Here is a 51,411-nt window from a genome sequence, read left to right as displayed (position 1 = left end):
AACCCGGAAGCTAAGACCCACAGCGCCGATGGTACTGCACCCGGGAGGGTGTGGGAGAGTAGGTCACCGCCGGACAACCATTAGGTCGAGAGCCTCCAGACACAGTCTGGAGGCTCTCCCACTTTAACCACCCCGCCAAACCCAAAACCCCGTTCAACCACCCACACCCCGGGCCACGGAACACCAGGACCCTCTCGCACATCCTGCACCAAAAACCAGGACCCTCTCTCACATCCCGGGCCCTTTCCGGGCAACCCTCTCTCACCCCCTCCACAGGCCGGCCGGGCACCCAAGGCGACCACCGCCGTCGTCAATCAACGGAAACTGAGAGAGCATCCACGAATTCCCCCCGAAAACTGAGAGAGCATCCGGGAATTTCCCGCAAAAAGTGAGAGAGCGTCGCCCTGGCGGACAGCGGAGGGGGCGGCGGACGCTGAGGAGGTTGCCCGGCCGTTCGCCGGGGAAGCTGGGGGAGCGTCCGCTGATGGCGAAATAAGGGCCCGAAAGGCCTAGAAACCGGTGATTTACCTCAAAAAATGGCGGAAACACGCGGAATTTGCGGACCTGACCGCGGCAAGCTGGTAAGTTTTCGAACAGTGGCTTGTACGCATGCCGCGTGCAGGCTCCAGAAATCATGACCGTCCAGGAGGACATCAATGGCTAAGAACCGTAGTGAACTTGTTTCAGAGGTAGCAGGCAAGGCCGGCACCAGCCAGGCAGCCGTCAACTCCGTGCTGGATGCACTGTTCGAGGTTTTCGAGACCTCTGTCGCCGCGGGCGAGAAGATCACCATCCCGGGCTGGCTCGCAGTTGAGCGCACCGACCGTGCAGCCCGTACCGGCCGCAACCCGCAGACCGGCGAGACCATCCAGATCGCCGCTGGCCACAGCGTCAAGCTGACCGCTGGCTCCAAGCTGAAGGCCGCTGTCTCCAAGAAGTAGCATCCGGCGTCCAACGCTTGAAAGGGAGCGGCAACCTCAGGGTTGCCGCTCCCTTTGCGTTAACCGCAAACACGCCAGTCAGCAGCCAACCCTCCGATTCGCGGCGCAGGCACCCGTAGCGGACAATGGATAGGTGCCCTCAGCAGCAAAATCCCGCCCCACCCTTCCGCAGCCTTCCCCCCAGCCGGGAAAGACTGGGGCAGCTGGCGGCGCGGCGGGCATTTCCCGGCCGTGGCAGTTCGCGGGCGTGGCAGCGCTCTTCCTAGGCCTTGCAGCAGCCCTCCTGTTCTCAGGAGCGGCCGCGGCACGCGAGGTGTCCGACCCCGGAGCCCTGATCCGCTGGGGGCTCCCCATCAGCAAGGCCCTCCACAACGTCTCCCTGGCTACAGTGATCGGCGGCCTGATCTTCGCCGTCGGCATCCTGCCGCGCAACGCCAACGGTTCCCGGTCGAAGGACACCAGCACCCCGGAGCACCCGGCGTTCTCCAGAGCACTGGCTGTGGCGGCGGCTGCCGGCGCTGCGTGGACGCTGTCCGCGATAGCAGTGCTGGTGCTGACCTACTCGGACGTGGCAGGCCAGTCCCTCTCCGGCGACGCCGAGTTCACGCGTGCTCTGGTCTACTTCATGACGGACATCGAGACCGGCCGCGCCTGGCTCGCCGTCACCATCGTGGCTGCCGTCGTAACCACCGCACTGTTTGGTGTGCGTTCCCTGACCGGGCTGGCCATCACCCTTGTGCTGTCGCTCGTGGGCATGGTGCCCATCGCGCTGATCGGCCACTCCTCGAGCTCCAGCGACCATGAAGGCGCCATCAACTCCCTGGCACTGCACCTGGTCGGCGTGTCCGCATGGGTGGGCGGCATCATCATGCTGGCCGTCCTGTCCGGCATCCTGACCGGAGGCAACACCAGCGCCAGCGCCGGCGCCAAGTCAGACATCACCGAGCCCACGCTCCGCCGGTTCTCCGCTCTGGCCGGATTCGCCTTCGTGCTGGTCTTCTCCTCCGGTGTCATCAACGCGAGCATTCGGATCACCAGCTGGCACGATCTGTTCGGATCCGCATACGGGCAAATGGTGCTGGCCAAGGCCGTGGCCACGCTCATGCTCGGGGCCATCGGCCTCATGCACCGCCAGTGGGTTATCCCGCAGCTCCACCGCAAGGGCGCCGCACTGTCCTCCCGTCGAGTGCTGTGGCAGCTGGTCATTGCCGAACTGCTGATCATGGGCGCAACGTCCGGCATTGCCGTCGCACTTGGCCGATCGGCCCCGCCGCAGCCCACCACGTTCGCCCCGGACGCGTCGCCGGCCTTTATTCTCTCCGGTTATGAACTGCCGCCCGAACTGACCCCGGAACGCTGGCTGACGGAATGGCGCCTGGACTGGCTGTGGATCGCCATCGCCGTCTTTGGCCTGGTCTCTTACGTCCTCGGCGTGGCCAAGGTCCGGCGCCGGGGTGACAAATGGTCCTGGTTCCGCACCGTCAACTGGGTGATCGGGCTCCTGGTCCTTACCTACATCACGTCCGGCCCGCCGTCGGTCTACGGCCGGGTGCTGTTTTCCGCGCACATGGTGGACCATATGGCGCTCACCATGGTGGCTCCGATCTTCCTGGTGCTCGGTGCCCCCGTGACCCTCGCGCTGCGGGCCCTGCCGGCACGCGGCGACGGGTCACGCGGTATCCGTGAGTGGCTGCTGTTGTTTGTGCACTCCAAGCTCTCTCAACTGGTCACGCACCCGCTGTTCGCGGCCGCCAACTTCGCGGGCTCCATTGTGCTGTTCTACTACTCGGACGCCTTCGGCTACGCCATGCGCGACCACGTGGGCCACGAACTGATGAACCTGCACTTCGCCCTCACCGGCTACATCTTCGTGCTGAGCATGATCGGCACGGATCCGCTGCCCCGCCGCGCGCCCTACCCCATGCGGCTGCTGCTCCTGCTGGCCACCATGGGCTTCCACGCCTTCTTCGGTGTCGCGATCATGGGCGGGACCGGACTGCTGGCAGCGGACTACTTCGGCAACCTGGGCCGGGCCTGGGGGCCGTCCGCGCTGCTGGACCAGCAGATGGGCGGCGCAGTGGCCTGGGGCATCGGTGAAGTACCCACCCTCCTGGTGGCCATCGGCGTCGCCGTGATGTGGTCCCGCTCCGACGCACGGGAGTCCAAACGGACCGACCGGGCGGCCGACAGGAATAACGACGCCGATCTCACCGCTTACAACGATATGTTTGCCAAATTGGCTGAACGCGACGCCAAGCTGGCTGAACGCAACTCAAAGCTGGAAGGACGCTGATGAGCGAAACCGTACGCACCCACCTCCGGGTCCGCGCCTCCGAACTGGTGGGCCGTAACTGGCTGAACACCGGCGGGAAGTCCCTGGACCTCGAAGCCCTGCGCGGCAAGATCGTGCTCCTGGATTTCTGGACTTTCTGCTGCATCAACTGCCTGCACGTCCTCGACGAGCTGCGTCCGCTCGAAGAGAAGTACTCCGACGTCCTGGTGACTGTGGGTGTCCACTCCCCGAAGTTCGAGCACGAGGCCGATCCCGTCGCCCTCGCCGCCGCCGTGGAGCGCTACGAGATCCACCACCCGGTCCTGGACGATCCCGAGCTGGAAACCTGGAAGGCCTACACGGCCCGCGCCTGGCCCACGCTGGTGGTCATCGACCCCGAGGGCTACATCGTGGCCCACCTGTCCGGCGAAGGCCACGCTGACGGCCTGTCCGTGCTGATCCCGGAACTCATCGCCGAGCACGAGGCGAAGGGGACCCTGCACCGTGGCAACGGCCCGTACGTGGCGCCGGAGCCGACGTCGGGCACGTTGCGGTTCCCGGGCAAAGCACTCTTCCTCCCCGCGGGCCGCGGAACCTCTGCCGGAAAGCCAGCCAGCGCGGAAGCCGACGCCGGGACTCCCGACGCCGGGACTCCCGACGCCGGCTCCTGGCTGGTCACGGACACCGGTCACCATCGCCTGGTGGAGCTGGACACTGATTTCCACACGGTGCTGCGCACCTACGGCTCCGGGACCAAGGGCCACGCTGACGGCCCCGGCGCCGACGTCGACTCCGTCAAGCCCACCGCTCAGTTCAACGAGCCGCAGGGCCTTGTCCTCCTGCCGGAAGACGTGGCAGCGAAGACCGGCTACGACGTCGTGATTGCCGACACCGTCAACCACCGCCTGCGCGGGCTGTGCCTCGCGGACGGAACCGTCACCACACTCGTCGGCAGCGGCGTGCAGCGCCTGCTTGAAACAGGGCCCGCCCGCGTGGACGAGGACGCGGCCGGCTTCACCGGACGGCTCGGCGACCATCCCCTGGACGTTGCGCTGAGCTCGCCGTGGGACGTGGTGTGGTCCGCCAAGCTCAACGCCGTAGTGGTCGCCATGGCCGGTGTCCACCAGATCTTCAGCTTCGACCCCCTGACCGGCGGCGTGTCCATCGTGGCCGGCAACGGACTGGAGGGCCTCCTGGACGGCCCCGCCCACGAAGCCTGGTTCGCCCAGTCGTCCGGGCTGGCCGAGGACGCCAACGGCAACATCTGGGTGGCTGACTCCGAGACGTCCGCGCTGCGCAAACTGGTGATTGACGACGACGGTACGGTCACCGTGGAGTCCGCCGTCGGCAAGGGCCTGTTCGACTTCGGCTTCCGCGACGGACCGGCCGCTGAGGCGCGGCTGCAGCACCCGCTCGGCGTCACCGTGCTGCCCGACGGCTCCGTGGCGATTGCTGACACCTACAACGGCGCCGTCCGCCGCTACGACCCCGCGACCGGAACCGTGTCCACCCTTGCCCGGGGGCTGTCCGAGCCGTCCGACGTGATTGTGGACCACACGCACGTGGCAGGCTCTGAGCCGCTGCTGGTGGTGGTGGAAGCAAACAAGCACCAGCTGGTCTACGTGCCCATCCCCAAGGAAGCGCAGCAGGTGGACGAGGGCGCAGTGCAGACGCACCGGCCCAAGAGCCCCGTTGCCCCCGGCACGCTGGAGCTCACGGTCCGCTTCACGGCGCCCACCGGGCAGAAGCTCGACGACCGCTGGGGCGACCCCACGCAGCTGAAGATCTCCTCCACCCCGCCCGAGCTGCTGGTTGCCGGCGGCGGCACGTCCGTGGGGCTGCAGCGGACGCTGGAGCTCTCCTCTGACGTTCCGGAGGGCATACTGCACATTACGGCGCGCGCCGCGGCCTGTGACGGCCCCGAAACGGCCGACGGCGAGATCCCCGATCACGCGGCCTGCCACCTGTACCAGCAGGACTGGGGCATCCCGGTGGTCCTGCAGGCCGACGGCGACACTGAGCTGGTCCTGGACCTCCGCGGGATGGACTGAGGCTCCGCCGTCCATGGATGTTGTACTGGCCCGGCTTTCGACCCCCTGGGGGTTGGGAGCCGGGCCAGTTCTGTCAGCGACGACGAGCGGCACCAGCTAAGGAACCGCCGGCGGCCTAGTAGCTGAGGAGCGGGGTGACCCTGATGGTGTCGCCGTCGACGTCGAGCCGCGTGGTGAAGCTGAAGTCGTGTTCCACGTTCAGGTCGGTCACGGCGCCGCTGAACAGGTCCGTTTGCTGGGCCTCCAACCGGGCCTTCCCGTCCAGCGGGGCCACCACCCAGCGGCCGCCGAAGGGCTCAATGGACACCTTCGGGTACTCGCTGATGCTCCATTTGATCGTTCCCGGCGTCACCCGGTTGAACGTGGCGTGGTAGAAGGGGCAGTCTGGCTGGAGCTTCTGTTCCTTGACGGCTTCCGCGGCGCAGGTATCCAGGAATTCCTTGACCTTGGAGCCCACGGCGTCCTTCAGCCCTTGGGTGGCCTGCGTCAGGAGGCTCAGCGGGGCCGTTGGAACGTCGCGGCCGGACACCGTGGCACGGCTGGCCGGCGCTGCGAAGTATTCGCCGTTCAGGCTGGCCTCGTACTCGCCGGGATAAAAGACGGCGAAGGAATTGCGGCCGTTGGGCATGTTCACCGGCACGCCGTTGAGCGTTGCCTGGCTGGAGTTGACCACGGTGACTTCCAGGACAGGCAGTGCTGCCGGCACGAACGCCCACTTGTTGAAGAAGAGCCATTCGGTCCCGGTCCGCTCCAGCAGGAACTCCGTGCTCAGCCTGCTGCCGTCGATGGTGTATTCCATGGGGACCATGACCTGGTTTCCGGGACGCTCCTGGGTCTCGCCGAACTTCACGTTGGTGACGCGGGAAGCGGCCGTCTGCAGCGCTGTTCCGTCGAGCATGGCGGCGTCGCTCTGCGGCACGGAAGCGCGCAGGAGACCCAGCGCTTTTTCGCCTTCGCCCTTCTGCAAAGCGTCCAGATATTCACGTACGGGCTGCTCGGGACCGGCCACTGACGCGTTCACCAGGTTGACCGCCACCACGGCTCCGGCGATGGCAAGCATAAGGCCCAACAGCCACCCGGCCGCGATCCTCACCAACGCTTGACTCATCTGCACGCACCTTACGTTACCTGCAAGGCGCCTGAAAGCAGGTGTGGAGGCCGTCCCTTGTGACACCGCACGGCTGCTTCCGGACGGTACGACGGCGGCTTGCCGACCTTAACGGCGGCGTCTGGAGGAGGTGCCGAAAACGCCCCGCAAGAGCTCCCGGCCCAGTTGGGTTCCGAGCGAGCGGGCCATGCTTTTGAGGCCACCGCCGAGCGCGCCGCCCAGGGCTCCGGCGAGGTCGCCCACCATTCCTCCGCCTGGTTCCTGCGGGGCCGGGGGCGCTGTGCGCTCCGCGCGCCGGGCCCGATCCGGCGCCGGCCTGCTGCTGGGCCGGCCCAGGATTTCTTCCTCGATGCGGCGGGCGTCTGCGTCAACGGCGGTCTGGTCCATGGTTCCGGGAACGGGGCTGTTGGGCACGAAGACGCCCGTGGATGGTGTGGGCGGCTGGCCTGGGGCTGCAGCTCCGGTGCTGGCGGCGGACTTTCCGGAGATTTTCTCGTAGGCGGAGATGTTGTCCACCGCCGTGCCGTACTTCACGAGCAGGGCGGAACCGGCCGAGGTGCTCTTGACCAGCTCATCGGTGCTGGGACCCATCAGTGATTCCGGTGCCCGGAGGCGGGTCAATGCAACCGGCGTGGGGGCGCCCTTCTCATTCATCACCGTAACGACGGCTTCGCCGATGCCGGCCGACGTGAGTGTCTCTTCGAGGTCGTAATCGCTCACCGGGAACGTGGACACGGTGGCTTTCAGGGCTTTGGCGTCCTCCGGAGTGAAGGCCCGCAACGCGTGCTGGATGCGGTTGGCCAGCTGGCCCAGGACATCGGCCGGAACATCCTTCGGCGTCTGGGTGACGAAGAAAATCCCCACGCCCTTGGACCGGATGAGCCGGACAGTGGTGGTGATGGCCTCCAGGAACGCTTTGGAGGCGTCGTTGAACAGCAGGTGCGCCTCGTCGAGGAAGAAGACCAGCTTCGGTTTGTCCAGGTCACCCGCTTCGGGCAGGTCCTCGAAGAGGTCCGCGAGCAGCCACATCAGGAAGGTGGAGAACACCATGGGCTTGGTCTGCAGCGTGGGCAGTTCCAGGCAGGTGATGACGCCGCGGCCGTCGGGAGCCGTGCGAAGCAGTTCGGCGGTATCGAATTCGGGCTCACCGAAGAAGGCCTCCATACCCAATGCCTCAAGCGTCACCAGCTCACGGAGAATGACGCCGGCCGTCGCCTTGGAGAGGCCGCCCAGCTCCTCGAGCTCGTCCTTGCCCTCGTCCGAGGTGAGGAACTGGATCACGGCCCTGAGGTCCTTGAGGTCGATCAGTTCCAGGTTGTTCTTGTCTGCAAAGTGGAAGACCAGCTGGAGGCTGGATTCCTGGGTGTCGTTGAGTTCCATGACGCGCGAGAGCAGGATGGGGCCGAAGGATGTGATGGTGGCCCGGACGGGGATGCCGTTACCGTCCCCGCCGAGGGCCAGGAATTCCACCGGGAAAGTCTTGCCCGCCCATGCCTGGCCGATGCTGTCCGTGCGCGCTTTGAGTTTCTCGCTGCCCGTTGCCGCGGTGGCCAGCCCGGACAGGTCTCCCTTGATGTCGGCCAGGAACACCGGAACCCCGGCAGTGGACAGCTGCTCCGCCATCATGTGCAGCGTGACGGTCTTCCCCGTTCCTGTTGCACCGGCCACCAGCCCGTGCCTGTTCATCATGGCCAGGGGCAGCCGGACGGGGGCATCCTTGTGGAGTTCGCCGTCGACGATGGCGGCTCCCAGCTCGATGGTGGCGCCTTCCAGGGTGTACCCCTTTTGGATGGTGGCGACTTTATCTGCGGTGGATTTCATGGCCATGCCGACAGCTTAGCCGCGCGGCTCCAGATCTTTCGTGAAAGCCAGGAATTTGATGGGTTCAGGGCCCATCAAACCAGAATCCCCCGCCGGAGCATCCGGCGGGGGATTCGTGTGGAAGTGGAGAGTTACGCCGTCGGAGTCTGCGAGATCCTGACCATGTTGCCGGAGGGATCCCGGAAGGCGCAGTCGCGAGGACCCCAGGGCTGGTCGATGGGCTCCTGCATTACCTCGGCGCCGGACGCCCGGACTTTCTCGAACGTTGCGTCCAGATCGTCCGTGCGGAAAACGAGCATCGGCAAGACACCCTTTGTGAGGAGCTCCTGCATCATGTCCCCGTCCTCTTGCGAGCGGCCGGCATGCGGTTCGGAGAGCACGATCTCGAGATCCGGCTGGGCGGCGCTGCCGAGCGTCACCCAGTGGAATCCGCCGGAGGCGACGTCGTTGCGCACCTCGAGGCCCAAGGCGTCCCGGTAGAAGACGAGTGCTTTTTCAGTGTCGTTGACTGTGATGTTGCAGTACTGGAGTGAAATGTTCATGCCACTAACGCTATTCGGCTGGCATGAGTATCGCTTCTCGAATCCTGCTCGCCTGGGCACCGTCCCCGGTCCCGGCGTCCGCCCCGCTCGCGGCGCTGTGCCGGGTGGGCCGCGTCCGGATCTTCGCCATGCAGGCGGGCATGGCCTCCACCGCGCTGTGCTCGCGGGCCCGGTACGCGCTGGGCGGTTCTCCCACGATTTCGGTGAAGCGCGAGCTGAAGGAACCCAGCGACGTACAGCCCACGGCCATGCAGGCGTCGGTCACGTTCATGCCGCCGCGGAGCAGTGCCATGGCCCGCTCGATCCGGCGGGTCATCAGGTAGCTGTACGGGGTCTCGCCGTAGGCGGCCCGGAACTGCCGCGAAAAGTGCGCCGGCGACATCAGGGCCTTGCGGGCCATGGTGGGGATGTCCAAGGCGTGGGCGAAGTCCCTGTCGATCAGGTCCCGCGCCCGGCGCAGGTGCGCCAGGTTGGCGAGCTCTTGTGGGTTCATGCCATGAGCGTACGCCGCGGTCCCGGCGTTTTCCACGGTGGGCCGAGCGACTGCCTGCTTTTTGGGCAGGCCGCGCCGTGAATTGACCGGCCTGCCCAAGGCCTCCGCAGTAGACTTTGGTATGGCCGCATCAATGCTGAAGATGGTTCTGTCCGTTGCCACCGCCGTTGCCCTCGCGGTGCTTGGCGGAGCACCTGCGACGGCGGCGCCGCCGCGGCCTGCCGATCCGGTGGGCATTGACGTCTCGTGGCCGCAGTGCGGCAAGACCCTTCCCTCCGGACTCGCCTTCGCAATTGTCGGCGTCAACAACGGGCTCGCGAACACCACGAACCCGTGCCTCGAGGCGCAGCTGGACTGGGCGGCCCTGACCATCAAATATCCGCAGGCGACCTCCCAGCCGCGGGTCGCCCTGTACGTGAACACCGCCAATCCGGGGCTGGCCGGGTCCTGGTGGCCCTCGTCCAACTTCTACTCAGGCACTGTGGTGGACAACCCGTACGGGAAGTGCGAGGGCAAGAATGACAAGGCCTGCGCCTACATGTACGGCTATGCCAAAGCCTACGACGACGCCGTGCTGCGTGGGGTGGACGACCCGGAGGACTACTTCTGGTGGCTGGACGTGGAGACGGAAAACAGCTGGCAGCCGGACAAGGAAGCCAACCGGGCCGACCTTGAGGGCATGACTGCCTACTTCGAAAGCATCGGCGCCGACGTCGGGATCTATTCCACCGGGTACCAGTGGGGTCAGATCGCCGGCACCGTTCCCTCAACGAGTAGCCTGGCCGGGCTTCCCAGCTGGCTTGCCGGCGCCCGCACCTTGAACGGCGCCAAGTCGAACTGTTCCCTGTCAGGGCTCACCCCGGGCAGTCGCGTGGCGCTGACGCAGTATGTCTCCGGTGGCCTCGACTACAACTACGCCTGCAAGTAACCCGGGCTGCTACCGCGTGAATCGTGTGACAGAAGTGCACCGATCAACCTCTAGCTAACTCCAGTTAGAAACGAGTACTGCGTTCACGAAACAGGTACGAAGACAACCAAAGTCGAGTGGAATCTACTGGTGTCTTCCCGGGCGGACGCCCCTAGCATCGGGACTACATTTGCGGCCAACGATGGCCGTAGATCCCGTCTCGCACCCCGGGGGTCCCCATGCAACAAGCGTCCACCACATCCGTCGTCGTCCGTCGGCTCGCTGCCGCCGTCGTGCTCCCCGGTGTCCTGACCAGCATGCTGGTGCTGGCCCCGGCCTCCCAAGCGGCAACCGATACAGCAGGCATCTGCAACGGAGTGGTGAACCAGCTTGCCCACCGCGGCACCGTGCAGGAGAACCTGCTCAAGGCGGCGGCGCGCAAGAATGCCGTTCTCATCGCATCCCTGCAGGCCGAACGCGCCGGGCTGCAGACGAAGGCGGACGGACTGACGGCGGAGATCGCCGCGGCAGACAAAGCTATTGCGGACCTTGAGGCAGAGGAAAAGCAGCTGGTAACGGACGCAGGCTCCGCGGAAACCCAGCTGGCCGGACTCCTGGTCGCCCAGGCTAACGCGGCCCAGTCGGTCGCGGATACCGAGAAGGCTCTGGCCGGACTCAAGGCAGAGATAGCCACCACCGAAGCTCAACTCACGCCGCTGCAGGAGGAGCTTGGCGTGGCCCAGGCCGAGGCTGCGCAGCTCAAGCAGCAGAAAGCTGCCGTAGAAGCCCAGGAGGCAGAGAAAAAGGGTGAGATCAGCGCGTCCGAAGGCGAACTCTCGGGGCTCCAGGCGGCAGCCGACGCCGCCGCTGACGCGCTGGCAGGAAAAAACGCCGACATTGTGGAGGCTCAGGGCGACCTGACAAACCTCACGGCGGTCGCGGACGACGCAGCGGCAGCGGTTACCGCGGCCGCTTCGGCGGTCAGTGACGCGGAAGCCGAGCTGACGCGGCTCGAAGATGCGGGGGAGGCCGCGCAGGCGCAGCTGGAGGCCCAGCAGGCGAAGGTTGCGGAAGCAAGAGCCACACTCGTTACCCTGCAGTCCACTGCCCAATCTGCGGCTGATGCTGTGGCCACCAGGAACGCAGAGATCGGCACGGCGCAGGGCGAACTCGCCGCGCTGCAAACTGCCGCCAGCCAAGCGGCGGATGCCCTGGCCGACAAGAACGCTGCGATCACCCAGGCCCGGACGGAGTTGACCTCGCTGCAGGCCAATGCGGCGGCCGCGGCGTCGGCTCTCGCAGCCAACACCAACCAGATTGCCGCCGCCAGCGCGGAGATCGCCACCCTGGAGGGACAGCTAACCGCCGCAACCGCCGCGGTCACGGCCAAGCAGGCTGACCTGACCACAGCACAGTCCCAGCTCGCGGCGCTGCAGGCCACCAAGGCATCGCTGGAGGCCGAGATCGCCAACCTGACGGCTCAAATCGATGCCATCAACGGCAACTCAATTAAGAAGCGGAATCTCCAGGATGAGCGCGCCCTCAAACAGGCCGAGTTGACCACCGTGAACGGCCAGATCACCACCAAGAACGCCCAAATTTCCGGGTACCAGGGTGATCTGACCACTTTGCAGAATTCAGTCAACACCCTCAACGCCCAGCTCCTGGCCAAGCAGCAGGAAAGCAGCGCCCTGCAACAGCAGGCGGCGCCGCTGCAGGCCGCGCTGACCACAGCCAACGCCGCTGTCGCCACCAAGGAAGGCGAGATCGCGACGCTCAACGGCCAGGTTCCGGCGCTCCAGACTGCGGTCAACGATGCCAATGCCGCTGTCACTGCCAAGCAGGGAGAACTCAGCGTGTTGGAGGGTCAGCTGCCCGCGCTCAAGGATGCCGCGGCTACGGCCGCAGCCAACGTAGCGGCGCAGGAGACGGTAGTGGCGGACCTGGAGGCTGCACTTCCGGGACTGACCCAGGGCGTGGCTGAAGCCCAAGCCGCAGTCGCGGAACAGAAGAACGTTCTCAGCGGGCTCCAGACCAAGCTGGCCGAAGCAAACGGTGCCCTTGCAGCTGCCAATGCGGCTGTCGAGGCCAAAAGGGCAGAGGTCAGCGGGCTCCAAAACGAGTTGCCGGTCCTCCAATCCGCCGTGGACAACGCCAACGCATCGGTTGTGACCAAGCAGGGTGAGATCGCGGGCTTGAACGGGGAGCTGGACACCCTGGTCGCCCAGCTGGCGGTCCTCAACGAGCAGATCTCAGGCAAGGAAGCTGACGTGCTGCGTCTGCAGACCCAGGTGGCTCCACTGCTGGACCAGCTCAATAAGCTCAACGGCGAGATTAGCGCCACGGAGGCTCAACTCAAGACGCTCCAGGCACAGCTGACGGCACTGGACCAGCAGGTTACGTCCGCCCTGGGCCAGCTCAACACTCTGACCGCGCAAAAGAAGGTCAACAAGGATGCCGTCGATTTGCAGAAGGCGAAAGTCAAAACCCTCCAGGCCCAACTTGGCAGCGTCCAGGACCAGATCGCTGCCATCGACGGGCAGATCGCCCTCGGGGGCTGCGTGGCCTAGCGCAGCGGGAAACTAGCACAGGTGAGCTAAAACGCAGCGAGGGGTCGCCGGGCAGGGCGGTCCCTCCTGCGTGTCCGGCGCCACGGCGACATCCAGAAATAACCCGGCCGCCGCCGTCGTTGTCGCCAGTGTGCCTGTTCCGCCACCGGAACGGACCGCCACAGCTCCGCTACGAAAGGCCGGCTCCTCCGTGACTGTTCCGCTTTCCATCCTTGACCTGGCCACCATCGCGAAGGGTCAAACAGCGGCCGAGAGTTTCGCCGGCAGCGTGGCCATGGCGCAGCGGGCCGAGGAACTGGGCTACCGCCGGGTCTGGTACGCCGAGCACCACAACATGTCCTCCATCGCCTCCTCGGCCACGAGCGTGCTGATCGCCCACATCGCGGCCAACACCAGCAGCATCAGGCTGGGCGCCGGCGGCGTGATGCTGCCCAACCACTCCCCGCTGACCATCGCCGAGCAGTTCGGCACCCTGGAGACGCTGCATCCCGGACGCATCGACCTCGGCCTGGGCCGTGCGCCGGGCAGTGACCAGAACACCATGCGGGCCCTCCGCCGCGACCCGATGTCGGCGGACAGCTTTCCGCAGGATGTCCTGGAACTGCAGGGCTACCTGACCGGTCCCACCCGCATCCAGGGTGTGGAGGCCACGCCGGGCAAGGGCACCAACGTGCCGCTGTACATCCTGGGGTCCTCGCTTTTCGGGGCCCGGCTGGCAGCGCAGCTCGGGTTGCCGTACGCCTTCGCCTCGCACTTCGCACCCAACGCCCTGCAGGACGCCGTGGCCGCCTATCGCCGCGAATTCAAGCCCTCGGCCCAGCTGGACGCTCCGCATGTGATCGCCGGCGTGAATGTCATTGCGGCCGATTCAGCCGCCGAGGCGCAGGAGATGTTCCAGGCCACCAAACGCGCCCGCGTGTCCCTGTTCTTCGGCAACGGCAGGGTGTTCACCGACGATGAGGCGGACATGATCCTCGATTCGCCGCAGGGCCAGCACGTGGCGCAGATGATGAAGTACTCGGCCATCGGCACTCCGGATGTGGTGATGGACTACCTCGACGAGTTCACTGCCCATGCTGACGCGGACGAGCTGATCGTGGCCCACCAGAGCAACGGAACAGAGGCCCGCCTGCGCTCCGTCGAACTGCTCGCCGCGGCAGCCGGGATGGCCCGGGTCTAGGCGCCGCCTCCCCGGCCGCGGATGTCCGCGGTCGGGTGCCGCGGCCGCACCGGACCGCTCGCCCGACCCGGCAGCAAGCACACAGCCCGTGTGGCAGAACGTCACGGAAGATGCGGATGTGACAATAACAGCCGCACGGAGTCTAATAAGTGCATGACTGTTGAGCCGGACGTACGCCGTGCCCTGGTCATTGAGGACGATGAAGACATCCGCGGCCTGCTGGTCCACATCCTGACCAAGCAGGGTTTCCAGGTTTCCTCCGCCTCAACGGGGCGGGCCGGCATTGAACTGATGCAGCGCGACGGCGCTGAACTGGTGACTCTGGACCTGAACCTGCCCGACATCGACGGCGTTGAGGTCTGCCGCGAACTGCGCCGCTTTTCCGACGCCTACATCCTGATGATCACCGCCCGCGGCGAGGAACTGGACCGCCTGACCGGGCTCGACACCGGCGCTGACGACTATCTCACCAAGCCCTTCAGCCCCCGCGAGCTCGGGTCCAGGATCACCGCACTGTTCCGCCGGCCGCGCGCCAGCGCCGTACACGAAGCCGCAGTCCAGGACGAACTGCGCCGCGCCGTCGAGGTCCAGCGCAGCCTGCTGCCGGCGGAGGGCCTGTCCCTCGACGGGTTCGACATCGCCGGGTCGTTCCGGCCGTCCCGGAACGTCGGCGGCGACTTCTTCGACTGGTACCCGAACGACGGCGGCCTGCAGCTGACGCTGGCGGACGCCATGGGCAAAGGCATGGGGGCCGCGCTGATCGCGGCCACCGTCCGCGCCGTCATGCGTTCGGTTGCCCACAGATCGCCGCTGGGCGAGGCCTTCCAGTCCGCGGGGCGGATCCTCGAAGCCGACCTGGAGCAGTCCGCGTCCTTCGTCACGCTCTTTCACGCCCGGCTCGCCGCATCCACCGGCATCCTGAGCTACGTGGACGCCGGCCACGGACTGGCGCTGCACATCAAGGCGGACGGCAGTTCTTCCCGGCTGCTCACCGGCGGACCGCCCGTCGGAGCCTGGCCGGGCCAGGAATGGGACGCGCACCAGGTTTCGCTGGAGCCGGGCGACTCGCTGGCAGTGGTCAGCGACGGCCTGCTCGATGTCTACCCTGACGTCGAGGTCCTGACCGCCGTGGTGGCGGGCACTGTGTCCGCCAGCGCCAGCGCGCAGGCAGCCTGCGACGCGGTCCTGGAGCTGGCCTCCGGACGGGACGTTTCCGACGACGCCACAGTGGTTGTGCTGAAGCGGGCTCGGCGGTAGCTGCCCGGGAGCCGCCTTCTGCCTCTAAAGGAGGGCGCGCACACGTTACATTCCCGCAATGACAGGGATATTCTGGTGTAACGACGGCACAGGAAACTGGGGGTATGTCCCTCGCCGGACTTTCTCACGCATCATTGGGGATTATCCGAAGGACGTCGACTGTGCCTACTCCGCTCAACCAGACCGTGGCCGATTCCGCACTCCTGACTCGGTCCCTGCCGCTCGGCCTGCTCCGCGCCTTTGTGCAGTCGGATGCAGCCGACGACGGCCTCACGCCGAACCTGCTCGCTGAACTCAAGATCCTTGCCCGGACGCCCGGGCTGCTGGTGGCCTGCAACTACGGCGGCACCCTCTGTGATGCGGAAGGCATCTCCACCGAAACCTTGCCGCTGGGCAGCGCCGCGATCGCCCTCCGGGCCCTGGCCGCCCTGCCCAATACCCACGCCGCCGTCATCTCCGGAAGGTCGCTGCGGGATCTGGCGGCCGTGTCCCGGCTTCCGGCGGAAGTGCACCTGGTCGGCTCGCACGGGGCGGAATTCGACATGGGCTTCGCCCACGGGCTCTCGCTGGCCACCGAATCCGTCCTGCAGCAGGCGAGCCAGGCCCTGGTTGAAACCATCGGCGCCTACAAGGGGATCAGCATCGAACGGAAGCCGGTGGCGGTGTCCGTGCACACGCGGCCGGCCTCGCCCGCGATCGTCGCCAAAGTGCTGGAAAAAGCCGAGGCAGTGGCCCGCGCCCACGGACTGTTCTACATTGTTGACGGTTCCGTGCTGGACCTCTCCGTGGTGGAACCGTCCAAGGCCGACGCCTTGGAGCATCTCCGTGCCCGCCTGGGCGTGAGCGCCGCCCTGTATGCCGGTGATGCCTCCAGCGACGAACTGGCCATGGCCACGCTCCGCGGCCCGGACATGGGAATCAAGGTGGGGGAGGGACCAACGGCCGCGTCCCACCGGCTGCGGGATCCCGAATCTTTCGCCCGGGTACTGGCCATCCTGTTTGAACTGCGGCGGGCGTGGCTGTTCGGGGAGGACGCCGTCGGCCTGGAGCGCCACTCCATGATCGGCAACGGCTCGTCCACGGCCCTGATCACCCCTGAAGCCAAGGTGTGCTGGATGAGCCATCCGCTGCCGGACTCCGGGTCCCTGTTCGCACATATCCTGGGTGGCGACGCCGCGGGTCACTTCTCGGTGGAACCCGTCAAGGCGTCCCAGGTTCTGGGTCAGCGCTATGTGGACAGCACCATGATTGTGGAGACCCGCTGGGCAGACGTCACGGTGACCGACTACCTCGAACCGGCCCCGGACGGGATAACCAGCCTGGTCCGGGTGCTGTCAGGCAGCGGCGCGGCCAGGATCGTCTTCGCTCCCCGGCCCGACTACGCCAACGCGCCGTTCAGCATGGAGGCCCGGGGCGAGGAACTGCACGTGGTGGGCACCTCGGATCCCATCATCCTGCTGGCTCCCGGCGTCAGTTTTTCCATCACCTCGGACGGCCGCCATGCCACTGCCACCGCCGACGTCAACCTGCAGAACGGGCCCGTGGTGCTCAACCTGCGCTGCGGTGACACCGATCCAAGCCACGCCCAGGTGAGCGGCGAAACGGAGCGCCGTGCCGCCGTCGCCCATCACTCCCGGCGGTGGGTCCAGGACCTGGCGCTGCCCGGCGTCAAGCCATCGCTGGTGCGCCGCTCGGCGCTGGTGCTCCGCGCGCTGGTGCACGAACCCACCGGTGCCGTGCTCGCAGCGCCCACCACGTCACTGCCGGAAGGAATCGGCGGCACCCGGAACTGGGACTACCGCTACTGCTGGCTGCGGGACGGCTCCATGACCGTCAACGCGCTGGTGGACCTGGGCTCCACCACGGAAGCGTACGGGTTCCTCCGCTGGCTGGGCCGGATCCTGGACAACGCGCCCGGGCCGGAATGGCTGCACCCGCTGTATTCGGTCACGGGAGCACCGCTGTCCACGGAGGCCATCATCGAAAGCCTGCCCGGCTATGCGGGATCCCGCCCCGTCCGGATCGGCAACGCAGCGGACCACCAGGTGCAGCTCGACGTGTTCGGGCCCATCGCTGAACTTATCTCCGCAGTGAGCGAACGCGAGGGCGCGCTGGAGGATTCGCACTGGGAGCTCATGGTCCAGATGGCATCCGCGGTGATGGCCCGCTGGCATGAGGCCGATCACGGCATCTGGGAAGCGCGCCGGGCCCCGCGGCACCACGTATACACCAAAGTCATGTGCTGGGTGACTCTGGACCGTGCCCTGCGCACCGCTGCCCGGCACGGCAGGGAACCGGAACCGTCCTGGGCGCCCACCGCCGCAACCATCCGCGAGGAAGTCCTCCGCGAAGGCTGGGACGACGGAGCGGCCTCCTACACCGTGGCCTACGACAGTCCGGACCTGGACGCAGCGGTGCTGCACATCGGCCTGTCCGGCCTGCTGGACGTGAACGACCAGCGGTTCCTGGACACCGTCACCGCCGTGGAACGGGAACTTCGGGTGGGACCCACGGTCTTTCGGTACAGGTACGACGACGGCCTGCCGGGCCTGGAGGGCGGCTTCCACATCTGCACCACCTGGCTGATTGAGGCCTACGTGGCGGTGGGCCGGATCGAGGAGGCGTGGGATCTGTTCGACCAGTTGGTGAACCTGTTCGGTCCCACCGGCCTGCTGCCCGAGGAGTACGATCCCGGCACCGAAACCCACCTGGGCAACCACCCGCAGGCGTACTCGCACCTCGGCTTCATCCGCTGCGCCCGGCTCCTGGACCAGCACCAGAAGAACTAGGTCAGGAGCAGGGCCACGACGATCATTGCCGGGACGGCCACAACCGTGGTGATGAGAACGGTGTCCTTCGCCACGGTGATGCCCGTCCGGTAGCGGCTGGCCGCCACGAAAACGTTCTGGGCGGTGGGCAGCGCGGACGTCACCACGACGGCGAACAGGGCATGCCCTTCCATGCCGAGCATCCGGGCGAAAACGTAGGCGATGGCCGGATGGATCACGAGCTTGAAGGCGCTGGCCAGGAGGGTGTCGAGGCGGCGGCCGGCGGCTGCCTGCAGCGGCCGGGAGCCGTTCAGGCTCATGCCGAACGCGATCAGCATGGCCGGGATGGCTGCCCCGCCGATCAGGTGGATGGGCTGCATGACCAGCTCCGGCACCTGCCATCCAGTTCCCGCCACCACCAGGCCCAGCGCGGAACCCACGATCATCGGGTTCTTGAGGATCATGAGTGCGAAGCGGGCGGGCGTGGTCCGGTGTGCGCTGGTGGTGGCATCCAGCGCCATCAGGAAGAGCGGCGTGAAGAAGGCCAGTTGGAAGATCAGCAGCGGCGCCACGTAGCTGGCGTCGCCGAGGACATAAACGGCGATGGGGATGCCCAGGTTGGCGGAGTTTGCCAGTGACGCGCTCATGGACGACATCAGCGACTCGGGCACGGTCCGCTTCAGCAGGAAACGGACAATCACGAAAAAGAGTGCGGCCGTGACCATCGCACCGACGGCGGTGACCAGCAGGGGAGCGGCAAAGACATCGTGGAGCTTGGCCTTGCCGAGCGTCTCGAAGAGGAGCGCCGGGCTGGCCACGAAGAAGGTCAGCGAGCTGAGCACGGAACGGGCGTTCTCCCCGAGCACATTCCGTCGGCCCACGAACATACCGACCAGGATGATGCACCACACCACGAAGAAGCCCGCGAGAACGCCTAGCACCCGAACGTCCCTGAAAGCGTCCCTGGCGGTGTCCTTGGCAGGGCAGGCGGGCAGGGGTTAGCGTTCACCATCCCAGCCTAATCAGATTTAATCAGCCTGAAGCCGGAGTGTGGGCAGGATCTCGGTATCCGGACGGGCCGGATTCCGGCCGGGGACACTTCCGGATCCGCGCCATGCCGGGGCGCCCGGGCTGGCTGCCCGCTTAGTTCAGGGCGGAATTGTTAAGGGCGAACGGCGGCCGCATGAGGCCGCGGGTGTGGCCCTCGGCGGGGTCGTTGCCGATCTGGACAATCTTGTTGTCCTTGTCCACGTGGACAACCTTCGGCGTGTAGGACCGGGCCTCTTCCGTGGTCATCTCGGCATAGGTGATCAGGATGACGATGTCATTTTCGTGCATCAGGTGCGCGGCCGCCCCGTTGATGCCGATGACACCGGAACCGCGCTCGCCCGCGATGGTGTATGTCTCCAGGCGGGCGCCATTGGTGACGTCGACGATCGCTACGAGCTCTCCCGGGAGAATGTCCGCAGCCTCCAGCAGGTCCAGGTCAACGGTGACCGACCCGACGTAGTGCAGATCGGCATGCGTGACAGTGGCCCGGTGGATTTTGGACTTAAACATTGTGCGATTCATAACGTGTTCAGTCTAACGCCCGGTGTAATTCCGCGCTGTGACGTAGGCAACTCCCCTGCTGGGGCCGCGAACATGGCCATGCCGGGGATCATGCGGACTTGGCCTCCGGCGGGACAGGCCCCGCCGGAGCAATCGAGTCGGCGGTTATGGCCAGCACTTCCCGGGCGGCCAGGATGGCGGGCCGCTTGACGCTGGACCGCCGCACGGACGTGAACACGGTCCGGTGCGGATTGCCCGGCAGGAGCAGCAGTTCCGCCGACGTTCCCCGTCCGGTCCAGACCAGATCCGGCATCAGGCCGACGGCGTTGCCGGACTCGATCAGCCGGATCTGTGCCTGCAGGTCGGCAGTTTCGTACCGGACGTCGGGCTCAAAGCCGGCGCTCCGGCAGGCCTGTTCGGCCCAGTGCCGGGACGCGGCACCTCTCGGCTCCATTACCCATGCGAGGTCCGCCGTGTCCTCGAGCGAACTGATGGGCGGCAGGCCCTTGTCCGGTCCGGGGATGGCCAGCCGGATGGCGTCGCCGGTCAGCCGGAGGCGGTCGAGTTCCGCGTACCGCGGGGCGGCGTGGCCGGGATACTGTTCCGCGATGACCAGGTCAAAGTCCCGGGCCCACGTTTCGTGCAGGGCAGTCTCCGGCTCCCGCTGGACCATTTCGATCCTGACCTCGGGGTAGCTGGCGGCCATCCGCGTGAGGGTGCCCGGCATCAGGGCCAAGGCCGCGGACTGGAAGACGGCGATCCGGACCGTGCCTGTAACAGTGGTCAGCGAGGCCGCCAGGTCCGCCTCGGCCTGCTCCAGGGTTTCGAGTAGATGGGCGGTGTGTGCCACGAGGACCTCGGCCTGCGGGGTCAGCTGGACCCGGCGTCCGGTCTTGCGCAGCAGCTGGACTCCGGCTTCCTTTTCCAGCAGTGCCAACTGCTGGGAGACCGACGAGGGACTGTACTGGAGGGCGTCCGCCACTTCGGCCAGGGTTCCCCGGATCTTCAGTTCACGGAGCAGCCTCAACCGCCGGACGTCGAGCATGGCTGTTCCTTCGCTAAATCTAATGAATATTAATTAGGAGAATTCACTTTATCTAATGCAATTGGGCTTGCATACTGATCCAGTGAGTTACCCCCGTCACAGACCCTCGCCAGGGCACCGCGATGGGGCCGCACCCCAAGCAGGAGTTCCTGATGAGTACTAGAGATACCACCCAATCAATAATGCGGCGCAAGCCACTCGACGACATTGAAGAAGAAAACAAGCACAGCGGACTATTCAAATCGCTCGGCCTCTGGCAACTGACAGCCATCGGCGTCGGCGGCATTATCGGCGTCGGGATATTCTCCCTCGCCGGGCTGGTGGCGGCCGGCAATGAAGACACTCCGGGTGTGGGGCCCGCAGTGCTGTTCTCATTCCTCATCGCGGGCCTGGCCTCAGCGGCGGCAGCGCTGTCGTATGCAGAATTCGCGGGAATGATCCCACGGGCCGGTTCCGCTTACACATACGGCTATGTGGCCCTGGGCGAAGTGATTGGCTGGTTTATCGGCTGGGACCTTCTGCTCGAATACATCGCAATCGTAGCGGTAGTGGCTATCGGCATTTCCGGCTACTTTGACGCTTTCCTCTCCGGCATCGGAATTCACCTTCCGACGTGGATGACCTCGACGGCTGATGAAGGCAAGGGCGGCATTGTCAACATTCCCGCCATCCTGGTCTGTCTTCTGGTGACCTGGATCCTGTCCCGCGGAACCAAGGCTTTCGGCCGGTTTGAACTGGTAGCCGTGGCCATCAAAGTAGTCCTGATTCTGTTCATTATCGGCCTGGGCGTCTTCTACATCGACACCAATAACTACAACCCGTTCATGCCCAGCGGTTTCGGCCCGGTGCTGGCGGGCTCTGCGACCGTCTTCTTCGCCGTGTTCGGGTACGACGCCATGAGTACGGCGGCCGAGGAAGCCACGGACGGCAAGAAGCACATGCCCAAGGCCATCGTCCTGTCTCTGATCATCGCCATGCTCCTGTACGTGGCGGCCACCCTGGTCCTCACCGGAATGCAGAACTACAAGGACATCGATCCTGCCGCCGGTTTCGCCTCAGCGTTCACCAGTGTCGGCCTGCCCGTGATTGCCACCATCATCTCGGTATTCGCCGTTCTCTCCATCCTCACGGTGATGCTGACCTTCCTGCTCGGCGTCACCCGCGTCTGGTTCTCCATGAGCCGCGATGGTCTCCTGCCCGGCTGGTTCGCTGGAACGGACAAGCACGGAACTCCTCAGCGCGTGACGTGGATTGCCGGTGTCGCTTCGGCGCTGCTGGCGGGCGTCTTCCCCATCAAGGCTGTCGCCGACCTGACAAACATTGGGATCCTGGCAGCATTCGTGGTGGTCTGCGTGGCCGTGATCGTCTTCCGTTACAAGAAGCCCGATGCGCCCCGCACGTTCCGCCTTCCGCTGATGCCGTTCATCCCGGCTTTCGGCGTCCTGGCCTCCGCGCTGCTCATCTGGCAGCTTCCCGCGGACACCAAATGGCGCTTCGTGATCTGGCTGGTCATCGGCCTGATCATCTACTTCGGCTACGGCCGCAAGCACTCGCTGATGAATCCCGACAGCCCGCGGCACGAAGAAGCCGTGGAGATGCACCGCCCCGTGGGGTAGCAGTCCGACGCTCTCTCACTTCCTGCAACGAATAACCGGACGCTTTCTCAGATCCGGTGCCATATCGACGAACCCTCTTTCACCTCGGTGGGGGAGGGTTCGTCGTTTGTGTGCGAAAACTGAGAGAGCGTCGCCTGGAAAGCTGCAGGAAGTGAGAGAGCGTCCGGGGTGGATTCCGAACGTTCGGACGGGATTTTTAATCGTTGGGTTTTCTAACCTGTATTGCTCAGAAAACATCGCTTTATCTTAAGTGACCCGAGGATCATACTGAAGGAAAGAACGACCTCACCAACGGAAAGAACGAGTGTTAGATATGACCAACATTTCAACGGAGCCCGGCGTCTTCACCGGGAAGGCGGCCACCGAACCGGCCGTTGCAGCCACGTCCCACGTGCCCGAAGCCCAGGCCCTGGCCGGCGACGCAATCGGGCTGGTGCGCCACTGGTTGACGGAAGCCGCCAAGGTCCCCGTGGATGCCTCCGCTGAACAGCTCGCCGGCGTTCTGAAGGACCCCAACGGGCTCGACTTCACCGTTGGCTTCGTGGACGGCGTGGTCCGCCCCGAAGACCTCCGCGTGGCCGCCCGCAACCTTGCTGCCCTCGCGCCCAAGGTCCCGGCGTTCCTTCCCTGGTACATGCGCAGCGCCGTCCGCCTCGGCGGCACCATGGCTCCGGCCCTGCCGCAGGTGGTCATCCCGGTCGCCCGCCGCGTGCTCCGCGAAATGGTGGGCCACCTCATTGTCGACGCCACCGATGCCAAGCTGGGACCGGCCATCGCGAAAATCCGCAAGGACGGCATCAAGCTCAACGTCAACCTCCTCGGCGAAGCCGTCCTCGGCGAACACGAGGCCTCCCGCCGGCTCGAAGGAACCCACACGCTGCTGGCCCGCCCGGACGTGGACTACGTCTCCATCAAGGTCTCCTCCACCGTGGCCCCGCACTCGCCGTGGGCCTTCGACGAGGCGGTGGAACACGTCGTGGAAAAGCTCACTCCGCTGTTCGCCCGCGCAGCCTCCTTTGCCGGTGCCGGACAGAACGCCAAGTTCATCAACCTGGACATGGAGGAATACAAGGACCTGGACATGACCATTGCGGTCTTCACCCGGATCCTGGACAAGCCGGAGTTCAAGAACCTTGAGGCCGGCATCGTGCTCCAGGCCTACCTCCCGGATGCCCTGTCCGCCATGATCCGCCTGCAGGACTGGGCCGCCGCCCGCCGCGCCGACGGCGGCGCCGCGATCAAGGTCCGCGTGGTCAAGGGCGCCAACCTGCCCATGGAACACGTCGAGGCTTCCCTCCACGACTGGCCGCTGGCCACCTGGGGCACCAAACAGGACTCGGACACCAACTACAAGCGCGTCATCAACTACTCGCTGCACCCGAACCGGATCAAGAACGTCCGGATCGGTGTGGCCGGCCACAACCTCTTCGACATCGCGTTCGCCTGGCTGCTCGCCAAGCAGCGCGGCGTGGAATCCGGCATCGAATTCGAGATGCTGCTCGGTATGGCGCAGGGGCAGGCCGAAGCCGTCAAGAAGGATGTGGGCTCGCTCCTGCTCTACACCCCCGTGGTGCACCCGGCTGAGTTCGACGTCGCCATCGCCTACCTGATCCGCCGCCTCGAAGAGGGCGCGAGCCAGGACAACTTCATGTCCGCAGTGTTCGAGCTCAGCGAAAACGAAGCGCTCTTCGAGCGCGAGAAGCAGCGCTTCCTCGCCTCGCTGGCAGAGCTCGATGACCAGGTTCCGCCGGCCAACCGCCGGCAGGACCGCAGCCTCGCGGCCGAGCCCATGCCGCGCGACTTCTTCGAGAACACCCCGGACACCGACCCGTCCCTGCCGGCCAACCGAGACTGGGGCCGCGCAATCCTGGAACGCGTTCCGTTCTCCACGCTTGGCAACGACTCCGTGGAAGCCGCCACCATCGCGGACGCAGAGACGCTCAACACGGTGATCGCCACGGCCGTCGAAAAGGGCAAAGCCTGGGGCGCCCTCAGCGGCGCCGAGCGCGCCGTCGTCCTGCACCGTGCGGGCGATATCCTGGAGGCCCGCCGCGCCGACCTGCTTGAAGTCATGGCCAGCGAAACCGGCAAGACCCTCGACCAGGGCGACCCGGAGGTCAGCGAAGCCGTGGACTTCGCCCACTACTACGCCGAGTCCGCGCGCAAGCTCGACGACGTCGACGGCGCCACGTTCGTGCCCGCGAAGCTCACCGTGGTGACCCCGCCGTGGAATTTCCCGGTGGCCATCCCGGCCGGCTCCACCCTCGCGGCACTCGCCGCCGGCTCCGCCGTCGTGATCAAGCCCGCCAAGCAGGCCCGCCGCAGCGGTGCCGTGATGATCGAAGCGCTCTGGGAAGCCGGCGTGCCGCGCGACGTGCTCACCATGGTCCAGCTGGGCGAGCGTGAACTCGGCCAGCAGCTGATCTCCCACCCCGCCGTGGACCGTGTGATCCTGACCGGCGGCTACGAAACCGCCGAGCTGTTCCGCTCCTTCCGCAAGGACCTGCCGCTCCTCGCCGAAACCAGCGGCAAGAACGCCATCATCGTCACGCCCAGCGCGGACCTTGACCTCGCCGCCAAGGACGTCGCCTACTCTGCCTTCGGGCACGCCGGCCAGAAGTGCTCCGCCGCCTCGCTCGTGATCCTGGTGGGCTCTGTGGCCACCTCCAAGCGGTTCCACAACCAGCTCATTGACGCCGTCACGTCCCTCAAGGTTGGCTACCCGGAGGACCCTGCCAGCCAGATGGGTCCGATCATCGAACCCGCCAACGGCAAGCTCCTGAACGCCCTCACCACCCTTGGCCAAGGCGAAAGCTGGGCCGTTGAGCCGCGGCAGCTGGACGAGTCCGGCCGGCTCTGGAGCCCGGGCGTCCGCTACGGAGTGCGCCGCGGATCCTACTTCCACCTCACGGAGTTCTTCGGTCCGGTGCTGGGCGTCATGACAGCGGACACCCTGGAAGACGCCATCGCCATCCAGAACCAGGTGGAGTACGGCCTGACCGCCGGCCTGCACTCACTGAGCACCGAGGAAGTGGGGCTCTGGCTGGAGACCATCCAGGCAGGCAACCTCTACGTCAACCGCGGCATCACCGGAGCAATCGTGCAGCGGCAGCCGTTCGGCGGCTGGAAGAAGTCCGCCGTCGGCGCCGGAACCAAGGCTGGCGGACCCAACTACCTCGCCGGTCTCGGTGCCTGGGAAAGCAAGCCGAGCACTGCCGCCGGCGCATCGGCAGCCGTCACCAATGCGGGCGTCCGCCGCCTGGTTGGTGCCGCGAAGGGCTCACTGGACGGTGCCACCTTCGAATCCCTGCAGCGTGCACTGGCTTCCGACGCCCTCGCCTGGGCCAAAGAGTTCGGCACCGCCAAGGATGTCTCCGGCCTGAGCGCCGAGCGGAACATCTTCCGCTACCGCTCCCTGCCGGTGACCGTCCGGCTCTCCGCGGATGAACCTGTCGTTGCCCTGGTGCGGACAGTAGCCGCCGGCGTCCTGGCCGGGTCGGCACTGACGGTATCCACCGCCGTCGAACTTCCTGCTCCGCTGCAGGCGGCGCTCACTGCACTGGATATCACAGTCACCGTGGAGGACGACGCCGCGTGGCTGGCCTCCGCGGCGGGGCTCGCCGCTGCAGGCAAGCTGTCCGGCGGACGGATCCGGCTCCTGGGCGGCGACGCGACGGCGCTGGCCAAAGCCACCGGCGGGCGACCGGACCTTGCCATCTACGGCCACCCCGTCACCGAGGCCGGCCGTGTGGAGCTGCTGCCGTTCCTGCACGAGCAGGCCGTCAGCATCACCGCGCACCGCTTCGGAACCCCGAACCACCTCTCGGACACCCTGATCTAGGACGCAGTTCGGTAGCCTCACCCAGACGGGTTCAGGCCAAAAGCAATCGCCGCCGGCGGCCACCCTCGGGTGCCTGCCGGCGGCGATTCGTTTCTGTTGAGGCGAGTATCAGGTTAGGTGATTATCAGGGGAGTTGCGGCTAGCCCAAATACCAGCCGGGCGGCACCCACGAGGCTGGGACCGAGTGTGCCGAAAAATCTTCGCAGCCGGTGCAGAAGTACGTAACTTCGCCCGGCTTCCGGAGTGTGCCGTCGTGCCGGTACTTTGCCGGGACGAAGGTCTCCAAGTAAATAAACTCATCCGTGCCGCAGCGCTCGCAGTAGGGGCTACCCACAAACTCGGTGTCCACCAGGGTGGCGGCGGCGTGCGGTTCGCGCTGAGTGACTAGATCAGCGTGTGCGCTTGATTCATGATGTGCTGGCGTGTTGCGGTGCGTCCCTACCGCCAGCGGGCGTACCGTTTTTAGTGAGTGGACTGAATTTGAGACTGAAAGATGCGGGTGGTTCGTGGTTGGCGTCATCGCATGCCTATCCCGAACGTTGTCCGACAGGCGCCCCCAAGGCAGCGGCGGCGGACACGGTTCGTCATCGAATCGTTGTCATTGGCTTCTGCATAACCTTTAACAGAATTCAAGCATAAATTACGCGCGTAATATCTTCAATCACTTACGCGCACTAATCGTTTATGCCCGGAAAGTACTTACTTGGTTAAGTGCTGTTAATGCCACTACTTGGGCGGTACCCAACTGCTACGCGGAGCGCTTCAGCGTGCGCCCCACAATCGCCTGGGTGAGCGCCTCGATCACCTCGGCATTGGCAAGAGGGTTGCGGATCAGGGTGAAGTCGACGTCTCCAACCGGCGGCAGGTCAAAGCGTCGGGTGATGATCTTGAGGTCCTCGGGGACCAGCGAGGACGGCATGACGGCCACGCCGATGCCCGCCCGGACCGCCGCCAGGACGCCGCTGATCTGCCGGGTGGTGCAGGTGATGCGCCACGTCCGGCCCCGGGATTCGAGGGCGTCAATGGCAAGCTTCCTGCTAAGGCTGGGCGAGGGGTAGGCGATCAGCGGAACAGGATCCCCTGGTTCAAGTGCCGTCTGTTCCAGGCCCACCCAGGCGAACGCGTCGTGCTGCACCACAGTCCCGTCCTTGGCTCCGGCAACCCACTTCACGAACACGAGGTCCAGCTGGCCGGCATTCAGTTTCTTGTAGAGCTGGTCGCTCTGGCCCACTGTGAGTTCCAGGTTGATCTGCGGGTAGATCTGGCGGAACTCCCGGAGGATCCGGGGGAGGCCTGTGATCGCGAGGTCGTCCGCCGTGCCGAAACGCAGCCTGCCGCGCATGGCGGACCCGGAGAAATAGCGGGAGGCGGCATCGTGGGCCGCGAGGATGGTCCGGGCGAAACCTGCCATGGCATCGCCGTTGTCCGTCAGCCGCACATCCCGCGTGTCACGGGCGATCAGCACCCGCTTCGCCGCGGCTTCCAGCTTGCGCACGTGCTGGCTGACAGTGGGCTGGGCCAGGCCCAGCCGCTCCGCCGCCTTCGTGAAGCTCAGGGTCTCGGCGACAGCCAAAAAGGACCGGAGCTGGGCGGGTTCAAACATGGCACTCCTGGGGTGGCGGGCGGCGGACGCGGGTGTCGGAACCCCCGTGAGGGCGGCCCCGCGCCTGGCAGTATTACGGTTCGCAATGTTAGTTATAGGAACAATACGCTTCCATAATCACTTTGGGCCACCATAGCGTGGAGGTATCCCGCTCACCCGCACCTTTTGAGGATTCCCTGTGGCACCCCCTCCGCCTTCCACGGCAACCGTCAGCCAGCCCGTCATCGAGTCCGCCGCCTCCGCCTGTTCCCCGCCCTCGCAGACTGATCCGCCGCAGACTGCGCCAACGCGGCCCGCGGACGCCACCCAGCCGATCGCCGTCGTCACTGAACGGCTCCCGTGGCGCCACACCTTCATTTCCCTCCGGGTCCCCAATTTCCGTATTTTTGCCATCGGGCACTTCATCGCGGTGGTGGCGCTCTGGATGCAACGGATCGCGCAGGACTGGTTGGTGCTGCAGCTTTCCGGCTCGGTCACCGCCGTCGGCATCACCGTGGCGCTGCAGTTCATGCCGTCCCTGGTGCTGGGGCCGTGGGGCGGGATGATGGCGGACAGGTTCCCGAAACGGAAGATCCTGGTTCTGTGCCAGGCCGTCGCGGCGTTGCTCGCAGCCGCCCTGGCTATCCTCGCGCTCAGCCAGCGCATTGAAGTGTGGCACGTCTACACCATCGCCCTGGTGCTGGGCCTTGTCACCGTCCTTGACCAGCCGGCACGGCAGGTTTTCGTTAACGAACTCGTCGGCCCCACGTACCTGCGCAACGCCATCAGCGTGAATTCCACAACCTTCCAGCTGGGCGGGCTCATCGGCCCTGCAATCGCCGGACTTCTGCTCACCGCCGTGGGGGCCGGCTGGGCCTTCGCCGCAAACGCCGTGGCCTGCTGCTCAACGGTGGCCATGCTCCTGCTCCTGCGCAAGGACCAGCTGTTCATCAGTGCCCCTGCTCCAAAGCGCAAGGGAATGCTCCGGGAGGGGCTGCGGTACGCACTCAGCAAGCCGACCATCTACTGGCCGTGGCTGATGGCCGGGTTCATCGCAGTATTCGCCATGAGCCTGCCGGTGCTGCTGGCCGCCTTCGCGGACCACGTGTACGACGTCGGTGCCGGAGGCTACGGCCTGCTGAACGCGCTGGTTGCGCTCGGTGCGCTGGCCGGGGCCATTGCCTCCACCCGCCGCCGGCACCTGCGGCTGCGGTCAGTGGTCCTTGGCGCCGGAATGTACGGGCTTATGCTCTGCCTGGCGGCGCTGGCGCCGTCCATGGTGTGGTTCGGCGCGGCCATGGTGCTTTCCGGGTTCTGGTGCCTGATGTTCCTGACCGCCTCGAACCAGCTGGTCCAGATCAGCTCCAACATGGGGATCCGCGGACGCGTCATGAGCCTGTACATCATGGTGCTGATCGGCGGCCAGGCCATCGGCGGCCCCATGATCGGCTGGATCGCCGAGCACCTGGACCCGCACACCGCCATCCTGGTCTCCGGCGGGGTGCCGGTCCTGGCGGCGGTGACTGTCGCCGTCGTACTGGCCCGGCGCGGTGAGCTGACCCTCAAAGTGGACCTCAAGGACCGGCGCCACCTGCTCCGGATTGTCAGGCGAACGGCGAAGCGGCCGGTGCGCCGGCCTTCAGGACCGGCGCACCAGCCGGCCGCTACGCGCCCAGAGGGGCGTGCGGGTACTCCGCCTGCCGCTGCTGGAACTGCAGCACGTCCTTGTTGAGGATCTCTCCGCCGCGGATTTCGATGGCACGGGCGATCGTATCGTTTCCGGCCCATGCCTCGGGACCGGAAATGACGGTTTCCAGGAAGGGGAGCAGCGCTTCGCTGATCTCCCAGCTGGAGGAGTTCCACAGGTAGGACGGGCTGTGGTCCACGGCGTAGTAATCGATGTGGCTGCCCACCGTCAGCATGGGCTCGGCGAACGTTGTGGGTTTCGCCCAGCTGAAGCCCATGCCCTCATCGCAGGACACGTCCACGATCAGGCTGCCGGGACGGAACGCGCCAAGGTCCTCTTCACGCAGGTACGTGAGGGGGGCATTGGGGTCCTGCAGCGTGCAGTTGACCACGATGTCGCTCGCGGCGAGGAAGGGTGCCAGCGGCACCCTGCCGCGTTCGGTGATGACCTGGCTGAGGAACGGCGCCTTGTCGTCATGGTCGAACTGGGCGATCCGCACCGAGTGGATGGGCGAGCCGACCGCGGCCACGCCCCGGTTGGTCAGCACCTGGACATCGTGGATGCCGTGGGCGTTGAGCGCCGTGACGGCACCGCGGGCGGTGGCGCCGAAACCGATGACGACGGCGGAAAGCCGCCGGCCGTAAACGCCGGTGGACCCGGTCAGGGCCAGTGCGTGCAGGACGGAACAGTAGCCGGCCAGCTCGTTGTTCTTGTGGAAAACATGCAGGCCGAAGCCGCCGTCGCCGGCCCAGTGGTTCATGGCCTCGAAGGCGATCAGCGTGAGCTTCTTGTCGATGGCCAGCTGCGTGATGGCTCGGTCCTGGACACAGTGCGGCCAGCCCCAGAGGACCTGCCCGTCGCGGAGTTCTGCCAGGTCTTCGGGCTGCGGTTTGGGCAACAGGACGACGTCGGCGTCGGCAATGATCTGGTCGCGGGTGGCAATCCGTCCCACAAGGGAGGCCAGGTGGCTGTCCGAGACACCGAACCGTTCGCCGTAGCCCTGTTCAAGGATGATCTGCCGCCTGAGCTCCGGTGCTATGCGGTCCAGATGAAGGGGGTGGAGCGGGAGCCGCCGTTCGTCAGGCTTTCGCGTGCTGGCGAGGACTCCGAGGGTGAGGTGGTTCACGGAGCCGGTCACTTCTTTTTGGGGCTCGCTGACTTGGCGGCGGTCGCCTTGTCGAGGGAGCTGGCGGGCGCTTCCGAGGCCCTCTTGTCGGCGCGTTTTTCCTTGATGGATTTGCCGGATTTCTTGGATGCTGCTTGACGCGGGGACTTGTCAGCCATGATTGCTCCTGTAGCGGAACCGAAGGGGTTCCTGACTTCTGACGATACAGGTAGCCGCCTAATGCCAGGGGGGCAAGCCGCGGAGCGCGGGAGGCGACTGCGGCGGGTGATACTGGGAGGCGCCTGCAACGGGAGCGGCGAAGTTCGCGGGGAAATTGGAGCGGCTGACGGGAATCGAACCCGCGTATCAAGCTTGGGAAGCTAGCGCTCTACCATTGAGCTACAGCCGCATGGGGACCGGCCACAATGTGGTTGATAGTCCCGGTTGCGTCAACCGGATTTACTCTACCCCAGGCGCGCGCCGTCCCCGAACAGGGACACCGGAAAACGTTGGCGAACGTCCGCTCGCACACGTCACTGCGAACACGTCCCGCTTGCGTTGGCGGGAGCGGCTGGCCAACGGTTCGGCCAAAGAGGGCGCGGGGAACGCATTCCATAACTGTTCGGTTAAGGCACGGCGCAGGCGGCTCCGAAGCGGCCACTCCTGAATATCCTGAGGGGGTTAGCTGCAGTATCAGGGGAACGGGCTACGTCAGAAAGCTGTCCGACAATTAAGGGATCCCCGTGGCATTTGCAGAGTACGAGGTCGTCGTTGAACGCGATGCCATGACCGTGTACCAGTTCCTGCAGGACGGGCTGAATCTTCCCTCGTGGCGTGAAGGAATCCGTAGCATTGAACTGCGGTCCGGCGCCGTGGGCGCCAACGGCGCCGTTTACCAGCAGACCTTAACAGGGCCGGCGGGGCGCCCCATTGCCGCGGACTTCCAGATTACCCAGCTCAGGCCGGGCGCCGAGATCCAGTTCCAGGTGGTTGCCGGTCCCGCGCGGCCGCACGGCGGTTATTACTTGAGCACCGAGGGAACAAACACGCGGGTCCGGTTCGCGCTGGAATTCCGGCCCAAGGGGTTGGCCGGACTCATGGATTTCATGATCCAGCGGACCATGAAGGCGGAAGTCGCCCAACTTGAACGCCTCAAGTCAGTCCTGGAAGCCCGGCCGACGGAGCAATAGCCACCGGGTACCAGCCGGCCGGCGGTTACTGGGCCAGGCGTTGCCCCGCCCACGCACCCGGGATGGATGACGGCGAGGACAGCGCACCGGTGCTGAGGTCCCAGTACTGCACCACGTCGCCAGCGCGCCGGAGAGCCAGCCCCGTCGAATTCAGGCCCGTGACATTCTGCAGCGGACGGATCGCTGTGACGTCCGTCCATCCGCTGACCACCACGCTGCGTGCTTCGGCTCGTGGTGCCGGTGCGCCTGAGCCGCGGTAGAGGCGGACGTTGCCGTCCGTCTGCCGCGCCAGCAGATCCTGGAAACCGTCGCCGTCGTAATCCACCATGGCCAGCCGGCTGGCTGACACGCCCGACGCCATCAGCGTCCGGGTCACCAGGTCGCCCTTTCCCCGGTTGGGGTACAGCCAGAGGTTCCCGGACCCGTCCAGTGCCACCAGCTGGGGGAGCCGGTTGTTGGCGCACCAGCCTCCCAATGCCAGGGTCATTCCGGCCCATCCGGACTGGCCCAGCGTCACGGCAGGGAGGAATCCGCCGGCAACCGCTCCCGCATGCAACGTGATCCGCCCGTCGGCCCATTGGACCAGGAGGTCAAAAACGCCGTCGCGTTCCCAGTCCGTGACGAAAACTTCCTTGGCGGTGCCAAACCCGCTCCCAATGACCTGCTGTGCACCGAATTGCCGGTTCCCCAGCGAGGGGCGGTTAAGGAGCTGGCCAGACGAGTTAACGGACACAAGGTCGCCTGGACCCTTGATGGCCGCCGCCGCCAGGTCCGCCGTCGGGGGCATGTGCCGGACCAGCGGATCGCAGACCGTGACGGGCTGCGCCGGCGGTTCAGTGCTGCCGCCCGGGCTGGTGGTCGTTCCGGCGGGGAGTGTGCTGTACCCGAAGAAGTTCACCACACCCCACATGGTGTATCGGTTGGGAGTGGTCTGCCAGTTCCCGTCCGTGAAAGTGATGCCGACGCCGATCACATTGAACCGCGGGTCCTTCAGGATGGCGTTGTGGGCAGGTGAGCCCTTCCACCACTCCACGAGCTGTGCGGCGTCGCGGTCCCAGCGGACCGCGATCACTTCCCCTGCGCCGTTGGTGGGGTTGAGGGCGCGGGAGTCGGTCCAGAAGTTTGAGCGGTGCTCGATCACTTCGCGGGAGGCGATGCTGTCGGACCACTCCTGTGCCATCCCGGCCACCGTGGCGTGGTACTTCACGGCGGGAAGTCCGAACGAAGCCCGGTAGCTGTTGATGGCGTTGAAGACGGTTTTGATCTGCGACGACGCGTCGTCCCTGACCAGGGCTTCCGTGGTGAGGGACTCCGCCTGGAGCGCCTCGGTGGTGGCGGCGGGCGTAGGTTGCGACGGAGCTTGGGTCAAAGCCGCCAGGTCCGCTTCCGTGGCGGACAGCGGCGGAATGGACGCAGGTTCGGGCGGGGTGTCCTGGGCGGACGGCAAAACCTGCCCGGCATCGGACGCCGGCATGGGTGCCGTGGACGTAGTGCCGGCGGGGGCAACAGCGGATGCGGCTCCCGATGTATCTGCCAATCCGGCGGAGTCGCCCGCCCGGATGTCCGGGTCCACGGCGGGGGCCAGGCCCGGCGCCGCGGCTTCCGTGCCGCCGTCGTACGTGGCCGACGGCGGGCCGAGGGCGACGCTCTGCGTCTGGTGCCCCGCGGCTGAAGACCCGGCGGATTCCGGGCTTGAGGAAAATCCCCCCAGCTGGCCGGCAGCAGGCGGGATGAGAGCCAGCGCGCAGATCATGGCCGCCGTTGCCCGTGCCGAAATTTTCCTCAAGTCAACCCCAGATCCGTCGACGTCGTCCCTTTTGCCGGGAGAGACGCCGTCACAGCCGCAACATCAGACTCATCCTGTAGCGGAGATGACGTTCCTTAACAGCAGCAACAGTAGCCCCGGACCGCGGGGTCGGCAATGGTGCGGTATTTTTGAGTGTGCTGATCTCTGACCGCGATATTCGTGCCGAAATTGATTCCCAACGGATTGTCCTGGATCCGTATGACCCTCTGATGGTCCAGCCGTCGTCCGTGGACGTGCGGATCGACAGGTTTTTCCGGCTGTTCGACAACCACAAATACGCGCACATCGACCCCGCCGAGGACCAGCCTGAGCTGACCCGCCTGGTCGAAGTGGACTCCGGGGAGCCGTTCATCCTTCACCCGGGCGAATTCGTGCTCGGTTCCACTTACGAGACCGTGACCTTGCCGGATGACATCGCCGCACGCCTGGAGGGCAAGTCCTCACTCGGCCGGCTGGGGCTGCTGACGCACTCCACCGCTGGGTTCATCGATCCTGGCTTCTCCGGCCACGTCACCCTCGAGCTGTCCAACATGGCCACCCTGCCCATTAAGCTCTGGCCTGGTATGAAGATCGGCCAGCTGTGCTTCTTCAGGCTGAGCTCGGCCGCCGAGTTCCCCTACGGTTCCGGTGAGTACGGCAACCGCTACCAGGGCCAGCGCGGTCCCACCGCCAGCCGCAGCCACCTGAACTTCCACCGCACCGAGATCTGAGAGAGCGTCGCTGTTTAGGCGGCAGGATCTGAGAGAGCGTCGCTGTTTGGGCGGCAGGATCTGAGAGAGCGTCGCTGTTTGGGCGGCAGGATCTGAGAGAGCGTCGCTGTTTAGGCGGCGGGGGCGGGCTGGCGTTTAGCCGGGCGCCGCAACATCTTCACGATCGGTTCCACGTAGCGCGCCGCCAGCGGACCCATGATGGCCATGATGAGCACGTAGGCCGTTGCCAGTGCCGCCAAGTTGTGCGGCACCACTCCGGAGGCCACCGCGAGGCCGGCGATGACGATGGAGAATTCGCCGCGGGCTATGAGCGCGGCACCGGCACGGAAGCGGCCGGGGAGGGCAATTCCTGCGCGTTTTGCCGCCCAGATTCCCGTGATCATCTTGGTGGCGGCCGTGACGACGGCAAGGATCAGTGCCCAGCCAAGAACCGGCGGGATGGACGTGGGGTCCGTGTTGAGGCCGAACACCACGAAGAAAATTGCTGCGAACAAATCCCGCAGGGGCTCAAGGATGCGGGTTGCGCTGTGCGCGGTGGCACCGGAAATGGCGATGCCGAGCATGAACGCCCCTACTGCGGCCGAGACCTGCATGGCGGCGGCGAGGCCGGCCACCAGCAGCGCCGCGCCCAGGAGGTTCAACAGGAAGACCTCGGAGTTTTCGCTGTGCACCGCTTTGGACACATGGTGTCCATGCCGCAGGGCCACTACGAGCACCACTGTGACCACGGCGAGCGAAATTCCGACTGTCAGGAGGCCTGCCAGGAAGCTGACGCCGGCCAGCGTGGCGGTCAGGACAGGCAGGTAGACGGCCATCGCCAGATCCTCGAAGACCAGGATGGAAAGCACCACCGGGGTTTCGCGGTTACCGATGCGCCCGAGGTCGGTAATCACCTTCGCCGCAATGCCGGAGGACGAGATGTACGTGACGCCGCCCATCACCATCGCTCCCACCACCCCCCAGCCCAGCAGTACTGCCAGCCCTGCGCCCGGTAGGAAGTTCAGCACGAAGTCCAGGACACCGGCCTGCCATGACCTGCGCAGCCCGGTGACCAGCTCGGTGGCCGTATATTCCAATCCGAGCATAAGCAGCAGGAGGATCACTCCAATCTCGCCGGAGAGATGTGCGAACTCGTGCATTCCTTCCAGCTTGACCAGGCCACCGGCCCCGAAGAACAGCCCGCCCACCAAGTACAAGGGAATGGGGGACATCCCGATCCGCCCGGCCAGCCTGGCCAGTAGGCCCAGGCAGAAGACGACGGCCCCCAGTTCGATGAGGGTTAGCGCGAGCGGATCCATGCCGCTCAGCCGTTGCGCAGGATATCGGCCGCCGTGTCGAGGCCTTCTTGCGTTCCCACCGCCACGAGCAGGTCGCCGGGGTGAAGGACGACGTCGGGTCCCGGAGAGGGCACTACCTCTCCTTCGCGCATGATGGCAACAATGGAGACACCGCTGCGCGTGCGGATGCAGGCTTTGCCCATGGGCTGGTTGTTGAATGGAGAGTCGGCGCCGATGGAGAACTGGCGCGTGACGATCCCGGGGATTTCCCGGTGCTCCTCGGACAGCTGCATCGCCAGGCGCTGGCCACCCAGGAGGTTGCCCAGGGTGGCGGCTTCGTCAGCTGTCAGGGGGATGGACGCCTGGCACGTATCGGGATCGTCCCAGGTGGAAACGATCAGTTCGGTTTGACCCTCGCGGTATTCCACGACGCCGATCCGGCGCCCCGAGGCGGTCATGAAATCCTTGCGCCTGCCGAGGCCAGGGAGGTCTGTCTCATCCACGTTCATGGCACCAGCCTAGTCCGCGCGGAGGCAGTTGTGGCTCCGAAACCGCCGAATTCCCGGCCGCCTGCTCAGGCGTCAGGAACCACGGCGATCTGCACCTTGCCGGGCGGTTTGACCGGCAGCAGCATCAGCAGTCCGGCCAGCAGCACCACCATGATGCCGAGGATTCCCCAACGCTGTGCTTCGCCCGGTTCCACGAGCGGGGAGGCCACTGCGATGCAGAGCGTGAAGAGCGTTGGTGCCAGAAAGCTGACGGCCCGGCCCGTGGTGGCGTACAGGCCAAAGAGCTCCCCGGATTCGCCGTGGGGTGCCAGACGGGCAAGGTAGGCGCGGGAAGACGACTGGGCCGGGCCAACGAAGAGGCACAGGAAGAGCCCGAACACCCAGAACGTGGTGGCACCCGCCCATGCCTGGCCCAGGAAGACATAGCTGCCGTTGCCCAGGACCAGGATGACCGTGCCGGCGACCAGCAGGCCGACGAGGGAACCGATGATGACGGCCTTGGGCCCGATCCGGTCGTCCAGGAAGCCGCCGATCATTGCTCCCACAGCCGCCACGACGTTGCCGAAGATGGCGAAGAAAATGACTTCCTTCAGTTCGAACCCGAAGGTGCCCGCTGCGATGATTCCGCCAAACGTAAAGACGGCGGCAAGTCCGTCCCGGAAGATGGCGCTGGCGAGGAGGAAAAAGATGGTGTGCGGGCTGGTCCGGTAGATCGCCTTGATGCGGCGGACCAGCAACCCGTAGGAGGCCAGGAAACCCAGCTTGGCGGCCTGCTGCGGCTTGGGCAGTTCCGGCACGGCGAACAGGACCGGCAGGGCGAAGAGGAAGAACCAGAGGGCGGAGAACACCGCCACGAGCCGGATGTTGAGGCTGTCCTGGGTGGAGGCGCCGAACCACGCGAAGCTGGGCTGGACGAACAGCTGCAGGACTATCAGCAGCGCGACGATGCCGCCCAGGTAGCCCATGCCCCAGCCGAAGCCGCTGACCTTGCCGATGTTCTTAGGGGTGGAGATCTGCGCCAGCATGGCGTTGTAGTTCACCCCGGCGAACTCGAAGAAAACGTTGCCCAGGGCGATGAGCGTGACGCCGAGCAGCAGGAACTCCGGCCGCGGAAAGACGAAAAAGCACAATCCGGTAAGCACGGCGACGGCGGCCGTGTTGACGCCAAGCCACAGCTTGCGGCGTCCACCGGTGTCCGAACGCTGGCCCGTCACCGGCGCAAGGAGGGCGATAGCGGCGCCGGCGATGGCGAGGGCACCGCCGAGCACCGCGGACGCCTGGTCCTCGCCGCCGAAAGCATTGGACGTCAGGTAGACGGTGAACACAAACGTGGTCATCACGGCGTTGAAGGCCGCTGAGCCCCAGTCCCAGGCGGCCCAGGCGAGGACCCTTCCCTTGCTGGTGGCCAGCGTTCCGGACTCCAGTTCGGACGGGGGCTGCGTAGCCGCGGAGGCGGTGGCGGGGTTCATAGGCTGATGCTATCCGCCCTAAGCGCAACGACGAGTTAACGGAAGGTGGAAACTCCCCGGAGTCACGGGGAACCGGTCCACCACCCGCCCCGTGCGTGTCAAAAGTGTTTGCGTCCGCTTGATAAACTGTGGGCACCGAACCTGACGAATAGCCGCCTGCTCCAACTTTTGACAATCGAATTCCTGACGTTGCGGAGATAACCAGTGATCACAGTCCTTGCCGTGCATTTCGCGGTGGCCGCTGTGGCGCCGTTTCTGTTCCGGAAATTCCGCAGGAACTCGTTCTACGCGCTGGCCGCGGTCCCAGCAGGCTCGTTCGCCTGGCTCCTTCTGCAACGCGACGCTGTGTACCAGGGCGCATCTGGCCAAGCCTCCGCGGCACCGCCTTCCCCGGGCGGCGCAGTCACCGAAATCCTGCCCTGGATCCCCGAACTCAAGATCGAACTCGCGTTCCGGATGGACGCCCTAGCCTGGATCATGTCCCTGCTGGTGCTCGGGGTGGGCGCACTGGTGCTGGTCTACTGCGCGCGCTACTTCAAGAACAAGGACAGCAACCTGGGCGGCTTCGGCGCCCAGCTCCTGGCCTTTGCCGGGGCGATGTTCGGCCTGGTCACGGCCGACGACCTGCTCCTGATGTTCATTTTCTGGGAACTCACCACCGTCCTGTCGTATCTGCTGATCGGCTACGCCCGCACCAGGCTTTCCGCCAGGCGCTCTGCCCTGCAGGCACTGATGGTCACCACGGCGGGCGGCCTGGCCATGCTGGTGGGCCTCATTATCTTGGGTTCCAGCGCCGGAACCTATCGGATTTCAGCCATCCTGGAGCAGGCTCCGGGGCTGGCCGGCGGGCCGGCAGCGGGAGCCGTGGCCGCCGCCGTCGTACTCATCCTCATCGGTGCCGTGACGAAGTCGGCACTGATCCCGTTCCATTTCTGGCTCCCGGGCGCCATGGCGGCGCCCACGCCCGTGAGCGCGTACCTTCATGCCGCGGCGATGGTGAAGGCCGGCGTCTACCTCGTGGCACGCCTGGCGCCGGGGTTCGCGGAAACGGCCTACTGGCTGCCCATGGTGCTGGTCCTGGGCCTGGCCACCATGCTGGTGGGCGGGTACCGGGCGCTCCGGCAGACGGATATCAAGCTCATCCTCGCCTATGGCACAGTCAGCCAGCTGGGCTTCCTCACCATGGTGGTGGGGCTCGGCAAACCGGATGCTGCGCTGGCGGGGCTGGCCCTGCTCCTGGCCCACGGGCTCTTCAAAGCCACCCTGTTCCTGGTGGTGGGCATCATCGACCACCAGTCCGGAACCCGTGACCTGCGCAAGTTGTCCGGGGTCTACAAGTCATCCCGTGCGCTGGCTGTCGTCGCGGCCATCGGTGCCGCCTCGATGGCCGGAATCCCCCCGCTGGCAGGCTTTGTGGCCAAGGAATCAGTGTTCGAGGCCTTCGTGCACTACGGCACGTCCCCTGACTCCGCAGGCCAGCCCAACCCCTGGGGACTCGTGGTGCTTGCCGGGCTGGTGCTGGGATCCATCCTCACCTTCGCCTACAGCGCACGTTTTATGTGGGGCGCCTTCGCAGCAAAGCCGGGCATCGAGCCCACACCGTTCAAGGCCATCAAGCCGTCCTTCCTTGCCGCCCCGGCGCTGCTGAGCCTGCTCACCATCGTTTACGGCCTGTGGCCGGCGCCGGTGGACGAGTGGATCCAGCCGTACGCCGCGGAATTCGTGCACGACGGCGGCGATCCGGGAAGCGCGGCGGGGCACCTCGCGCTCTGGCACGGGTTTACCCCCGCACTCGGCCTGACGGCCATCACCTTCGTGCTGGGTATGGCCATGTTCTACGGACGCAACCTCGTGGCGCGGGGTCAGAGCCTGGTGCCGGCCTGGGTGGACGGCGACCGCGCCTACCAGGTAACCATCGGCGCCCTGGATGACGTGGCAGTCTGGGTCACGGGACGCACGCAGCGTGGTTCGCTGTTCTTCTACCTCGCCGTGATTCTCACAGTGGCGTTCGTGCTTCCCCTCACCGCCCTGATCATTGCAGGGAAGCCCCTGCCGGACGGCCTGTACTTCATTGATCCCAATTCGCCGCTCCAGCTCGTGGCGGGGGCCGGCATCGTGATCGGGGCGCTGGCTGCCGTGCGGGCGAACAAGCGGTTCCTCGCGGTACTGATGGTCTCCGTGACCGGCTACGGCATCGCCCTCATGTTCGCACTGCAGGGTGCACCGGACCTGGCCCTGACCCAGATGCTGGTGGAAACCATCATCCTGGTGGCGTTCGTCCTGGCCATGCGCAGCCTGCCGGCCGAGCTCCGGGACCGCACCGGCGGCAAGTACCGCGTGATCCGCGTGATCATCGGGGTGGCTTTCGGCGTCACCATGATCTTCGTTGCCATCTACGCCATGGGCGCCCGGATCGCGACGCCCGTCTCCCTGCAGTTCCCGCGGCTCGCCTACGACGGCGGCGGAGGACTCAACGTCGTGAACGTCACCCTCGTGGACATCCGGGCGTGGGACACCTTCGGCGAGATCTCCGTGCTCGCGCTGGCCGCCACCGGCGTGGCCAGCCTCATCTTTGTGAAGGGGCGCGGCGACGGCATCCGGTCCTCGTCTTCAGTTGCCGAAGGCACGGTGGGCCGGCGGTCCGTTGCCGGCCAGAGCTCCCGTGACAGCGCCGCACTGGCCCTGACCCGCAAGTTTGCAGCTTCCAGCCGGGACGCCTGGCTCGTCGCAGGACGCACCTTGGCTCCCGAACGGCGCTCCATCATCTTCGAAGTGGTCACCCGGCTGGTGTTCCACTCAATGGTCGTTTTCTCCATCTACCTCCTCCTCGCCGGCCATAACCTTCCCGGCGGCGGCTTCGCCGGCGGGCTGATGGCCGGGCTTGCCCTGACCATCCGCTACCTCGCCGGCGGCCGCTTCGAATTGCGGGAGGCCACCCCGGTGGGCGCGGGAACACTCCTGGGCATCGGGCTGGCCACGGCCGCGGCGTCGGGGGTGGTTCCGCTGCTGCTCGGCGGCCAGGTCTTCCAGAGCGCCATCATCGAACTGTGGATGCCGGTGTTCGGCGACATCAAGTTTGTCACCTCGACCATTTTCGACATCGGCGTCTACATCGTGGTGGTAGGGCTGGTGCTGGACGTGCTGCGCAGCCTTGGCGCCGAAATCGATGAACACTTTGAAGAGAGCCCGGCCGGCGAGACCGAAGGCCAGGAACCGGACGGGGTTCCCGCGGAAACCACCGGGAGGGGGAAAGCATGAACGTCAACCTGACACTGCTGACGGTCATGGGAGCCCTCTACGCCTGCGGCATCTACCTGATCATGGAACGCAGCCTCACCCGGGTGCTCTTGGGCCTGATGCTGCTGGCCAACGCGACCAACCTGCTGATCCTGGCCACCGGCGGCTACGCCGGCCTGGCACCCATGTTCAGCAAGGACACGGACCCCCGGGATTACAACGACCCCCTCCCGCAGGCGCTGATCCTGACCTCGATCGTGATCTCCTTCGCGGTGACTGCGTTCATGCTGGGCATCATCTACCGTTCATGGGTGCTGGCCCGCCGCGATGAGATCCAGGACGACGTCGAAGACCTCCGCGTGGCCGAAACCCCCAGCTTCGATGCCGAGGACGATTCCGAGATCCCCGTCGAGACGTCCGAGTTTCCGCTGACCATGATCGGATCCGACGGCCGGGGAATTTCCGATTCGGGTGTTTCCGGCGACAGCGCTTCCGGCGACAGCCCGGAGCACGCCACCGTGAAAGCGGGGGACCACAGCATCCGCGCCAAAGACGCCGCCGCGGAAGAACAGCCCGGCTCCCAAAACGTGACCCCCGGCCCCGAAGGAGGTGTGAAGTGAACATCGCAAGCTTTGCCCCGCTCGCCGTCGTACTTCCCATCCTCGGTGCCGCCCTGACGTTCGTGCTGATCCGGCACTCGCGGGCCCAGCGGGTGGTCAGCATCACGCTGCTGTCCCTGACCCTCCTGCTGGAGTGCATCCTGCTGGCTTCGGTGTGGGACGGCGGAACCGCGGCCGTCAACATCGGCGGCTGGCTGCCGCCGTGGGGCATTGTGATGGTGGTGGACCAGTTCTCCTCGCTGATGCTGGTGGTCTCCTCCACGGTCAGCCTCGCGGTGCTGGTGTACGCCACCGGCCAGGGCATGGCCGACGGCGACCAGGACGCCCCGCTGTCGATCTTCCACCCCACCTACCTGATCCTGGTGGCCGGGGTGTCCAACGCGTTCCTGTCGGGGGACCTTTTCAACCTCTATGTGGGGTTCGAGATCCTGCTGACGGCCAGCTACGTGCTGATGACCCTCGGCGGAACCGGCCCCCGCATCCGCGCCGGGGTGACCTATGTGGTGGTTTCCGTGGTGTCGTCGGTCCTGTTCCTGATCGCGATCGCGATGATCTACGGGGCGACCGGAACCATCAACATGGCGGACCTGGCCATCAAGCTGGCGGACCTGGATCCGGGAACGCAGATGCTGCTGCACGTGATGCTGCTGGTGGCTTTCGGCATCAAGGCGGCCGTCTTCCCGCTGTCCTTCTGGCTGCCTGACTCGTACCCGACGGCGCCGGCTCCCGTCACTGCGGTGTTCGCCGGCCTGCTGACCAAGGTGGGCGTCTACGCGATGGTGCGCACCGAGACTCTCCTCTTTCCGGGGGACTCGCTGAACACTCCCCTGATGGTGGCAGCGCTGCTGACCATGGTGGTGGGAATCCTGGGTGCGTTGGCGCAGAGTGACATCAAGCGTCTGCTCTCCTTCACCCTGGTAAGCCACATCGGCTACATGGTGTTCGGGCTGGCCATGTCCTCCGTGGCGGGACTGGGCGCGGCGGTGTTCTACGTGGCCCACCACATCACCATCCAGACCAGCCTGTTCCTGGTGACGGGCCTGATCGAACGACGCGGCGGAAGCTCATCGATCGACCGCGTTGCCGGGCTGGCCAAGCTGTCCCCGGTGCTTGCCCTGCTGTTCTTCGTTCCCGCCATGAACCTGGCCGGGATCCCCCCGTTCTCGGGCTTCCTGGGAAAGCTTGGGCTGATGCAGGCGGGCGTGGAGCTCGGCACACCGCTGGCTTATGCCCTGGTGATCGGCGGCGTCCTGACCAGCCTCCTGACGTTGCTTGCCGTAGCCCGCGTATGGAACCGTGCATTCTGGCGCAAGCCCGAGGACGCCGAGAACCCGGATCCGGTGCTGCTGGCCTCCCCTGAGGACTCCGATTCGGGCGACCGCGCGGGCAAGCGCAACGTCACGCTCCTGCCGCGGACCATGGTGGGATCAACCCTGGGGTTGGTGATCTTCGGCGTGGCGCTTACCGTCTTCGCCGGGCCGCTGTTCCGGGTGGCGGACCAGTCCGCCGTCGAGATGCTGGACCGGTCCGGCTATATCCAGGCGGTGCTGGGCGGGAACGCGCCGGTGCCCCCGATTGCCGAGCCGGAACCTATGCAGCCTGAACCTATGCAGCCTGAACCTGCCCGGTTTGAACCTGCCCGGTTTGAACCTGCCCGGTTTGAACCTGCGCCGCAGGAGGCGCAGAAATGAGCCGACGGCGGATCTCGATCCGGCAGGAGCTGCCGCTCCTGGTCTGGCTGGTGTTTGTCTGGGCGGCGCTCTGGCAGGACTTCAGCCCCGGCAACCTCCTGTTCGGGGCGCTCATCGCCGTGGTGGTGGCCAGGCTGTTTTACCTGCCCCCGGTGGAACTGGGCGGCCGCTTCAGCGTGGTGCGTGCCGTCCCGTTCGCGGTCGTGTTCCTGGGCAAGGTGGTGGCCGCCAGCTTCCAGGTGCTCTACCTAGCCGTGGCCCGCGGTCCTAAGGTGAGCAACGCCGTCGTGGCCGTCCAGCTCCGCAGCCATTCGGACCTGATGGTGACCGCCACCGGCCACGTCATCTCACTGATTCCCGGCTCCCTGGTGGTGGAGGTGGACCGCTCCACGTCCACCCTGTACATCCATGGACTGAACGTCCGCAACGGGGACGACGTGATGAGCCTGCGTAAGGAAGTCCGCGACACCGAGGCCGGGCTGATCCGGATCATGGGCACCCAAGAGGAACTTGCCGAACTGAAACAGGAGGTGGGCTCATGATGGAGATCGTGCTGACCGTGACGGCTGGGATCCTGTCCCTCGCGGCGGCCGGGGCAATTGTCCGCATCGCCATCGGCCCGTCCCTGCTGGACCGGGTCCTCGCCTCCGACGTGCTGCTGGCCATCATCGGGGCCACGCTCTGCATAGACATGGCCGTCAACCGGCACCTGAACAACCTGATGCTGCTCGTGGCGCTGTCCATCATCGGGTTCATCGGGTCCGTGACCGTGGCCCGCTTCGTGGCGGACCGGCGGGAGCAGCCCAATGAATCCTGAGGTTTCCGGTGTGGACACAGTCATCGACACGGTCTCAGCCGTCTTTATGGTGGTGGGCGCCGTGATGTCCCTCGGCGCGGCCGTTGGCCTGCTGCGCTTCCCCGACCTGATGAGCAGGATGCACGCCGCCACCAAGCCCCAGGTGCTGGGCCTCTTCCTGCTTCTGGCAGCGGTGGGCCTGCAGCTGCGGACCTGGTGGGTGTGGCCCGTGTTGTTCGTGGCGTGGATCTTCCAGGTGCTCACCGTGCCGGTGTCCGCGCACATGGTGGGCAGGGCCGGCTACCGCACCAAGCACCTGCACAGGGAACTCCTCACCACGGACGAGCTGGAAGCCGTGGTGCAGAAAGCCGCCGACAAACGTGACGCGGACGACGACGAAGCAAGCGGCCGGGCCTAACTTCCCATGGAGTTTTTGTCCAGATAACGCGACTTCGAGCCCGCTCATCGGCCATTATCTGGACAAAAATTCCAATAAGGGTGTGGGCTAGACGATGTCCTGGCTCTTGGCGAAGCGGGTGATGGCACGCTGGGTGCCGCGGTTGGCCAAAACCTGGATGATCGCGCTGACGGCTGCCGAAATCAGGGCAAAGGTCAGGGCGCTGCGCAGGGTGGTGGGAACGTCATCCTTGTCGCCTTTGGGCGGCTTCCTGCCGGTGACCTTTTCCCAGATGACGTCAACGGCCTTGGTGCCGGCGAATCCGGCCAGCAGGCTCACTCCGGTTCCAAGCAGCTTGATGAAAAGACTCATTCCAGGTACTCCTAAGACGGCGGAAACAGGGCTTCCCCTAGCCTAGCCCCCTCGGTGCGCGGAGCATGGTCAGCCTTCCCCCGGAACAAGGCGGCGGGCCACCCGATTGTGACAACTTCCCCCGGGATTTCGCGGGCTCCCGGGTGTAAACTGATCAACGCCCACAAGGGCGATTTGATACGACAGGGGAGCGTCGCCGTCGGGCATCACTGGAGCAGTCCAGGGGAACCGGAGGCGGGCGCTGAGAGTGCGGACAGCCGCAGACCCTCGAACCTGATCCGGTTAGTACCGGCGCAAGGGAGTCGAGTTCTCAGAGTGTCCGGCAGCAGGCGGCGGAAGCCGCGGTCCGGCCGGGAAGCACTCTCCCCTCCTGTACCTCAGGAGGAAGACATGACTGATATTTCTGCAAAGCAGACGTTGCACCACGGCAAGAAGAGCTGGCGCGTGGTGGACATTGTTGTTGCCGCGTTGATCGCCGTGGCCGGCGGCGTTATTTTCTGGGCATGGTCCCAGGGTGCCGCCGCTGTTTCACCGCCCATCAACGCCGTTTACCCGCCGCTGACCGGCCTCATCGCCGGCGGCTGGATGATTCCCGCCGTCCTAGGCATGCTGATCATCCGCAAGCCGGGCGCTGCCATCTTCTGCGAAACCGTGGCTGCCACCGGGGAACTGATCATGGGCTCGCAGTACGGTGCGTCCGTGCTGTTCTCCGGCTTCGTCCAGGGCCTTGGCGCGGAAATCATTTTCGCCGTGTTCGTCTACAAGAAGTTCAATCTGCCCGTTTCGCTGCTGGCCGGCGCCGCTGCAGGCTTCTTCTGCGGACTGAACGATGCGTTCGCGCCGTGGGGCTGGAACATCGCGTACGCTGCCGGTGACAAGCTGGCCTACATCATCTTCACCGCCATCTCGGGCGCCATCATCGCCGGGGGGCTGTCCTGGATCGCCACGCGCGGCCTGGCCAGGACAGGTGTGCTGAGCTCCTTCGCCTCCCGCAAGGCAGCCACGGAGCCCGTCTTCTCCTGATGACGGCACACTGCTCATGACGTTTACCGACAGCGTCCGCCCCGCAGCGGTCACGGCGCGGGGCTGGGGCTGGCGGCACGCCGGCCGGTCCCAGCCGGCAGTCCATGGCCTCGACCTGGACATTCAGCCGGGCGAACGCGTACTGCTCCTCGGCCCCTCCGGCGCGGGCAAGTCCACGTTGCTGCATGCCCTTGCCGGAGTGCTCGGTGACAGCGACGCCGGCGCCCACCACGGGGGCACCCCGGACGCCGAGGACTCCGACGAGACGGGCGCCCTGCTGATCGACGGCGCCCCGCCGCGCGCCCAGCGCGGGCGGGCGGGGCTGATGCAGCAGGACCCGGAGACGCAGGTGGTCCTCTCCCGTTTGGGGGACGACGTCGCCTTCGGCGCCGAAAACCTGTCCGTACCGCGCGGGGACATCTGGAAGCGTGTGGGGGAGGCGCTCGACGACGTCGGGCTGGCCCACCTGCCGCTGGACCATCCGACGTCGGCCCTGTCCGGCGGCCAGAAGCAGCGTCTGGCGCTGGCCGGCATCCTCGCCATGCGCCCGGGACTGTTGCTCCTGGACGAACCCACGGCCAACCTCGACCCCGCCGGTGTGCTGGAGGTCCGCGACGCCGTGGGCCGGTGCCTGGACAAAACGGGGGCAACGCTGGTGGTGGTGGAGCATCGCGTGGGCGTGTGGAAGGACCTCGTGGACCGGATCGTGGTGCTGCAGCCGGGATCGGCCACGGAATCCGCAGTGCTCCTGGACGGGTCCCCGGATCAGGTCCTGGCGCAGGCCCGGGACGTGCTCGTAGCCGCCGGCGTCTGGGTGCCCGGGTATGTGCCCGCCACCCGGACGCGTTCCGGTGCCGCAGGAGTGCCGGGTGCCACTGGTGGGCACGGTGCCGGAATGCCCGCTGGCGGGGACCTGCTGCTGGCCGCGGAAAGCCTGGCAGTATCCCGCGAGCGTCCCCGCCGCCGGCGTTTCAAAACCGTTCCGCCGGTCCCGGTGCAGTCCGGCATCACGGCGCAGGTCCGGGCCGGTCAGGCGCTGACCATCACCGGCCCCAACGGCTCCGGGAAATCCACGTTCGCCCTGACCCTCGCCGGGCTGCTCCAGCCGGTGGAAGGTAAGGTATCCGCCACGGTCGAGCTCAGTGACGGCGCCGGAATCGACCCGTACAAATGGAAGGCGGAGCAGCTGATCGCGCGGATCGGAACCGTGTTCCAGGAGCCGGAGCACCAGTTCGTCACCGGCCGGGTGCTGGACGAGCTGATGTTCGGCCCCCGGCACCTCGGTCACGGAGAGGAACGCGTGGACGAACTGCTGGAACGCCTCCGGCTGACCAAACTCGTGGATGCGAACCCTTATACACTCTCAGGCGGCGAGAAGCGCAGGCTGTCCGTCGCCACCGTCCTGGCCGCCCATCCCAGGGTGCTGATCCTCGATGAGCCCACGTTCGGTCAGGACGCCAACACCTGGGCGGAACTGGCGTCCTTCCTCTCCGAACTCCTCGACGCCGGCACGGCCGTGGTGTCCGTGACCCACGACCAGGAGTTCAGCGACGTCCTGGGCGGCACCGAGCTGAAACTTGGTGCGCCCCAGCTCAATCTTGCTGCGCAGGAACCCGGCCCGCGCAATCCGGAGGTGGCCGCGCCATGAGGGAAGCATTGACCCTGCACGCCAACCATGCCCTGCTCACCCGGGCCAATCCGCTGGCCAAGTTCGGCGTCGTGATGCTCATGACCGTGGTGCTGGCGCTGTCCATCGACTGGGTGTCCGCCTCCGTGGCGCTGGCCTTCGAACTGCTGCTCTTCCCGCTGGCCGGCCTGACCGTCGCGCTGCTGTGGCAGCGCGGGTGGCCGTTGATCGTGGCGGCCGCGCTGGGCGGCTGGAGCACCTCGATCCTGGCGCCGGACACCGGAAGGATCCTGCTCGACGTCGGCATCTGGTCCATCAGCGAAGGCTCGCTGGAGCTGGGGCTGGGGTTCCTGCTGCGGGGACTGGCGATCGCCCTTCCCGCGGTGCTGCTGATGAGCTGTACGGATCCCACCGACCTGGCGGATGCCCTCGCCCAGAAGGCGAAGCTGCCGCACCGCTTTGTCCTTGGCACGCTGGCGGCCATGCGGCTGGTCGGGCTGATGGCGGAGGAATGGCAGACCATCGGCATGGCCCGGCGCGCCCGGGGCGTGGGCTCGCACGGGAACCCCGCGCAGCGTCTCCGGGCGACGCTCGGGCAGAGCTTCGGCCTCCTGGTGCAGGCCATCCGCCGGGCTTCACGGCTCGCGGTCACCATGGAAGCGCGCGGTTTTGGCGGCGCGCAACGGACCTGGGCGCGCGAATCGACGTACAGTGCGTTGGATATCTGGGTGGTGCTCGGCGGGCTCCTCATTGCCGCCGCGGCCGTCTCCGCGGCAGTCGGGGCGGGGACCTGGAACATGGTGTTCCTCGAGCAGCAATAGACCGCCCGGGCCCGCCTCGGAGTGGTCACGGGCCAGCATTATTCGCGCCAGTTGAGGAATCCCCTGTGGCCTTCCGGCGGCGTAAGCACGACGTCGCGCCCGTACTTTTTCTTTGCATCCCCACCGAAGAAGGCATCCGGAATAATACGAACGGCCTTGGCGACCTTGCCGTCCTTGAGGAAGATGAACAGCGCCGGGGAAGCCGTGTAGCGGTTCTCCCCCGTGACCGCCTCGCCGAACGCAGCCTCAATGTCTTTCGCGGGTGTCCCCTCGGTGACGAAGCCGGCCTCGTCCCAGTCAAAGTCGGTGGCATCGGCCAGCCTCAGCTCCGTGCCCGTGGTCGCCGCTTCCAGCACCCGGCTGTTCAGATTGTCGATTCCTTCAGGCATGGTGGTTCCTCCAGGGGAGCAGGCGCCAACGGCGAACGTCAGGACAAGCGAGAGCAGAACCAGGAAAATGGTTCGGGGTTCGGATCGCTGCGCGGACCGGTTCATCACGACGCCGTCCGGGACTCGTCGTTGAAATCCGGGTCATGGCCTGGCGCGGGGCCGTACAAGCCCATTCTTCCCCCTAGAGATGCGTTACTTCATCCTGCGCCACGGCGGCGGTGCGGGCAATGGGGACAAGTATCCCTAGCCCGGGTCCGGCGGAAACCGTTGTGCGTTCGACCCCGCACATATCGCACGAAGTGGATATTTCGTGAGTTCAAATGCATTTTCCGGCGATTCGCATGGCCGAATAGCTCATGCGTGATATTTTCGTCGTATGACTCAAGAGACTGCTGAACACGTAGGCCTGCTGCTCCGCGATGCCCGCGGCGAGAAAGGCTGGACCCAGGGGCAGCTGGCGGCCGAGCTGGGAACCAGCCAGAGCGCCATCGCCCGGATGGAACAGGGCAAGCAGAACCTCAGCCTGAAAATGATCCAGCGGCTTGAGGCCATTGTGGGCCGCAGCATCGTCAAGGTCGGCCGGCCGCAGATGACACATCTTCGGGTGGAGGGCGGCCGCACCCTCTCCGGTTCCGTGGACGTCAACAGCAGCAAGAACGCCGGCGTGGCGCTGCTCTGTGCAAGCCTCATCAACCGCGGCACCACCACGCTGCGGCGGCTGGCCCGGATCGAGGAAGTGAACCGGATTGTCGAGGTGCTGACCAGCATCGGTGTCGAGTGCACATGGCTCAACGCCAACGACCTGCAGCTCCGCCGCCCCGCCGTCCTGGACCTTGATTCCATGGACGTGGAGGCCGCCCGGCGCACCCGCAGCGTCATCATGCTGCTGGGGCCGCTCCTGGACGAGTCGGCAGAGTACCGCCTTCCGTACGCGGGCGGCTGTGACCTGGGCACCCGAACTGTGGAGCCGCACATGCAGGCTCTTCGCCAGTTCGGCCTTTCGGTAGAAGCCAAGTCCGGCTTCTATTCCGTACAGGCTCCGCCGGCCGACGGCGACAACCGCACCTTCGTGCTCAGCGAACGCGGTGACACGGTCACCGAAAACGCGATCATGGCCGCTGCGCACCGCCGCGGAACCACGGTCATCCGCAACGCCAGCCCCAACTACATGGTCCAGGACCTCTGCTTCTATCTGCAGCGGCTGGGCGTTGTGATCGAGGGGGTGGGGACCACCACCCTGAAGATCACCGGGCAGCCGTCCGTCGACGTCGACATCGAATACTTCCCGTCCGAGGACCCCATCGAAGCGATGAGCCTCATCACCGCCGGTATCGTCACCAATTCTGAGGTCACCGTCCGCCGTGTCCCCATCGAGTTCATGGAAATCGAACTCGCCACCCTGGAACAGATGGGCCAGGAACTGGAGATCTCCGGGGAGTACTTTGCCCGCAACGGGCGCACCCGGCTGGTGGACGTCACCACGAAGCCTTCCGCCCTGCATGCCCCCGCGGACAAGATCCACCCGATGCCGTTTCCCGGCCTGAACATCGATAACCTGCCGTTCTTTGCCGTCATTGCCGCCAACGCCGAAGGCCAGACGATGATCCACGACTGGGTCTACGAGAATCGCGCGATCTACCTGACTGAGCTGAACAAGCTGGGAGCCCGCGTCCAGTTGCTGGATCCGCACCGGATCTACGTGAACGGACCCACGCGGTGGCGTGCCGCGGAGGTGGGCTGCCCGCCTGCCCTGCGCCCGGCGGCGTGCATCCTGCTGGCGATGCTGGCGGCCCGGGGAGTGTCTGAGCTGCGCAACATCTACGTGATCGAGCGCGGGTACGAGGATCTGGCCGAGCGGCTCAACACCATCGGGGCGAAGATCGAATACTTCCAGGACTGACGTCCGCCCTGGGACGCAGCGCGTCCCAGGGCGTGCCCGTCCGTTCAAGGGCTTCCGTTGCGGAACCTGTCTAACGCGGCGTCACGGGCGCACAATGTATGCATGCGAACTTTCGGGGTTGAGGAAGAGCTGCTGATCGTGGACCCCGTGACCGGGGAGCCGCTGGCGCTGGCGGACGCCCTCCTGACAGGGCGGAAGCTCGCCGCCGACGATTCCCCGGACAAGCCGAGGATTCCAGACCCGCATGACGCAACGAACGACTCAACGAATGACTCAACGAATGACGACGACGCCACCGGGCTGACTGCCGAGCTGAAACTTGAGCAGATCGAGACGCAGACGCGGCCGTGCCTCGACTACGCGGAGCTGCTCCACCAGATCCGCGAGGGCCGGGGACTGGCCGACCGCGCCGCCAAGAAACACAGCGCACGGGTGGCCGCGCTGGCAACATCGCCGATTGCCTCCACGACGCACACCACGCCGAACCCGCGCTACGCCACCATGCAGGAGCGGTTCGGGCTCACGGTCCACGAGCAGCTGACCTGCGGGTTCCACGTTCACACGTTCATCGAGTCGCCCGAGGAAGGCGTGGCTGTCCTTGACCGGATCAGGGACAAGCTGGCAGTGCTGACTGCGCTCAGCGCGAACTCGCCATTCTGGAACGGCGTGGAGACCGGCTTCGAGAGCTACCGCACGCAGGCCTGGAACCGGTGGCCGACGTCGGGCCCGTCCCAGATCTTCGGCACGCACTCCATGTACCGGCGCGTGGTCACCCGGCTGCTGGACAGCGGGGTGTTGCTGGACGAGGGGATGATCTATTTTGACGCGCGGCTGTCCCGCAACCACCCCACGGTGGAGGTCCGTGTGGCCGACGTCTGCCTGGAAGCCGAGGACGCTGCGCTGATCGCCGTCCTGGTGCGCGGCCTGGTCGAGTCGGCCAGCAGGGAATGGCGGGCCGGAGTTGACCCCGCCCCTGTCCCCACCGTGCTCCTGCGAATGGCGGCGTGGCAGGCCAGCAATTGCGGGCTTCGCGGTGAACTGCTCGATTTCGGCACGTTCCGCCCGGCTCCGGCCGAGGAAGTGGTGGAGGCGCTGGTGGACTTCGTGGCGCCGGTCCTGGCGGAACAGGGCGAACTGGAACTGGCCCGGAACGGCGTGCGCAGGATCCTGGACCGCGGGACCGGTTCGGAACAGCAGCGCCGTGCCATGCAGGACGGCCTCGCAGGAGCTTCTGATGCC

General features: G+C 66.1%; 40 protein-coding genes, 1 tRNA gene, 1 rRNA gene and 1 riboswitch (1 of these 43 running past the window's edge). Of the genes, 25 read left to right on the top strand and 17 right to left on the bottom strand.

Annotated elements, in window-relative coordinates; all coding sequences use genetic code 11:
• The 4 genes from rrf to AC1DRE_RS10440 form a co-directional block, all read left to right on the top strand.
• Positions 1–75 (top strand): 5S ribosomal RNA (rrf, locus tag AC1DRE_RS10455); the annotation flags it as partial.
• Positions 76–656: 581 nt separating this feature from the next.
• The gene (locus AC1DRE_RS10450) at positions 657–941 is read left to right on the top strand and encodes an HU family DNA-binding protein (RefSeq protein WP_028271010.1); all 285 of its coding nucleotides are present in this window, start codon (positions 657–659) and stop codon (positions 939–941) included.
• Positions 942–1,074: 133 nt separating this feature from the next.
• Entirely contained in the window at positions 1,075–3,234 is a 2,160-nt protein-coding gene (locus AC1DRE_RS10445) for a bifunctional copper resistance protein CopD/cytochrome c oxidase assembly protein (protein WP_476984558.1), read from the top strand.
• Entirely contained in the window at positions 3,234–5,264 is a 2,031-nt protein-coding gene (locus AC1DRE_RS10440; protein ID WP_476984557.1) for an NHL domain-containing thioredoxin family protein, read from the top strand. Before AC1DRE_RS10445 ends, AC1DRE_RS10440 begins: the two co-directional genes overlap by 1 nt.
• A gap of 115 nt (positions 5,265–5,379) precedes the next feature.
• Here AC1DRE_RS10440 and AC1DRE_RS10435 read toward each other — a convergent pair whose 3' ends face one another.
• The 4 genes from AC1DRE_RS10435 to AC1DRE_RS10420 form a co-directional block, all read right to left on the bottom strand.
• Positions 5,380–6,372 (bottom strand): hypothetical protein, encoded by a 993-nt coding sequence (locus AC1DRE_RS10435; protein WP_476984556.1) that lies wholly within the window; start codon positions 6,370–6,372, stop codon positions 5,380–5,382.
• Between the two features lie 108 nt (positions 6,373–6,480).
• Positions 6,481–8,199 carry a helicase HerA-like domain-containing protein gene (locus AC1DRE_RS10430; RefSeq protein WP_476984555.1) on the bottom strand — a complete coding sequence of 573 codons (1,719 nt, stop codon included), beginning with the start codon at positions 8,197–8,199 and terminating at the stop codon, positions 6,481–6,483.
• Positions 8,200–8,324: 125 nt separating this feature from the next.
• Positions 8,325–8,735 carry a VOC family protein gene (locus AC1DRE_RS10425; protein WP_476984554.1) on the bottom strand — a complete coding sequence of 137 codons (411 nt, stop codon included), beginning with the start codon at positions 8,733–8,735 and terminating at the stop codon, positions 8,325–8,327.
• A 10-nt stretch (positions 8,736–8,745) separates the two neighbouring features.
• Positions 8,746–9,228: a helix-turn-helix transcriptional regulator gene (locus AC1DRE_RS10420; RefSeq protein ID WP_476984553.1), complete on the bottom strand. Its 483-nt coding sequence runs from the start codon at positions 9,226–9,228 to the stop codon at positions 8,746–8,748.
• A 121-nt stretch (positions 9,229–9,349) separates the two neighbouring features.
• Here AC1DRE_RS10420 and AC1DRE_RS10415 point away from each other — a divergent pair, with 121 nt between their 5' ends.
• From AC1DRE_RS10415 to otsB, 5 genes are all read left to right on the top strand, one after another.
• Positions 9,350–10,156, top strand: coding sequence for a glycoside hydrolase family 25 domain-containing protein (locus AC1DRE_RS10415; protein WP_476984552.1), 807 nt, complete (start codon positions 9,350–9,352; stop codon positions 10,154–10,156).
• Positions 10,157–10,374: 218 nt separating this feature from the next.
• Entirely contained in the window at positions 10,375–12,705 is a 2,331-nt protein-coding gene (locus AC1DRE_RS10410; protein ID WP_476984551.1) for a coiled-coil domain-containing protein, read from the top strand.
• Positions 12,706–12,895: 190 nt separating this feature from the next.
• Entirely contained in the window at positions 12,896–13,885 is a 990-nt protein-coding gene (locus tag AC1DRE_RS10405; protein ID WP_476984550.1) for an LLM class flavin-dependent oxidoreductase, read from the top strand.
• 153 nt (positions 13,886–14,038) lie between these two features.
• Positions 14,039–15,142 (top strand): PP2C family protein-serine/threonine phosphatase, encoded by a 1,104-nt coding sequence (locus AC1DRE_RS10400; protein ID WP_476984549.1) that lies wholly within the window; start codon positions 14,039–14,041, stop codon positions 15,140–15,142.
• 161 nt (positions 15,143–15,303) lie between these two features.
• Positions 15,304–17,931, top strand: a complete 2,628-nt coding sequence (gene otsB / locus AC1DRE_RS10395; RefSeq protein ID WP_476984548.1) for a trehalose-phosphatase — start codon at positions 15,304–15,306, stop codon at positions 17,929–17,931.
• On the opposite strand, the gene AC1DRE_RS10390 is transcribed toward otsB, so the two are convergent.
• From AC1DRE_RS10390 to AC1DRE_RS10380, 3 genes are all read right to left on the bottom strand, one after another.
• On the bottom strand, positions 17,928–18,851 hold the full coding sequence (locus AC1DRE_RS10390) for an AEC family transporter (protein ID WP_476984547.1): 924 nt from the start codon (positions 18,849–18,851) through the stop codon (positions 17,928–17,930). The genes otsB and AC1DRE_RS10390 overlap by 4 nt on opposite strands.
• Positions 18,852–19,053: 202 nt before the next feature.
• Entirely contained in the window at positions 19,054–19,482 is a 429-nt protein-coding gene (gene panD / locus AC1DRE_RS10385; RefSeq protein WP_214949935.1) for an aspartate 1-decarboxylase, read from the bottom strand.
• 88 nt (positions 19,483–19,570) lie between these two features.
• Positions 19,571–20,506 carry a LysR family transcriptional regulator gene (locus tag AC1DRE_RS10380; RefSeq protein ID WP_476984546.1) on the bottom strand — a complete coding sequence of 312 codons (936 nt, stop codon included), beginning with the start codon at positions 20,504–20,506 and terminating at the stop codon, positions 19,571–19,573.
• A gap of 152 nt (positions 20,507–20,658) precedes the next feature.
• On the opposite strand from AC1DRE_RS10380, the gene AC1DRE_RS10375 reads away from it, so the two are divergent.
• Together AC1DRE_RS10375 and AC1DRE_RS10370 are read left to right on the top strand one after the other, a co-directional pair.
• On the top strand, positions 20,659–22,122 hold the full coding sequence (locus AC1DRE_RS10375; RefSeq protein ID WP_476984545.1) for an amino acid permease: 1,464 nt from the start codon (positions 20,659–20,661) through the stop codon (positions 22,120–22,122).
• Positions 22,123–22,435: 313 nt separating this feature from the next.
• Positions 22,436–25,963, top strand: coding sequence for a bifunctional proline dehydrogenase/L-glutamate gamma-semialdehyde dehydrogenase (locus AC1DRE_RS10370; RefSeq protein WP_476984544.1), 3,528 nt, complete (start codon positions 22,436–22,438; stop codon positions 25,961–25,963).
• Between the two features lie 748 nt (positions 25,964–26,711).
• On the opposite strand, the gene AC1DRE_RS10365 is transcribed toward AC1DRE_RS10370, so the two are convergent.
• Positions 26,712–27,566 carry a LysR substrate-binding domain-containing protein gene (locus tag AC1DRE_RS10365; RefSeq protein ID WP_104174811.1) on the bottom strand — a complete coding sequence of 285 codons (855 nt, stop codon included), beginning with the start codon at positions 27,564–27,566 and terminating at the stop codon, positions 26,712–26,714.
• A gap of 178 nt (positions 27,567–27,744) precedes the next feature.
• Here AC1DRE_RS10365 and AC1DRE_RS10360 point away from each other — a divergent pair, with 178 nt between their 5' ends.
• On the top strand, positions 27,745–29,277 hold the full coding sequence (locus AC1DRE_RS10360) for an MFS transporter (protein WP_476984543.1): 1,533 nt from the start codon (positions 27,745–27,747) through the stop codon (positions 29,275–29,277).
• Here AC1DRE_RS10360 and AC1DRE_RS10355 read toward each other — a convergent pair.
• The 3 genes from AC1DRE_RS10355 to AC1DRE_RS10345 form a co-directional block, all read right to left on the bottom strand.
• A complete protein-coding gene (locus AC1DRE_RS10355) occupies positions 29,210–30,370 on the bottom strand; it encodes a N(5)-(carboxyethyl)ornithine synthase (RefSeq protein WP_476984542.1) in 1,161 nt (386 codons plus the stop codon). The genes AC1DRE_RS10360 and AC1DRE_RS10355 overlap by 68 nt on opposite strands.
• Positions 30,367–30,516, bottom strand: a complete 150-nt coding sequence (locus tag AC1DRE_RS10350) for a hypothetical protein (RefSeq protein ID WP_364123723.1) — start codon at positions 30,514–30,516, stop codon at positions 30,367–30,369. Before AC1DRE_RS10350 ends, AC1DRE_RS10355 begins: the two co-directional genes overlap by 4 nt.
• A gap of 156 nt (positions 30,517–30,672) precedes the next feature.
• Positions 30,673–30,746 (bottom strand) — tRNA-Gly (locus AC1DRE_RS10345).
• A gap of 334 nt (positions 30,747–31,080) precedes the next feature.
• On the opposite strand from AC1DRE_RS10345, the gene AC1DRE_RS10340 reads away from it, so the two are divergent.
• The gene (locus AC1DRE_RS10340; RefSeq protein ID WP_104174808.1) at positions 31,081–31,527 is read left to right on the top strand and encodes an SRPBCC family protein; all 447 of its coding nucleotides are present in this window, start codon (positions 31,081–31,083) and stop codon (positions 31,525–31,527) included.
• Between the two features lie 25 nt (positions 31,528–31,552).
• Here AC1DRE_RS10340 and AC1DRE_RS10335 read toward each other — a convergent pair whose 3' ends face one another.
• Entirely contained in the window at positions 31,553–33,313 is a 1,761-nt protein-coding gene (locus AC1DRE_RS10335; protein WP_476984541.1) for a CAP domain-containing protein, read from the bottom strand.
• A 155-nt stretch (positions 33,314–33,468) separates the two neighbouring features.
• Between AC1DRE_RS10335 and dcd the strand changes: the two genes are divergently transcribed.
• A complete protein-coding gene (gene dcd / locus AC1DRE_RS10330; RefSeq protein WP_476984540.1) occupies positions 33,469–34,044 on the top strand; it encodes a dCTP deaminase in 576 nt (191 codons plus the stop codon).
• A 110-nt stretch (positions 34,045–34,154) separates the two neighbouring features.
• Here dcd and AC1DRE_RS10325 read toward each other — a convergent pair whose 3' ends face one another.
• The 3 genes from AC1DRE_RS10325 to AC1DRE_RS10315 all read right to left on the bottom strand — a co-directional run bounded on the left by AC1DRE_RS10325 (position 34,155) and on the right by AC1DRE_RS10315 (position 37,299).
• A complete protein-coding gene (locus tag AC1DRE_RS10325; protein WP_476984539.1) occupies positions 34,155–35,342 on the bottom strand; it encodes a cation:proton antiporter in 1,188 nt (395 codons plus the stop codon).
• Between the two features lie 5 nt (positions 35,343–35,347).
• The gene (locus AC1DRE_RS10320; protein ID WP_476984538.1) at positions 35,348–35,830 is read right to left on the bottom strand and encodes a cation:proton antiporter regulatory subunit; all 483 of its coding nucleotides are present in this window, start codon (positions 35,828–35,830) and stop codon (positions 35,348–35,350) included.
• 65 nt (positions 35,831–35,895) lie between these two features.
• Positions 35,896–37,299, bottom strand: coding sequence for an MFS transporter (locus AC1DRE_RS10315; RefSeq protein ID WP_476984537.1), 1,404 nt, complete (start codon positions 37,297–37,299; stop codon positions 35,896–35,898).
• Positions 37,300–37,503: 204 nt separating this feature from the next.
• Here AC1DRE_RS10315 and AC1DRE_RS10310 point away from each other — a divergent pair, with 204 nt between their 5' ends.
• From AC1DRE_RS10310 to mnhG, 6 genes are read left to right on the top strand one after another with little or no spacing between them, the layout of a single operon-like run.
• Entirely contained in the window at positions 37,504–40,557 is a 3,054-nt protein-coding gene (locus AC1DRE_RS10310) for a Na+/H+ antiporter subunit A (RefSeq protein WP_476984536.1), read from the top strand.
• Positions 40,554–41,156, top strand: coding sequence for a Na(+)/H(+) antiporter subunit C (locus AC1DRE_RS10305; protein ID WP_476984535.1), 603 nt, complete (start codon positions 40,554–40,556; stop codon positions 41,154–41,156). Before AC1DRE_RS10310 ends, AC1DRE_RS10305 begins: the two co-directional genes overlap by 4 nt.
• Entirely contained in the window at positions 41,153–42,847 is a 1,695-nt protein-coding gene (locus tag AC1DRE_RS10300) for a Na+/H+ antiporter subunit D (RefSeq protein WP_476984534.1), read from the top strand. Before AC1DRE_RS10305 ends, AC1DRE_RS10300 begins: the two co-directional genes overlap by 4 nt.
• The gene (locus AC1DRE_RS10295) at positions 42,844–43,389 is read left to right on the top strand and encodes a Na+/H+ antiporter subunit E (protein WP_476984533.1); all 546 of its coding nucleotides are present in this window, start codon (positions 42,844–42,846) and stop codon (positions 43,387–43,389) included. Before AC1DRE_RS10300 ends, AC1DRE_RS10295 begins: the two co-directional genes overlap by 4 nt.
• Positions 43,386–43,664 carry an MrpF/PhaF family protein gene (locus AC1DRE_RS10290; RefSeq protein WP_476984532.1) on the top strand — a complete coding sequence of 93 codons (279 nt, stop codon included), beginning with the start codon at positions 43,386–43,388 and terminating at the stop codon, positions 43,662–43,664. The genes AC1DRE_RS10295 and AC1DRE_RS10290 overlap by 4 nt, the downstream gene beginning before the upstream one ends.
• Positions 43,654–44,061, top strand: a complete 408-nt coding sequence (mnhG, locus tag AC1DRE_RS10285) for a monovalent cation/H(+) antiporter subunit G (RefSeq protein WP_476984531.1) — start codon at positions 43,654–43,656, stop codon at positions 44,059–44,061. The genes AC1DRE_RS10290 and mnhG overlap by 11 nt, the downstream gene beginning before the upstream one ends.
• An 87-nt stretch (positions 44,062–44,148) precedes the next feature.
• Here mnhG and AC1DRE_RS10280 read toward each other — a convergent pair whose 3' ends face one another.
• Positions 44,149–44,412, bottom strand: a complete 264-nt coding sequence (locus tag AC1DRE_RS10280; RefSeq protein WP_364123747.1) for a DUF4235 domain-containing protein — start codon at positions 44,410–44,412, stop codon at positions 44,149–44,151.
• Between the two features lie 174 nt (positions 44,413–44,586).
• Positions 44,587–44,730, top strand: a riboswitch (TPP riboswitch).
• A gap of 72 nt (positions 44,731–44,802) precedes the next feature.
• Between AC1DRE_RS10280 and AC1DRE_RS10275 the strand changes: the two genes are divergently transcribed.
• Genes AC1DRE_RS10275 through AC1DRE_RS10265 form a run of 3 tightly spaced genes read left to right on the top strand, consistent with a single transcriptional unit; the run spans position 44,803 to position 47,883 of the window.
• Positions 44,803–45,435, top strand: a complete 633-nt coding sequence (locus tag AC1DRE_RS10275) for an ECF transporter S component (protein ID WP_476984530.1) — start codon at positions 44,803–44,805, stop codon at positions 45,433–45,435.
• Between the two features lie 16 nt (positions 45,436–45,451).
• Positions 45,452–47,083 (top strand): ABC transporter ATP-binding protein, encoded by a 1,632-nt coding sequence (locus AC1DRE_RS10270; protein ID WP_476984529.1) that lies wholly within the window; start codon positions 45,452–45,454, stop codon positions 47,081–47,083.
• On the top strand, positions 47,080–47,883 hold the full coding sequence (locus AC1DRE_RS10265) for an energy-coupling factor transporter transmembrane component T family protein (RefSeq protein WP_476984528.1): 804 nt from the start codon (positions 47,080–47,082) through the stop codon (positions 47,881–47,883). The genes AC1DRE_RS10270 and AC1DRE_RS10265 overlap by 4 nt, the downstream gene beginning before the upstream one ends.
• Positions 47,884–47,921: 38 nt before the next feature.
• Here the strand turns inward: AC1DRE_RS10265 and AC1DRE_RS10260 are convergent, their stop codons facing one another.
• Positions 47,922–48,272: a hypothetical protein gene (locus tag AC1DRE_RS10260; RefSeq protein WP_476984527.1), complete on the bottom strand. Its 351-nt coding sequence runs from the start codon at positions 48,270–48,272 to the stop codon at positions 47,922–47,924.
• A 376-nt stretch (positions 48,273–48,648) separates the two neighbouring features.
• Here AC1DRE_RS10260 and AC1DRE_RS10255 point away from each other — a divergent pair, with 376 nt between their 5' ends.
• Together AC1DRE_RS10255 and AC1DRE_RS10250 are read left to right on the top strand one after the other, a co-directional pair.
• Positions 48,649–50,172, top strand: a complete 1,524-nt coding sequence (locus AC1DRE_RS10255; protein ID WP_476984526.1) for a UDP-N-acetylglucosamine 1-carboxyvinyltransferase — start codon at positions 48,649–48,651, stop codon at positions 50,170–50,172.
• Positions 50,173–50,274: 102 nt separating this feature from the next.
• Positions 50,275–51,411, top strand: partial view of a glutamate--cysteine ligase 2 gene (locus AC1DRE_RS10250; RefSeq protein ID WP_476984525.1) — the 5' portion only. Its footprint extends 114 nt past the window's final position; the window shows 1,137 of its 1,251 coding nt (coding positions 1–1,137); its start codon is at positions 50,275–50,277; its stop codon lies beyond the right edge, outside the window.

The sequence above is a fragment of the Arthrobacter sp. P4_H3 genome (assembly GCF_056400885.1).
The sequence above is the reverse complement of the archived record's forward strand: the minus strand, read 5'-3'. Positions and strand labels throughout refer to the sequence as shown.

Excerpts from the sequence above, each read along its gene's own strand:
- AC1DRE_RS10375 (WP_476984545.1), top strand. The coding sequence starts at position 20,659 with ATGAGTACTAGAGATACCACCCAATCAATAATGCGGCGCAAGCCACTC.
- AC1DRE_RS10280 (WP_364123747.1), bottom strand. The coding sequence starts at position 44,412 with ATGAGTCTTTTCATCAAGCTGCTTGGAACCGGAGTGAGCCTGCTGGCC.
- AC1DRE_RS10430 (WP_476984555.1), bottom strand. The coding sequence starts at position 8,199 with ATGGCCATGAAATCCACCGCAGATAAAGTCGCCACCATCCAAAAGGGG.
- AC1DRE_RS10275 (WP_476984530.1), top strand. The coding sequence starts at position 44,803 with ATGACTGATATTTCTGCAAAGCAGACGTTGCACCACGGCAAGAAGAGC.
- AC1DRE_RS10440 (WP_476984557.1), top strand. The coding sequence starts at position 3,234 with ATGAGCGAAACCGTACGCACCCACCTCCGGGTCCGCGCCTCCGAACTG.
- AC1DRE_RS10370 (WP_476984544.1), top strand. The coding sequence starts at position 22,436 with ATGACCAACATTTCAACGGAGCCCGGCGTCTTCACCGGGAAGGCGGCC.
- AC1DRE_RS10255 (WP_476984526.1), top strand. The coding sequence starts at position 48,649 with ATGACTCAAGAGACTGCTGAACACGTAGGCCTGCTGCTCCGCGATGCC.
- AC1DRE_RS10350 (WP_364123723.1), bottom strand. The coding sequence starts at position 30,516 with ATGGCTGACAAGTCCCCGCGTCAAGCAGCATCCAAGAAATCCGGCAAA.
- AC1DRE_RS10365 (WP_104174811.1), bottom strand. The coding sequence starts at position 27,566 with ATGTTTGAACCCGCCCAGCTCCGGTCCTTTTTGGCTGTCGCCGAGACC.
- AC1DRE_RS10450 (WP_028271010.1), top strand. The coding sequence starts at position 657 with ATGGCTAAGAACCGTAGTGAACTTGTTTCAGAGGTAGCAGGCAAGGCC.
- AC1DRE_RS10265 (WP_476984528.1), top strand. The coding sequence starts at position 47,080 with ATGAGGGAAGCATTGACCCTGCACGCCAACCATGCCCTGCTCACCCGG.
- AC1DRE_RS10415 (WP_476984552.1), top strand. The coding sequence starts at position 9,350 with ATGGCCGCATCAATGCTGAAGATGGTTCTGTCCGTTGCCACCGCCGTT.
- AC1DRE_RS10290 (WP_476984532.1), top strand. The coding sequence starts at position 43,386 with ATGATGGAGATCGTGCTGACCGTGACGGCTGGGATCCTGTCCCTCGCG.
- AC1DRE_RS10435 (WP_476984556.1), bottom strand. The coding sequence starts at position 6,372 with ATGAGTCAAGCGTTGGTGAGGATCGCGGCCGGGTGGCTGTTGGGCCTT.
- AC1DRE_RS10305 (WP_476984535.1), top strand. The coding sequence starts at position 40,554 with ATGAACGTCAACCTGACACTGCTGACGGTCATGGGAGCCCTCTACGCC.
- AC1DRE_RS10260 (WP_476984527.1), bottom strand. The coding sequence starts at position 48,272 with ATGCCTGAAGGAATCGACAATCTGAACAGCCGGGTGCTGGAAGCGGCG.
- panD (WP_214949935.1), bottom strand. The coding sequence starts at position 19,482 with ATGAATCGCACAATGTTTAAGTCCAAAATCCACCGGGCCACTGTCACG.
- AC1DRE_RS10315 (WP_476984537.1), bottom strand. The coding sequence starts at position 37,299 with ATGAACCCCGCCACCGCCTCCGCGGCTACGCAGCCCCCGTCCGAACTG.
- AC1DRE_RS10295 (WP_476984533.1), top strand. The coding sequence starts at position 42,844 with ATGAGCCGACGGCGGATCTCGATCCGGCAGGAGCTGCCGCTCCTGGTC.
- mnhG (WP_476984531.1), top strand. The coding sequence starts at position 43,654 with ATGAATCCTGAGGTTTCCGGTGTGGACACAGTCATCGACACGGTCTCA.
- AC1DRE_RS10320 (WP_476984538.1), bottom strand. The coding sequence starts at position 35,830 with ATGAACGTGGATGAGACAGACCTCCCTGGCCTCGGCAGGCGCAAGGAT.
- AC1DRE_RS10400 (WP_476984549.1), top strand. The coding sequence starts at position 14,039 with ATGACTGTTGAGCCGGACGTACGCCGTGCCCTGGTCATTGAGGACGAT.
- AC1DRE_RS10380 (WP_476984546.1), bottom strand. The coding sequence starts at position 20,506 with ATGCTCGACGTCCGGCGGTTGAGGCTGCTCCGTGAACTGAAGATCCGG.
- AC1DRE_RS10325 (WP_476984539.1), bottom strand. The coding sequence starts at position 35,342 with ATGGATCCGCTCGCGCTAACCCTCATCGAACTGGGGGCCGTCGTCTTC.
- AC1DRE_RS10270 (WP_476984529.1), top strand. The coding sequence starts at position 45,452 with ATGACGTTTACCGACAGCGTCCGCCCCGCAGCGGTCACGGCGCGGGGC.
- AC1DRE_RS10425 (WP_476984554.1), bottom strand. The coding sequence starts at position 8,735 with ATGAACATTTCACTCCAGTACTGCAACATCACAGTCAACGACACTGAA.
- AC1DRE_RS10410 (WP_476984551.1), top strand. The coding sequence starts at position 10,375 with ATGCAACAAGCGTCCACCACATCCGTCGTCGTCCGTCGGCTCGCTGCC.
- AC1DRE_RS10420 (WP_476984553.1), bottom strand. The coding sequence starts at position 9,228 with ATGAACCCACAAGAGCTCGCCAACCTGGCGCACCTGCGCCGGGCGCGG.